Source organism: Roseovarius sp. ZX-A-9 (genome assembly GCF_028369135.1).
Taxonomy (GTDB): Bacteria; Pseudomonadota; Alphaproteobacteria; order Rhodobacterales; family Rhodobacteraceae; genus Roseovarius.
On sequence record NZ_JAPWHW010000001.1, the window covers coordinates 1 to 55,945 of the forward strand.

The following is a 55,945-nucleotide window of genomic DNA, read 5'->3' on the forward strand; positions in this document are numbered from 1 at the left end:
AGGCCGAACACAAGACTGCTTCTGACAAAACGCCAGCACAAATAGGACTTGCAAAAAAGGAGCCATCCACACAGGACGAAGTGAGAATTCGCTGCAATGGCACCAATGTCAGGTATCGGAGAATGCGACGTGCCAAAAACGGTCCTTTTGGGAAGGCTGGAAATGTTCATTCGTGAGCATGAATTTACCAGTTTCCACACTGGAACCTTGCAAGAAATTCTTAAAAATTGGAACGTTCGCGCACGATGATTGTTTCGAAAGGACATGGCTATGGCGGTACCCATCGGGTCGATTGTTCGAACACTGGTTTTCTCTTTCAGCATCGTTTCAGCCTCCACCTCGGTCGCTCAGACAGACAACGGAAGCGTTGAACTGGCAATCCAGCAGGAACTGACCGCACCCGGCCCTGAAGGCTCTCTCGCGGGAACCCTGACCTTGCCGGTTGGCGACGGCGCGATCTCCGATGAAGCACCTGTAGTATTGATTGTGCCCGGATCAGGGCCGACTGACCGCAACGGCAATTCTCCCCTCGGTATCTCGGCTGCGCCCTATGCGCTGCTCGCCGAAGCACTGGCCGAGCAAGGAATTCCTTCACTGCGCATCGACAAACGCGGAATGTTCGGCTCGATGAGCGCGATCCCCGACCCCAACGACGTGACAATCACGGCCTATGGCGATGATCTACTCGCTTGGACTCAGGCCATCCGGGATCGACTGCCAAGGACAGACGGCGGCACACGGTGCATCGTGCCGCTTGGACACAGTGAGGGCGGTCTGGTCGCGCTGGTGGCCATCGCGCGCCTACCTAACCCATGTGGCCTGATCTTGGTCAGCACTCCGGGCCGACCGCTTGGCACTGTGCTTCGTGAGCAGTTGCATGCCAACCCAGCCAACGCCCCGATCCTGTCTGAGGCAGACGAGGCGATCATGGCCTTGGAGCGTGGCGAGCGGGTGGATGTAAGCGCATTTCATCCCGCCCTACAGCCTCTGTTTGCGCCGGTGGTGCAGGGCTTCCTAATCGACGCGTTCGCCTACGATCCTGCCGCGCTGATGGCCCAGACTCGCGTCCCCGTTCTTATCATTCAAGGCCTGCGTGACCTTCAGGTGGGTGAGACAGATGCCCGCAGGCTCGCGGACGCCGCGCCAGAGGCTACCCTTTCGTTTGCACCGGATGTTAACCACGTGTTGAAGGTCGTCTCGTCCGATGACACAGCCACTAACTATGCCGCCTATGCGGATCCAGACTTGCCAATCGCGCAGGATGTCGTGGAAGCGGTCGCGCACTTCCTCGAACAGTTTGACGAATAGAGGTCATTCAAAAAGGCACAAAAAACCCTCGATTTTGGCAGGATCCCGCAGCCCACCTGATCGTTAAACAAAGGGTCATTTTTGTCCACGTGCTGGCACCCACTGAAATTCCGAAGAAATCATGTGCCACAAACCCTTGGCAAAACCGGATTTGATTTTGTCACGGTTTTGGCGGCTGCAAAGGAAGCCGACATTCGTGCGAGACGCAACATTAGTCAAAAAGGGCTCGAAGCGGAGGTTCGTCTTTTTGATGATCGCAACCGACATGGTCGCGATCATCAACACATCTGGTAAGGGGTTTGACGGAATATCCGCCCCCCCTTACGCGGCCGTCTCACCTTTCAGCGCCGCAACGCCCGGCAGGTCCTTGCCTTCCATCCATTCGAGGAACGCCCCGCCCGCGGTCGAGATATAGGTGAAATCTTCTGCCGCGCCCGCCTGGTTCAGCGCCGCGACGGTATCGCCGCCACCGGCAACCGAAATCAGTTTCCCGGCCTTGCTGAGGGCCGCAGCATGGCGCGCGGCGGCATTGGTGGCCGCATCGAACGGCTCCAGCTCGAACGCGCCCAGTGGGCCGTTCCAGATCAGCGTCTTGGCGCCATCAAACACCCGCTCCAGCCGTTTCACGCTGGTGGGGCCCGCATCCAGGATCATCGCGTCTTCGGGGCACAGATGCACCGCCAGCACTTCATGCGGTGCGTTCGCCTCGAACGCGCGGGCCACGACGATATCAGCGGGCAGGATGATCTCGCAGCCCGCGGCCGCCGCCTTGCCCATGATCTCGCGCGCGGTGCCCGCCATCTCGTGCTCGCACAGCGATGTGCCGACGCCCAACCCCTGTGCGGCAAGAAACGTGTTGGCCATCCCGCCACCGATCACCAGGCTGTCGACCTTCTCGACCAGGTTGCCCAGCAAATCCAGCTTGGTCGACACCTTGGCGCCGCCGACCACGGCCACGACCGGGCGCTTGGGGTTGCTCAATGCGGCCTCCAGCGCGGTCAGTTCGGCCTGCATCAGGCGGCCCGCACAGGACGGCATGAGATGCGCGATCCCTTCGGTGCTGGCATGTGCGCGGTGTGCGGCGGAAAACGCATCGTTGCAATAGATGTCCCCCAGACCGGCCAAGCGGCGGGCGAAATCGGGATCGTTTTTCTCTTCGCCGGGGTAGAAGCGGATATTCTCCAGCAACAGCACATCGGCGGCGTGCGCCTCGGTGGTCAGGTTCTCGGCCCCTTCCAGCGTTTCGATCAGCCGCACCGACCGGCCCAGTGCGGCGCGCAGTGCGGGCAGCACGACGCGCAGCGACAGGTCCAGCACCACCTTGCCCTTGGGCCGCCCGAAATGCGCCAGCAGGATCGGTTTGCCGCCCCGTTCCAGAATGTCGTTGATCGTAGGCACGATGCGTTCGATCCGCGTGGCATCGGTGACACGACCATTTTCAACCGGAACGTTGATGTCGACCCGGGTCAGGACGCGCTTGCCCGCAAGGTCCATGTCATCCAGCGTTTTCCAGCTCATCGGGGCCCCCTTGGTACAGTGTTTGCGCGCTCTCATGGCCCGATACCACCGTACCGTCAACCTCTGCGCTTGGCATTCAGGGGCCAAGACCATAGGTAAAAGGCCGAACCAGACAAAACAGGAGGCCTCGATGGCTGAAATCAAAGACCCGGAAAACACGATCCTGATGGAACTGACAGGTGGCACCGTCGCGATCGAGCTGTTGCCCGACGTTGCCCCCGGCCATTGCGCCCGGATGAAGGAACTGGCCCGCGCCGGTGCCTATGACAATGTGTGTTTCCACCGCGTCATCGATGGCTTCATGGCCCAGACCGGCGACGTGCAGAACGGCAACATGGAAAAAGACTACAACCCGCGTGCGGCCGGCACCGGCGGCAGCGATCTGCCAAACCTCAAGGCCGAGTTCAGCAAGATCCCACATGATCGTGGCACCCTTGGCGCTGCGCGCAGCCAGAACCCCGACAGCGCCAACAGCCAGTTCTTCATCAACTTTTCCGACAACCATTTCCTCAACGGGCAATACACCGTCTATGGCCGCGTGATCCAGGGAATGGAGCATGTGGATGCCATCACACGCGGCGAGCCGCCTGCGAACCCCGACCGGATGATCAGCGTCAAGGTTGCCGCCGATGCTGCGTAACGCACTCACCGCGTTGGCGTTCTGCGTGGCCGGCCCGGCGCTGGCCACCGGGCTGCAAATCGAAGTGGCGGGCGAAGCGAATGGCACCGTCACGATCGACCTCTTCGAGGATATCGCGCCGAACCACGTGGCGCAGATCGCTGATCTGGCCCGCGCGGGCGCTTATGACGGCGTCGTGTTTCATCGGGTGATCGAGGGCTTCATGGCCCAGACCGGCGATGTCGAATTCGGCAAGCTGGAAGGCGGCGAAATGAACCGCGTGGGGTCCGGGGGATCGGACAAGCCCGATCTCAAGGCCGAGTTTTCGGACATCCCTTATGAGCGCGGAATCGTCGGCATGGCCCGCAGCCAGAACCCCGACAGCGCCAACAGCCAGTTCTTCATCATGTTCGCGCCAGAGCCAGCCCTGAACGGTCAATACACCGTTGTGGGCAAGGTGACGGAAGGCATGGACGTGGTGGACGCGATCAAGCGGGGCAAAGGCCGCAATGGTGCGGTGATCGGCCAGCCCGACGTGATGACCTCGGTCAAGGTCATCGACTGAACCGATGACATCCGCGGCCCGTCCAACCGGCTACGAGCCCTTGAACACAGCCAAACCCGTGGCACCTCGGGTTTGGCTGATCGACGGGCCGCATATTCGCTTCATGGGTCTGCCATTCTCGACCCGCGCCACCGTGGTGCAGTTGGAGAATGGCGATCTCTGGGTGCATTCGCCTACCCAACTGACAGACAGCCTGCGGGCCGAATTGGACGCGCTCGGCCCGGTGCGCCACCTCATCGCGCCCAACTGGATTCACTACGCCCATATCGCCGACTGGCAGGCGGCCTATCCCGACGCGCAGGCCTGGGCGGCGCCCGGCGTGACGCAGCGCGCCGCGAAAAAGGGTCTGACGCTGCACTTTGATCATGACCTCGGCCCGCAGGCAGAAACACCTTGGGCGGGCCAGATCGACCAGATCATCGTCGAGGGCAGCAAGATCCACCGCGAAGTGGTGTTTTTCCACAGCAGCTCCGAGACCCTGATCATCACCGACCTGATCGAAAATTTCGAAACCGCCAAGCTGCCGTTCTGGATGCGCCCGCTGATCTGGCTGGCGGGGATCGACGACACCGACGGCAAGATGCCCCCGGACATGAAGTTCAGCTTTCGCGACCGCGAGCGGCTGGCCGATGCGGTGGACCAGATGGTGGCATGGCAGCCGCGCCGGATGATCCTTGCCCATGGCCGCTGGTACGAACGGGGCGCGGTGGACGAGCTGGAACGCGCCTTTCGCAAGCTGATGCGCCACCGCCGCTGGACTGCGGTGATGGAGAAGTACGAACAAGACCAGAAGCAGGACTGACGCGTTTCACGACACGCCTTGCGCACACTGCCCGTCACATTCGCGTGCGCGGGGATGGTCAGAAATGCGCCCGCGCGCCATGCTGGACGGACCCGACCGCAGGAGCGCACATGCCTCGTTTGTTCACATTCCTCGCCGCGCTGATCCTTGGCGCTGGTATCGCCAATGCCAACCCGGACTTCTGGAAACACGAATGGCCGGACACGGATTTTGCCCGAACCAGCATCACCAACTGGACCGAGATCCGTGATGGCGGCCCGCCAAAGGACGGCATTCCGGCGGTGTACGACCCCAAGTTCCGCAAGGTTGCGGATGAACGCCAGATAGAGCCGACAGAGCCGGTCATCACCGTCGAGATCGCGGGCAGCCCGCCGCGCGCCTATCCGATCCGCTACCTGATGTGGCACGAGATCGTGAATGACACCGTGGGCGGCGTGCCCATAGCCGTCACCTTCTGCCCGCTGTGCAATTCCGGCATCACCTTTGATCGGCGCACGCCGCACGGCACGCTCAGCTTTGGCGTCTCGGGCAAGCTGCGCAATTCGGACATGGTGATGTATGACCGCGAAACCCAGAGCTGGTGGCAACAGGCCATCGGCACCGCCATCGTTGGCGAGCTGACCGGAACGCAGCTAAAGGCGCTGCCCACATGGATGGAAAGCTGGGCGCAATACAAGGCGCGCAATCCGGATGGGCTGGTGATGGCCGAACCGGGCAGCGGCCGCCAATACGGGCGCAACCCCTATCAGGGCTATGACAGCCTCGAACGCCCGTTTCTCTATAATGGCGAGAACCCGCCGCACGGCATCCCGCCGCTGGTGCGGGTGGTGCGCGTCGGCGACCGCGCATGGACCATGGAGCGCATCCGCAACGAAGGCACGATCACGGAGGCCGGAGTCACGCTCAGCTGGGAGGCCGGGCAGGCTTCCGCGCTCGATTCCGGCGTCATCGCCAAGGGCAGGGACGTGGGCACGGTGCGGGTGCGCGACAAGGCTGGGCGCGACCTGCCCCATGACGTGATGTTCGCCTTTGCCTATCACGCGTTCTGGCCGGATGGCGTGTGGATGTTGGGCAAATAGATACCGCAGGGCGGGGTCACCCCTCCCTGCGGGTTGCGATTGAAACGCGTGGCGCTTGGCGCCCGCCCTACGCGGGCAGGTGGATCTTGAACGCCTCGCGGATCGCGGCATCCGTCGCCGGATCGAACCGCGCCGCCGCGCGTTCGGCCAGGATTTCTTCCTTGCGCGCAATCGTTTCGGTCATCAGATCGGGTTTGCCCTTTTCGTCCCACTCCTTGGGGCTCATCCGATTGCCCAGATTGGGATACTGGTAGTCCGACTGCATCCGCGACAGCGTCTGCGACGTTCCCAGGTAATGCCCCGGCCCGCCAAGACAAACCTCGCGGATCTGCTCAAGCGCCAAGGTCTCTTCATCCACCTCGATTCCGCGCACACAGCGCAGCGCATGGCCGATCAGATCATCGCTCAGGATCAGCGATTCGTGGCAGAACCCCAGCAGCGACGCATGCATACCCGCCGCCTCGTAGACCATGTTCAGCCCCGACAGGCCCGACATCACGTTCGAGCACATCGCCTCCCATCCCGCCTGCATGTCCGGCAATTTGGCATCGGTGATCCCGCCCACCGCGCCGCCGGGCAGGCCGTAGAACTTGTGCATCTGCGCGCAGCCCGCACTCAGCAACGCCTGTTCGCCCGATCCGCCGGTCATGGCACCGGTGCGCAGATCGAGACCAAAAGGCCATGTGCCAAAGATCGCCGGATGGCCGGGCTTGACCGCGTTGACATAAACCAGTCCCGCCAGACACTCGGCCGTCGCCTGCACGATGGCGCCCGCGATGGTCGATGGCGCCGTGGCCCCCGCCATGCCCGCGCTGAGCAGCAGCACCGGCATGCCGCCTTCGATACACGCCTCCATCACCTGGCAGGCCTCGGTGGCAAATTTCATCGGCGGCACGACAAAGCAGTTGGAGTTGCTGACAAATGGCCGTTCGCGCCACTTGTCCTCGCCGCCCGCGATCAGGTGCAGCATCTCCAGCGCACCCTTGACATAGCTAGGGTCGGTGAAGGACGTGCCGACATGTTTGGTGGTGCCGCCACAGCAGGCATAGATCGTGTTCAGGTCCATCTCGTAATTGTCGGGAATGTCTCGGCACACCATCGGGCGCTGCACGAAATGGATGTTGTCCAACACATCAGCGATGCGCGCTGCATCGTGCAAATCCTGCACCGTGCATTCGCGATAGTTGCGCCCCTCCACATCGACCATGTGCACGGCGGCACCGGCGGTACCGAAATGCACCTTGGCCCCGGCCAGATGCATGTCGTGGCGCGGATCGCGCCCGAACAGGGTGATCTCCTTGTTCGCGCGCGCCACCGTGTCCTCGACCAAGGCACGCGGAAAGCGCAGCCTCCCGTCATCGCCCAGGATGGCGCCCACGCGGGTCAGATGCTCGACCCCGCTGGGCGGCGCATCGGCAAGGCCAATCTGTTCCAGCGCATCAAGGGCTGTCTCGTGGATGCGTTCGACATCGTGCTGGCTGAGAGGTTTGTACTGACCGCCGGACATGCCGGGGCGGATCGGGCGCTGGCTGTCGATGAGCGGTGCGGCGCGGCTTGCGCGGCGGGCGGCGCGGCCACCGGAGCGGCGCGAAATGGTCTCTGTCATTTTGGGGATATCCCGTGTCTGCGGGTGGGTGTCAGGGGTGAAACGTCAGAAACGTTGCCCCGGACCACCGCGCGCCGCGCGTCCCCGTTCTGCCCCGATCGTATAGATCACAAGTGCGATCTTGCAGCATGGATTCATGGCCAATCCCTCGTCATGGTGTCCCAGCTAAGGCCACCCCGGATTGCCCTGTCTGTCCCAATTACGACCCGTGTCGCTTTTGGACCATCACGCGGCGTACTATTCTGCAGCCCGCCTTGCGTGCTCTGCCGCGAATTCCAGCAATTGCCGCAGCGCGGCCTCCAGCCGGTCATCCGCCACGGTCAGCGCCACCCGCAAATGCCCCGCCGCCGCCGCGCCAAAGCTTTCGCCCGGCATGACCGCAACGTGATGTGCCTCCAGCAGCGCCATCGCGAAAGCCTCGCCGCTCATGCCGGTCGCGCGGATATCGAGCATGACATACATCGCCCCCTCTGCCGGGATTGCGCGCACCACGTTCTGCCCCTCCAGCAGGCCCATCACCAGATCGCGGCGCCGCCGGAACGGCGCGGCAATCTCGGCTTCGAAATCCGGCCCCTTGTTCAGCGCGTGCAGTGCCGCCATCTGGATGAAACCGGGCACACCGTAGGTAGTGTTGGTTGCCAGATCGCCCATGTACCCGATCGCTTCTTCCGGCGCGATGACCCAGCCGATCCGGCTGCCGGTCATCGCATGGCTCTTGGACATCGACCCGATCACCAGCGTACGCTCGGCCATGTCCGGCAGCGCGCGCGGGCTCAGATGCGTGCCGTCCCACACCTGCGTGTCATAGACCTCGTCCGAGATCAGCCACAGGTCGTGATCGCGGCAGACCCGCGCGATTCCATCCATCGTCTCTTGGGAATAGATCACACCGGTGGGATTGTTGGGCGAGTTGATCAACAACGAAACCGCCCCCGCCTCTTCCGCCGCTGCCGCGATATCCGCCGCATCCGGCTGAAAGGTGTTTTCGGCCTTGGCCGTTATCGCCTTGGGGATCGCGCCCACGCTGCGGATCGTGCCCGGATAGGTCGCGTAATACGGATCGATGAAGAGCGCGGTATCGCCCACGTCGCAGGCCAGGTTATGGGTGGCAAACAGACCGGCCTGACCGCCTGGCACGATCAGCACCTGGTCGGGGTTGGTCGGCGCGCCGGTGCTGCGCTGCACCCGGTCCGCGATCTTTTCGCGCAGGGCCGGCAAACCCTGAAAGTTCTGGTAGCCCACATGGCCATCCAGCCCGGCGCGATACATCGCCTGCAAGATATCGGGATCGGTGGGGATATCATGCTCGCCCACCGTCAGTTCGACCACAGGGACGCCATCAGCCTTCATCTGGCGGGCGCGATAGAACACGCCCCAGCCGTCTGATCCGTCGCCGATGATGTTTTTCAGCCGCTTCGATACCTGCATGCCGCGTCTCTCCTTCCGTGTAATCAGCCGAAACAGCCAGCGCGCCGGACGGATGTCAATCGCAATCGCTGCTGTCCCCCATCAGATAGCGCGGCCCGGCCCCGTGCCGCCGCGCGCGGTCCCGCGGATTGTAGAGCGCGCATGTACGCAACGACAGGCAACCGCAGCCGATGCACCCGTCCAGCCTGGCGCGCAGTTCCTGCATCTGCGCAATCCGCGCATCCAGCTCCGCGCCGAACCGGGCAGAGATGCGCGCCCAGTCACGCTTGTCCGGGGTGCGGTCGCCGGGCAGGCTTTCGAGCGCGGCGCGGATTTCGGCGATGGAAAACCCGAGGCCCTGGCTGACCATCACGAAGGACAACCACCGGATGTCCGAGCGCGCATAACGGCGCTGCCCCGTGTCGGTCCGGTCGGGCGCCACAAGGCCTTCGGTCTCGTAGTAGCGGATCGCCGATGCAGAAGAGACAGCGGAATTCCACGACCCCGATGGCAACCGATGTGCATTGCGCAGCACCGCAGGCTTTGGCGTATGACACTTGACCGTTTGCGCACCTGAGCCTAAGTTCGCGTCATGACCAAGACATGCATCATTATCTGCTGCATTACCTGCTGAGACATCTCGGGCGGGCCGGTCTACTATTTCAAATTCGAGAGTTAGTTGCTAAGCCCGCCGCAACCCTGCGCGCGAGGACGCTTCATGACCACGATCAAGCTGCACAACACCAAGACCCGCCGCAAGGAGGTGTTCACCCCACTCGATAAGACCAATGTGCGGATGTATGTTTGCGGCCCCACCGTCTATGACCGCGCGCATCTGGGCAACGCCCGCCCGGTGGTGGTGTTCGACGTGCTCTACCGGCTGCTGCGGCATGTCTACGGAGCGGATCATGTCACCTATGTGCGCAATTTCACCGACGTGGATGACAAGATCAACGCCCGCGCCGCCCAGAGCGGGCGCGCCATCGGCGAGATCACCGAAGAGACAATCCAGTGGTTTCTGGAGGACATGGGCGCGCTGGGGGCGCTGCAGCCCAACGCCATGCCGCGCGCGACCCAGTTCATCCCGCAGATGGTGGCGATGATCGAGGATCTGATCGCCAAGGGCCACGCCTATGAGGCCGAGGGGCATGTCCTCTTTGCCGTTGAAAGCTACAGCAAATACGGCGCGCTCTCGGGCCGCACGGTCGATGACATGATCGCCGGTGCGCGTGTCGAGGTGGCCCCCTACAAACGTAATCCGATGGATTTCGTTTTGTGGAAACCGTCAACACCGGACCTGCCGGGATGGGACAGCCCCTGGGGGCGTGGCCGGCCCGGCTGGCATATCGAATGTTCGGCGATGGCTTATGAATTGCTGGGCGAGAGTTTCGATATTCACGGCGGCGGCAATGACCTGATGTTCCCACACCACGAGAACGAGATCGCGCAGAGTTGCTGCGCCCATCCCGAGGGCGGGTTCGCGCAGGTCTGGATGCATAACGAGATGTTGCAGGTCGAGGGCAAGAAGATGTCCAAGAGCCTTGGCAACTTCTTTACCGTGCGGGATTTGCTGGATCAGGGCGTACCGGGCGAAGTGATCCGGTTCGTGTTTCTCAGCACGCATTATCGCAAGCCGATGGACTGGACGGCTGAGAAGGCGGAGCAAGCTAAACGTGAATTGCTCAAGTGGCGGAAACTTTCGGAAATGGTGGCTCCTTCTGAGCCTGATCCGAGCCTGTTACAAAATCTCGCGGAAGATCTTAACACGCCCGCTGCGCTGACTAATCTTCGCGGTATGGCAAGAGATATTTCTGACTTTGGAAAATCGCCTAGTTTATATGACAACATAGACATGGACGAGCTGAAGTCACGGTTTGTGGCCTCTGCAAATTTGCTGGGCCTACTAACTCCAAAACTTGGTTCTTGGACTACGAACATTCCCTTTTTTGACTTTACCCATCTCACGCACTTACTTTTCAATTTGCGTGCTGAAGCTACTGCAAAGATGCAAAAGCCAGGGGCTGACCCGAAGGAATGCTTCAAGCAATTAGATCGCCTCAAGGCAGCGATTACTGATGCCGGAGCAGAAGTCCAAATGAGTAAGCAAGGCATTGAGATAATCCAAGGGCCCAACTTCGACCCCTCCAAACTGGACGCCCTGAAATGAGCGCCGCACTCCAACGCAAGGCCAGCCCCCGGCCGCTTGTGGGGGTGAAGCCCCCGCCCGGGGGGGCGGCCGGGGACTGGCAGTGCCGCAAGCGGCACGGCCGTTGTGACTCGACGAAGGCAAAGCCATGAGCCGCACCCGCCTTTACCTCTACGACACCACGCTGCGCGACGGGCAGCAGACGCAGGGCGTGCAGTTCTCAACGCCCGAGAAGATCCGCATCGCCGAAGCACTCGACCAGCTCGGGATCGACTATATCGAAGGCGGCTGGCCGGGCGCGAACCCGACCGACAGCGCATTCTTCGATGACGCCCCCAAAACACGCGCCACCATGACCGCATTCGGCATGACCAAGCGCGCGGGCCGATCAGCGGAAAACGACGATGTGCTGGCTGCGGTGATCAACGCGGGCACGCCAGCCATCTGCATTGTCGGCAAAACCCATGACTTCCACGTGACCACCGCACTGGGGATCACGCTGGACGATAACATCGAGAATATCGCGCGCTCCATCGCCTATATCGTGGCGCAAGGCCGCGAGGCATTGTTCGACGCCGAACATTTCTTTGACGGCTACCGCGCCAATCCCGCTTATGCGCTGAAGGCCGTGCGGGCCGCCTATGACGCCGGTGCGCGCTGGGTCGTGCTGTGTGATACCAATGGCGGGACGCTGCCGCAGGAGATCGGGCAGATCACGGCGCAGGTGATCGCGGCGGGCATTCCCGGCGACCATCTGGGCATCCACACCCATGACGACACCGAAAATGCCGTTGCCGGATCGCTGGCGGCCATCGATGCGGGCGCGCGGCAGGTGCAGGGCACGCTCAATGGGCTGGGCGAGCGCTGCGGCAATGCCAACCTGACGACGCTGATCCCGACGTTGCTGCTGAAAGAACCCTACGCCAGCGCCTACCAGACCGGTATCACGCCGGACGCGCTGCGGGGGCTCACGCAGGTCAGCCGCCAGCTGGACGATATCCTGAACCGGGTGCCGAACCGGCAGGCCGCTTATGTCGGCGCATCGGCCTTTGCCCACAAGGCCGGGCTGCATGCCAGTGCGATCCTCAAGGATCCGACGACCTATGAACATATCGACCCGGCGCTGGTGGGCAATGCGCGGATCATCCCGATGTCCAATCAGGCGGGCCAGTCGAACCTGCGCCGCCGGCTGGCCGAGGCGGGGCTGGACGTGGCGGATGACAACCCGGCGCTGGCGCGCATCCTGGACGAGATCAAGGCGCGCGAGGATCGCGGCTACACATATGACAGCGCGCAGGCGTCGTTCGAGCTGCTGGCGCGCGCCGAACTGGGCCTCATGCCCGATTTCTTCGAGGTCAAGCGCTACAAGGTCACGGTGGAGCGGCGCAAGAACAAGCACAACCAAATGGTCTCGCTGTCCGAGGCCGTTGTGGTCGTGAAGGTCGATGGTGTGAAAAAGCTGTCGGTCAGCGAATCGATGGATGGTGCGGGCAGCGACCGTGGCCCGGTGAACGCGCTGGCCAAGGCGCTGGCCAAGGATCTGGGCCGTTACCAAGCTGCGGTCGAAGACATGCATCTGGTGGATTTCAAGGTGCGCATCACCCAGGGCGGCACCGAGGCCGTGACCCGCGTCATCATCGACAGCGAAGATGGGCAGGGCCGCCGCTGGTCCACGGTGGGTGTCAGCCCGAACATCGTCGATGCCTCTTTCGAGGCGTTGCTCGACGCGATCTACTGGAAGCTCATCCGCGAAAACGAAGTCGCGACGGGCGCGACGGCCCGGCCTGCCTGATGGCCAGTGTTCGGTTTGACGACGATCTGATCGCGTGCGCCGATACCCTTCGGCGCGGCGATCCGGAGCGGTTCCGGGCGGCGATGGCGGCCCCTGTGGCCGCGCGCCCCGCGCTGTTTGCGATCTATGCCTTCAATGTCGAGGTGGCCCGCGCGCCGTGGCTGACAGAAGAGCCGATGATCGCCGAGATGCGCCTGCAATGGTGGCGCGACGCGCTGGAAGAGATCAGATCGGGCGGCACGGTACGGCGGCACGAGGTGGTCACACCGCTCGCCCGCGTTCTGGATGCCGAGGGGGCGGCGCTGCTGGATACGCTGATCGCCGCGCGGCGCTGGGATATCTACAAGGACGCTTTCGAGGACGCAGCGCATTTCGACCGCTACCTGACCGAGACGTCCGGCCACCTGATGCTGGCGGCAGCCCGCGCCCTTGGCCCGGTCGAGGCGGCACCGGTGCTGGATGCGGGCTATGCCGCAGGGTTGGCCAATTTCCTGCGCGCCATCCCGGCGCTGGAGGCGGCAAAGCGCGTGCCGCTGGTTGACGGGCGCACGACAGCGGTGGCCGATCTGGCGCGGGGCGGTCTGGCCCGTCTGAAACAGGCACGCGCGGCGCGCAGCAGCGTCAGCCGGGCAGCGTCCCCCGCATTGCTGGCGGCGTGGCAGGCCGGTACCGTCCTGCGCCGTGCCGCAGAAACGCCCGAACGGGTGGCGCAGGGCGCATTGACCCCGGCGCCGTTTCGGGATCGGCTGGCGCTCATGGCGCGGGGCCTCAGCGGGAAATGGTAACGTGCTCCTTGCCTTTGGCACCGTGAATTCGGGATGTTTTTCCAATCCCCCCCGGTCATTCGGAACAGCGTCGCGCCCTCGCGGCCTCTGCCCTGACAGTGCCCCTGTCGCGATGCGCCCGTGCGAACGCCGATGTCGCTGGCGGGGTGGTAACCGGTCGCGTACAGCCTTTTCGCGCGGCCAAAATATCGCCATATAGAAACGATGACCGACTCGATCCCCTTTCCCCGTGGCCAATGGCCTGAACTGGAACCCGGCTGGGTGTGGCTATGCGGTGCCGGTCCCGGCGATCCGGGCCTGCTCACCCTGCACGCGCTCAACGCGCTGCGACAGGCGGATGTGGTGATCTATGATGCACTGGTCCAGAAGACGATCCTGGATTGGGCACCGCAGGCCGAACACATCTATGCTGGCAAGCGCGGCGGCAAGCCGTCAGCGGTGCAGCGCGATATCTCGCTCCGGCTTGTCGATCTCAGCCGCGCTGGCAAACGCGTGCTGCGCCTCAAGGGCGGTGATCCTTTCGTCTTTGGCCGGGGCGGTGAAGAGGCGCAAACCTTGGTGCAACACGGCGTGCCGGTGCGGATCATCCCCGGCATCAGCGCGGGCATCGGCGGGCTGGCCTATGCGGGCATTCCCGTCACCCATCGCGACGTGAACCAATCCGTGACCTTCGTGACCGGCCATGATCAGTCGGGCAACACGCCCTCTTCGCTGAACTGGAAGGCGATCGCAGATGGTAGCCAGGTGTTGGTGATCTACATGGGCATGAAGCATGTCGACCAGATCAGCCGCGCCTTGCTGGATGCGGGCCGCCCCGGGGACGAGCCTTGCGCCGTTGTCTGCTCGGCCACCACCGACCAGCAGCAGGTGCTGGAAACCACATTGGCGCGCATGCCTGCCGACATCGCCGCCAGCGGGCTGGAGCCGCCCGCGATCCTGTGCGTCGGGCGCTCTGTCTTGATGCGACAGGTGCTGGACTGGCAGGGCATGATGGCGGGAGATCCGCCGCGCAACACCGACCCGCTGGGCCGGGGGCACCCCGCCGAGGCGTCTTGAGCGGGCTCATCATCGCCGCGCCCGCATCGGGCGCGGGCAAGACAACCGTGACATTGGGATTGCTGCGCCTGTTGCGGCGTCAGGGCATGGCCGTGCGCAGCGCCAAGTCCGGCCCGGACTATATCGACCCGGCATTTCACGCCGCCGCAAGTGGCCAGCCTTGCCTGAACCTTGACGCATGGGCGATGACGCCGGCGCGTATCCGCGCCCTTGTGGCAGGCGATGGGACATTGCTGATCGAAGGCGCGATGGGTCTGTTTGACGGGGCGCCGCCCGACGGGCGCGGCGCGGTGGCCGATCTGGCGCGCATCCTGCGTCTGCCGGTGGTGCTGGTGGTGGATGCAGGCCGCATGGCCGGTTCGGTGGCCCCACTAGTTGCGGGCTTTGCCGGGTTTGCCGCTGACGTACGCGTGGCGGCCGTGATCCTCAACAATGTCGGCTCCGACCGGCACGAAGCAATGCTGCGCCGCGCGCTGGCGCCTCTGGGCCTGCCAGTGCTGGCGGCGCTGCACCGCAATCCGGCACTGGTGCAGCCCTCGCGCCATCTTGGGCTGGTGCAGGCAGGCGAACATCCCGCGCTGGAGACGTTTCTGGAAGCCGCCGCCGACGCGCTGGAGACCTCACTGGACGTGGAAGCGTTGATGGCCCTAGCCGCCCCCCTGCCCGCGCCCGGCACGGCGCGGCATATGCCCCCGCCCGGCCAGCGCATCGCGGTTGCCCGCGATCTGGCCTTTGCCTTTGCCTATCCGCATCTGTTGGCGGATTGGCACAGTGCGGGTGCGGAACTGCGGTTCTTCTCTCCGCTTGCCGATCAGCCCGTGCCCGAGGCCGATTTCATCTACCTGCCCGGCGGCTATCCCGAACTGCACGCGGGGCGGCTGGCGGCAAACCACACTTTCATGGACAGCCTGCGCCGTGCCGCCGACACGACCACGATCTACGCCGAATGCGGCGGTTACATGGTACTCGGGCAAGGTTTGACCGATGCGGATGGCACAGCCCATGCGATGGCCGGGCTGCTCGGGCTGGAGACATCCTTTGCCCGGCGCAAGCTGCATCTGGGCTACCGGCAGCTGACACCGCTCGGCGGCCCATTTGGCGCTGCCTTGACGGGTCACGAGTTCCACTATGCAACGACAGTGACCGCACGCGGAGAGCCGCTCTTTGCCGCTCGCGACGCCGAAGGCAACGCGCTGCCCGATATGGGATTGCGCAACGGGCATGTCAGCGGCTCTTTCGCACATGTGATCGACGCCGCCTGAACAGGGCTTGCTAAGGTCGCCGCAGAGGGCTAGCACGCTCGCCATGACTGAAACCAGCCTCGCCCAGCATGATGATACCCGTGCCCGCCGCAACGTGGCGGTGCTGGTGATGGCGCAGGCTTTCCTTGGCGCGCAGATGCCGATGATCTTCGTCGTCGCGGGGCTGGCCGGGCAATCGTTGGCGTCCAACGTCTGTTTTGCGACGCTGCCGATATCGCTGCTGGTCCTGGGATCGATGCTTTCGGCCACGCCGGTTTCGGCCTTGATGCAGAAATACGGCCGCCGCGCGGGGTTCTTCGTCGGCACGGCCGCGGGCGGCCTCGGTGCGCTTATCGGGGCATACGGTCTTTATGTCGCTTCGTTCCCGATCTTCCTTCTGGGCAGTTTCCTGTCCGGCGGCTACATGTCAGCGCAAGGGTTCTACCGCTTTGCCGCCGTCGACACCGCAAGCGATGCTTTCCGGCCCAAGGCGATTTCCTACGTGATGGCCGGCGGGCTGGTGAGCGCGGTGATCGGCCCGCAACTGGTCAAGCTGACAGCCGACGCGATGGTCGTGACCTTCCTCGGCACCTACCTTGCGGTGATCGCTCTCAACATCGTCGGTTCGACCCTGTTTTTCTTTATCGACATCCCCAAACCGGTGCCGCCCCACGCCGACAGTCCCAAGGGCCGCACCCGGCTGGAACTGCTCAAGACCCCGCGTATCGCGGTCGCAGTGATCTGCGCCATGGTGTCCTATTCGCTGATGAACCTGGTGATGACCTCGACCCCGCTGGCCGTGGTCGGCTGCGGTTACGGCGCCAATGTCGCGGCAGACGTGGTCACCGGCCATGTGCTGGCGATGTTCGCACCATCCTTCTTCACCGGGCATCTGATCGCCCGCTTCGGGGTGGAAAAAATCGTCGCGACGGGGCTGGTGATCCTCGGTGCAGCGGGCTTTGTGGCGCTGAGCGGTATCGAGGTCGAGAATTTCTTTATCGCGCTTATCCTGCTCGGCCTTGGCTGGAATTTCGGCTTCATCGGCGCAACCTCGATGCTGGCGGGCGCACATGAGCCAAATGAACGCGGCCGCATGCAGGGGCTGAACGACCTGCTGGTGTTTGGCGGCGTCACGGTTGCGTCGCTGGCGTCGGGCGGGCTGATGAACTGTTCTGGCGGGGACGCGCAGACCGGTTGGACCGCCGTGAACCTCGCGATGATACCGCTTCTGGCGCTGGCGGGCGGGGCGCTGATCTGGCTCATGATGCGGCCCAAAGAGACCGCGTAAACCAACGCGCGCCGCCGCCCGAAAGGGTTTCGCGAAAACCTGCGTATCAGGTTTTCGCGAAACGATTTATCCCAGCCCCAGTTTGTCTGCCATGAAGGCCAGTGCCACCTGCAACCCGTCGGGCGCGATACCGTGGCCGGTGCCCTTCATCACATGGGCATAGACATCGGTCCACCCGGCACCTTGCAGGGCCTCGGCGGCCTGTGGCAGAGATTGCGGCGGCACCACGTCATCCGCGTCACCATGCACCAGCAGCACCGGCGGGCGGCTGACCACCTCGTCCTCCAGCAGTTCGGGACGCAGCAAACGACCCGAAAAGGCGACGATTCCGGCCACTTCGTCCTCGCGGCGGGGTGCCACATGCAGCGCCATCATGGTGCCTTGGGAAAAGCCGAACAGCACGACCTGCTCGGGCAGCACGTCCTCGTCCACCATCAGCGCATCAAGAAAGGCATTGAGATCATTGGCGGCTGATAACAGGCCGCGCTCGCTCTCTTCCTCGCTCGATCCGTCGATCCATGGGATCGGGAACCATTGAAAGCCCGTCGGCATGCCCGGCACGTTTTCCGGCGCGTCCGGCGCCACGAAAAGAGTATCTGGCAGGTGTTCGCCCAGCGGATCGGCCAACCCCAAAAGGTCCGCCCCGTTGGCACCGTAACCGTGCAGAAACACCACGATCGAACGTGTCGTGCCCGAATGCGGTTCCTTGCGGCCTGATTGCAATACGCGCGTCATCTGATCCCTTCTCTTTTCTTGTCCACCCGGTAGTAGGCCCAAAGCAAACGTGCGGCAACCGATCTCCAAGGGGCCCACGCCTCGGCCATCTGGCGAAAGGCGCGCTCGCGCGGACGCTCTGGCAAATCGTACAGAACGCGCGCCGCCTCTTGCAGGGCCAGATCGCCCGGGGCAAAGACATCGGCCCGCCCGAGGCTGAACATCGCATAGATCTCGGCCGTCCACGGGCCGATGCCGGGCACCGCCGTCAGTGTCTTGATCACGTCATCCGTCGGCGTGGCGCGCAGGGCCGCAAAGTCGATACCCGCAACCGCCAGCGCATGGGCATAGCGGATCTTCTGACGGCTGAGGCCCGCCGCGCGCAGATCGTCCTCGCTGGCGGCGGCAATCTCTGGCTGGGTGGTCAGATGCATGTCCTGCATCCGGGCCCAGATCGCGGCAGCGGAGGCCGTGCTGACCTGCTGGCTGATGATCGCGCTGAGCAATTCCGCGAAACCGTCGGGTCTGCGCCGCAGTGGCAGCGCGCCGGTCTGCGCATAGGCCATTTTCAATCGCGGGCATATCCGGCAGAGCGCCTCGGCGCCTTCATGCACGTCTGCGTCCGTTTCGATGATCCGCCCGATCATAGCGCCAGAACCCAGTCCAGCGCCTGCGACACCGTGCTGACGCGCGGGGCGTCCGGCGGTGCCGGACGGCGCAGCATCAGAACCGGGATGCCCAGCGCGCGTGCCGCCGTCAGCTTGGTGCGCGAGGCCGCACCGCCAGCGTTCTTGACCACCAGCCAATCGACCCCCAGCCGGGTGAAAAGCGCGATCTCGTCCTCGACCGAAAACGGTGGGCGGCCGACCAGAAACTGGCCGTTTTCAAAGGGGAACTCTTCTTGCGGCGGATCGATTTGACGGCACCAGACCCGACGCGGCGCAAGGTTGGCAAACTGCGCCAGCGTCTGCCGTCCGGTCGCCAGAAACACGCTCTCGTCTTCGGCGATATGCTTTGCCGCGTCTTCTTCGCGGTCGATATTGGTCCAGCGGTCGCCCGGCTCCGGGTGCCAGCCGGGACGCAGCAACAGGCAGTAGGGCAGCCCGCGTGCGGCACAGATGCGCGCGGTACGGTCGGTGATCCGGGCGGCAAAGGGATGGGTGGCATCGACGACTGCGGTGATCTTCTCTGTCTCCAGATACGCGGCAAAGCCCGCATCGCCACCAAACCCGCCATGCCGCGTCGGCAATGCCAGATCGCGGGGCGCACGCGTGGCCCCCGCCAGCGAGGCGATGGCAGTCACGCCGTGCCGGGCCAGCGCCTGCGCCAGTTCCTTTGCCTCAGAAGTGCCGGCCAGCAACAACAGAGTCATGCGTCTGCCCGCGCCAGAATGGCGCCCGCCCGGTCGATCACCACGGTATCGGCGCGCACGTTGTCAGGCAGCATGGCACGCACTGCCAACAACGCATTCTCCGCAACCCAGCCGGCCATTGCCGCACCCGCCAATTCATACGCCTCAAGCGCCGTATTCGCCTGCGCCAGCCGCGGCATCCCGATGTCGCGGGCCAGCGCCTCGAAATCCACCTGGCTACGCCCCGAGTGCAGATCGCGCGCGCCCTGTGCCAGTTTGGTCATCTTGCCAATGCCGCCACCGATGGTGATCTGCGGCAACGGGTGCCGGGCCAAGTATTTCAGCAGCCCGCCCGCGAAATCGCCCATGTCCAGCATTGCGTGATCGGGCAGGCCATAGAGGCCCTGCACCACGCGCTCGCTGGTGGCCCCGGTGCAGCCCGCCACATGGGTCAGACCGTCAGCGCGCGCCACGTCGATGCCCCGGTGGATCGACGCGATCCAGGCCGCGCAGGAGAAGGGCCGCACGATCCCCGTGGTGCCCAGAATCGACAGCCCGCCCCTGATCCCCAGCCGTGGATTCCACGTCTTCTGCGCCAGCGCCTCTCCGCCGGGCACGGATATTGTGATCTCGATATCGGGCTTCTGGCCCAGCCGCGCGGCCATTTCCGCCACCGTTCCGCGCAGCATTTCGCGCGGGACCGGGTTGATGGCCGGCTCTCCGGGCGGGATCGGCAGGCCGGGCATGGTCACGGTTCCGACGCCTGCGCCCGCGCGAAAGGTGACGCCGCCGCCAGAGGCCGCGACCCGCGCGATGATCATCGCGCCATGCGTCACGTCCGGGTCGTCGCCTGCATCCTTGATCACGCCCGCCTCGGCCCAGCCATCTCCCTGCGCAGTATGGCAGATGTCGAAGCTTGGCCGTTCCCCCTTGGGCAGAGTGATGCGCACCGAACTTGGCACACCCTCGCCCCAAAGCATCATCAGCGCCGCACGGGTGGCGGCGGTGGCACAGGCCCCGGTTGTCCAGCCGCGGCGCAGGGGGGTGTCGGGTTTCCGGGTCATCGCCCGCGTGATCATAGGGCCGACAGGGGGGCAGGCAATCGCGAAAACGCGCGGCTGTCATCGGTGAGAGCTTCTGCCGCAGGCCAGAGGGCGCCGACGGAGTTGCCCCGCCCAAGGATCATGCCCACATCATGGCTAACACAACCCGCCATAGGAGACCTTCGATGATTTGCCCGAATGACGGCACCCCGCTTGTTATGACCGGCCGCTCGGGGGTCGAGATTGATTACTGCCCAAGCTGTCGCGGCGTCTGGCTGGACCGCGGCGAGCTGGAAAAGATCATCGAACGCTCGATCCTGGCTGCGCCCGTCGCCCCCCCGGACCCGGACTGCGACACGACGGATGCCGAGCAAAAGAAGAAAAAGCGCGGCGGATTCCTGGAAGAGCTGTTTGATTTCTGATCCGCGCACAGGACTGCACAAGCCGAAAGGGCGCGACTTGCGCGCCCTTTCGTTTCGATCTTCAGCCCTGTGGTTCAGGCTCGGACAGCTCGGCCACGCGGCCCTGCAAGCAGCCACGCGATGAAGCCGAGTATCGGCAGCACCAGAATCGCCAGCGTCCAGACGACCTTGGCCGCAGTTGATGTGCCCGATGTCAGCACCTGGTAGATCGCGTAAAGGTCGGCGATCAGGATCAGTAATCCAAACAGACCATATTCCATGACGTTGTTCTCCTGTCTTTCGGGTGTTCTGCAGAATTAACCGGCGAGGACCTGAAAAGTTCCGGAGCAATACCGAGGCGCACAATGATCGGCGGCAGCCCAATTGCGCGCCGAGGCTCATGGCCTGCCCGAGCGACACAAGCCGCAGGTCTGACCGCCGAACCTCGGATTTTGCAGCAACAAATCCCGCCGCGCCTGATCATGCGCGTAGGCGTTACTTGCCTTTGATGTTGATCGTATAGTTTCGGCGCGCTCCCGAAGGTGGCGGCGGAAAAGGCTGCGCTTTGCGCACCATCGCCAGGGCCGCGCGGTCCAAGGCGGCAGAGCCGGACGAGCGGGCGATGGTTGCATTTGCCAGCTGGCCATTTCCGGCAATCGTGAATTTCACCACGGCAACGCCACGTACTGAGCTGCGCGGGCGCGGCACGCGGGACAGACGCCGCATGACCTGTCCGGGGTAATTGGACGCCGCTGCGTTCCCTTCGGCCTTGCGCGTTTTTGCCTTACCTGGCTGGCTGGTTTGGGAAGGTTTTGCAGCTTTTCCGGTCTGCGCTCCGGCCTTGGCATTCCGGCTGGCGTTTCCCTTTGGCTTGGCGGGTTTTGCCACAGGTTTGGCTTGTGGCGGATCGGAGCGCTTTTCAGCCCGCATTTTGGGCCTGACCGACGCGGTCGGGGCTTCCGGCATCGCAGCAACCACGGTTTCAGCCGGAACAGGTTGCGCAGTTGTCTTGGTGGGTGCGGCTTCCTGTTCTGTTGGAGAAGGAGCCATCTCGGGGTTGACCCGGTCGGTGGCACGGGATGCCGCAATCACGTCCGTTGAACTGGCGGGCGATATTGCAGTTGCAACAGTTGGCGACGACTGCGAAACCGCTTCAGATGTCAATACATCGCTGGGCCTGCTCGGGGCGACTGTCGCAGGTTTCGCAGGCTGCGCGACCTCTTGCACGGTGGGCTTGGCCGGGGTCAACGCCGCAGATTTCACCGGCTGAGTGACCTCTTGCACCGCTTCCGTTGGCTGCTGAACACCTTGTGCGAGGTCGGCAAAACTTGACCCAAGGGACGTCTCGGCAACCTGCGCGCCGCCCTCAAGGCGCACAGACGGCTCGGACCATATCAGGGTCATCGCCCCCAGATGCAAGGCAGAGGAGGCCAGCAGGACAACCGAGAAAACCAACCGGGATCGGGCGATCATCGCAGCGCCCTTTCGGTCGAGATCAGGATCTTTTCCGCACCCGCCGCACGGAGTTTCGCCGAGATGCGCAGCAATTCGGCGGCTGGCAAGTCGCGGTCAGGCATCAGGCGCACAATACCGCGAGAGCGATGGTCCGGCCGATCAAGATACGCCGCGACAGAAGTCAGGACGACGCCGCGATGGCGCAGCTCGCCAGTCTTGTCGATGACCAACGCATCGGGCGGTTCGCGCCCTTCCAGCGTCTCAGTTTCGACCAACGAGATATCGCGGTCCATGGGCGGCGAGAGCGTGCCGGCGATCATGAAAAACACCAACATCAGAAACACGATATTGATCAGGGCGATCGTCGGTTCCTGGCGGCGACGGGCAGCGGGGCGTCTCATGTCGGCGCCAGAATGCTGAGGGCGAGCTTTGGCTGAGCGCGCAGGATCACCAGCACGTCGGTCAGGCGCTGCGACGTGACATCGCCGGAAATGCTGAGCAGCAGCTTGGCTTCTCCGTCAGTCACCAGTTCTGCCAGCCGCGTGGAAAGCGACTCGATGCCCAGATGCGCAGTGTTCAGGCGAAGCGTATCGGGCGTGACTTGCAAAAACAGCATCCGGTCTTCCGTGGCCGCGCCCTGCGAGCCTGTTCCCGCCAGTTCGACTTCGGCAAATTTTGAAAAGGTCGAGGACAACATGAAAAACAGGAGCAGCAGAAAGATGACGTCGATCAACGACGTCATCGAAAGCGCGCGGCGGCGGTATCCGGGTCTAAGCGCCATGGGCGGCAGGCTGGCCGATCACGCGTTCTTGCGTGCTGGTTGCCCCGGTCGGGGTCAGGATTGCGGCCAGTCCCCGCTCGGCCAGGATCCGTTCGGAGGCCATCCGGCTTTCCAGCCACGACAGGACCACTGATGTCGGCATGGCGACGCCAAGACCGACGGCCGTCGTCAAAAGAGCAACCCAGATACCGCCTGCGAGCAGCGACGGATCAACCTGACTTCCGGCGGCCTGCAGAGACTGAAAGGCTTCGATCATGCCCAGAACGGTGCCAAAAAGCCCCAGCAGCGGCGCCAGTTGCGCCACAGAATCAAGCAGACGAAAGCCGCGTTCAAGAAGGGCAAAGCACGCCTCGGCCTCGGCCTCTACCCGCGCGCGAATGTCGGATGTATTGCGATGCGCCATCGCCATGCGAAAGGTCGGCGCGAGATAGCTGGTGCTTGCATCCAACCGCACAGCCGCCGCTGCGCGATCGCCCTGATCCCAAGCCTCCACCGCACCTTGCAAGGCTTTGTGGCGCCCGACGCCAGCTTGTTGGAACTGCCATATCTTGTAGAGGATCACACCGGTGGTCAGGATGGACACCGCGATCAGCACAGCGACGACGGGGCCGCCAAGGTCAAGCACCTGACCGAATGCCTGCCGGAGGGTTTGCAGCATGTTCATCCCGTCAACTCCGTGCCGGTGCGACTGCTCAGCCCGAGCGAATTGTCACATATAGGGCTGTCCGTGCCGGCGACCTTGCAGCTACTCGCCCCGTTGATCAGCACCTGCCCCAGCGCATCACAGGCCAACCCGTCTACCAGAAACTGCCGGACCCTTGGCCTGTTCGGGGGAAAGCTGCCAAAGTCGAGAAGCGTCAGTCGATCGACCTGGCCTGCCGTGTTGAACAATACGGTCTCGAACACGACGTTCTCGATCTCCTGCGCATGTCCATTCCTGACCATGAAGCTCAGCAGGCAGCCGGCCTCTGTTGTCTCCTGCGCGTTAAGCTCTACCGACAAGAGCGGCTGGGTTTCCTGCGCCGTCGCCTGTGAACAGACAAGCGATAGGGCTGCGATCAGATGTTTTGACGTGCGCATGGCGAAGCCTCAGAAAGTTCGGGACAGTGTGAGCTTGAAATTGCGGCCCGGCGCCGGGCGCGTGGACAGATGCGGGGTGTAGTCACGATCGAACACGTTCTCGATGCCGACACGGATCTGGGTATCCTTCAGCACGCCGCTCTGCGGCACATAGGTGGCGCGCAGGTTGTGAACGGCGAAACCGGACGAGGACGTGGTGCCGGTGTTGATCGACCTGTTGGCTACAGTCTCCCAACTGACGTCCAGTTCCTCGCCAAATTTCTTGCCCAGGGTGAGCTGCACGCTGTCTGCCGGCAAATTGCGCCAATCCATCGGCGCGGCACCGGGCGCGTATTCAGTTCCGTTCACGACGTTGGCGTTCAGGTCCATGTAGAGACCGCTTTCCAGCGCGTAGGAGACTTCGATTTCCAGACCTTCGGTTTCGATCTTGTCCAGTGCCGGCGCGGGTGGACGCACCCCGGCAAGCGTATAGCTCGTCACATCCCAAAGCTTGGTCTTGTAGAACGTGCCCTTGAGGGCGAGCGTGTCGCCACTGCTGAACACATCGTTGCGCTGGAAGGATGCGCCCAGCTCGTAGGTGCGCGACTTTTCCGACTGGGTGACAAAGGCGGCTGTGCCCAGATCGTCGATGATGGGCAGCCCTTCGGTGTAAGCGGCGCTGCCGAATACGGCCAGTCCGTTGCCAAAGGCATAGCGGACGGACAGCCCGCCCATGAGCGCATCCTTTTTGAAGGTGCCGTTGTTCGGCGCGGTGGAGCCTTTGATCTTCGAGGACTCGTAGCGCAACGCCGGCGTGATGGTCCACGCATCACCGATGCGCATTTCGTCGACCGCAAACACCGCCACGCGGTTGTCTTCGCCGCCGGGGGTACTGTTGGCATTGCGCCGCGTGCGGCGTGCAAATTCCAGCCCGGTGCGCAACTCGTGCCCGATCAGGCCGGTCTGGAAGAGGCTGGTATTCTTCAGGGTCAGCTTGGTGGTTTCATACCGGTGGTCGGAATTCACCAGCGGCAGCAGCCCGGCTCCGGCGGGCGTCCCTTCAAGGGGCGAACTGCCGGCAACGTAGCTCTGGTCGATCTGCTGGTCCGCGTAGGAAAGCACAACGTCGAGATCCACCAGATCGTTTTCCAGCGGGTTGAAATTGTAGCTGAGCACTGCGGTGGTGGACTCCGTATCGCGGTCCACATTGCCGAATGCACCGGCTGTGGTGGTAAAGGTGTCGAACGGCACGTCATTTTCGCTGGAGGTCGTTCGGGACAGGCTGAAGGTAAGCGAATGTTCACGATCCTCGCCAAAGGTGTATTTCGCCTTGATCAGGCCGGATGGCAGCGTGAAGGCACTGTTGCCAATGGGGGTGCCATTGCCGTCGGTCTGGTTGTCCTGATCGCGCCATGTGTAGTTCAGCAGGAATTCCAAATCCTCTGTCGGCTGCCATGCCAGCACGGTGGATGACGTGATGCCGTCACCATTGCTGCTGAATCCCAGCGTCTGGCCACCGGCAAAGCCGACCTTGCCCCCGGTAAAATCGGAGGCGTCCTTGGTTTCGAGCAGGACCACACCGCCGACGATCCCCGAGCCGTATTCGAAACTGCCCACCGTACCGCGAATGACGCTGACCGATTTGTAGAGCAGCGGGTCGGTGAACAGTTGCGTGCCGATGCGATAGAGTTTTTCCGCGCCGACGCTCGCGCCATCAATTTGCACCGAGACTTTCTGATCGGTACCGAATGTGCTGTTGGCGCCGTAACCACGGATGTTGATGCCCGATCCCTGCGGGGTCGAACCGTTCACGAGGCTGACACCGGGGACCGAATCGATCAGTTCTGCGATCGTGCCTGCCTGCCGGTCGTCGATCTCTTCCTGATCGACCTCGGTGATCGGAACGGCGGTGTCCGTCTGCACGGCGCGCTTGCTTTCCCCCAGGACCAAAGTGCCAAGGAAACCGTCCGCGGCCTCTTGGGCGCGGGGCGCGCTGATGTTGAATGTCAGGATGGACAGGCTTGTGGTGCCTATCAATAGAGCACGTGTTCGGGCGGCGGTGGTCATGAATATCCTCGCAAGCGTAACTGTGTGCCGGATGCTTGCGGGTAGCTGGCGAGGGCATTGAAACTTTTTCGCGCCAATTTGCATGGCGTTCTTGCAGCTTCTAAAAAGTCATACTAAAACTGTCAACAATAAAGGTTTAGTATTTTACTTACCTTTTGCCAGCCGCGTGCATTTCCGCACCTCGCCAGCCCCCCCCCCACATCAATGACATGGCCAGAGGTGCTGTATGACTATGACCCAATCCGATTCCCCCAGCCCAGATCATATCCGCGCGTTTCGGACCGAAAATCCGAACATGCGCGAGCGCGATCTGGCGGATAAGCTGAAGATCAGCGAAGCCCAGTTGATCGCCGCCTATTGCGGTGAGGGGGTCACCCGCGTGGAGGCGCACCCCGACAAGGTGATCGGTGCCGCGCAAACCTTGGGCGAGGTCATGGCGCTGACCCGCAATCCATCCTGCGTGAACGAAAAGGTGGGCGTCTATGACAACTACCGCTCGGGCAATCATGCCGCGATGGTTCTGAACGGGGATATCGACCTGCGGATTTTCCCCAGCCATTGGTGCCACGCCTACATGGTCGAAAAGGAAACCGATAACGGCATCCGCCGCAGCCTTCAGGTGTTCGATGCCGCTGGCGATGCGGTCCACAAGATTTTCCTGCGCGAGAGCTCTGACCTTGCGGCGTGGGAACAGGCCAGGACCGAACTGCGCCTTGCCGATCAGGCCCAGACACTGGCCGTGTCCGAGCGCAAGCCTGACGAGCCCCCGAAGGCCGACCTGTCCAAGTTGGACATCCTGCGCAAGGAATGGGCGCGGATGACGGACACCCATCAATTCATGCGCCTGACCTCCAAGCTCAAGATGAACCGACTTGGTGCCTATCGCATCGCCGGTGCCCCCTTTGTCCGCGCGCTTGCGCCTGAAACGGTCGATCAGATGCTGCACCGCGTCGCGGGGAGCGGGATGGAGATCATGGTTTTCACCGGCAATCGCGGCTGCATCCAGATCCACTCCGGCCCTGTTGAAACATTAAAGGCGATGGGGCCGTGGCAGAACGTGCTCGACCCACGGTTCAACCTGCATCTTCGCCTTGATCACATTGCCGAGGTTTGGGCCGTCGAAAAGCCGACGCAGCGTGGCCCTGCCGTGTCAGTCGAGGCGTTCAATGCCGAGGGCGGCCTGATCGCACAGTTCTTTGGCGTCGGGCTGGAAGGCCGCGACAGCCGCGCCGAGTGGGGCAAGCTGGTAGCGAGCCTTGAAGGGCTGAATACACAGGTGCCTGCATGACCCGTTTGCGGATCAGGACAGGCCTGCGCATCGTATCATGTGCGCTGTTCATGGCGGCAGCGATGCCAGCACTCGCCGAAGGCAAGCCGGACAGTATCGTGTCTATCGGCGGGTCCGTCACCGAAATCATCCACGCGCTGGGTGCGGGCGACCGTCTGGTCGCGCGCGATACGACATCCAACTACCCGCCCGAGGTCATGGCGCTGCCGGATGTCGGCTATATGCGCGCGCTGTCGGCCGAAGGTGTTCTGTCGGTCGATCCTGAGCTGATCATCGCAGAAGGTGGCGCCGGGCCGATCGAGACCATCGCCGTTCTGGAGGGGGCCAACATCCCCTTCGTCACGGTGCCGGATGATTTTTCCGCGTCCGGCATCCGCGCCAAGATCATCGCCGTGGGCAAGGCCATCGGGGAAGAGGCCAGTGCGACGGCCCTTGCCGATGATTTGCACCGCCGGTTGACCGAGGTGCAGCAAGCCTCCGAGGAGAAAGCGGCCCAGGATAAAAAGCGGGTCCTTTTTGTCCTGAGCACGCAGGGCGGCCGCATCATGGCGTCCGGCAGAAACACCGCGGCGGCAGCGATGATCGAATTGGCCGGAGCCGAAAATGCCGTGACGGCGTTCGATGGATACAAGCCATTGACCGATGAGGCGGTGATCGCCGCCGCACCCGATGCGATTTTGATGATGGAACGCGAGGGCGATCATGACAGCTCGGTCGAAGAGTTGCTGCAAATGCCGGTCATTGCGTCGACCCCTGCCGCAAAGTCTCGTGCTGTGATCCGGATGGATGGGCTTTACCTGCTGGGGTTCGGACCGCGCACTGCCGACGCGGTCGCCGATCTCAGCCGCGCGCTTTACGGCGGCTGAACGCATGGCGGTGATTTCCGATATCGACATGCCTCGGGATCGTCGGGGGCGGGCGCGGCGCGCGCATCTCTGGCTGGCGTTGTTGCTCGTGATGATCAGCATCGCCAGCCTTGCCACCGGCGCATCCGGCACCTCGCTCTGGGGCGCGTTGCAAAAGCTGGCATCAGGCCAGCAACTCGACCGGATGGAGCAGGTCGTGCTGTGGGATATCCGCCTGCCGCGAATGATCCTTGGCATCTGTGTCGGCGCGTCGCTTGCGGTATCCGGCGCGGTGATGCAGGGCCTTTTCCGCAATCCACTGGCAGACCCCGGTATTGTCGGCGTGACCGCCGGTGCCAGCTTGGGCGCCATCACTGCGATCGTGCTGGGTGGTTTTTTACCTCTGGGCCTGATGGCGGCGGTTGGTTTCTGGCTGGTTCCGCTCGCGGCGTTCCTGGGCTGCTGGACCGCGACGATCGCGCTTTACCGCGTTTCGACACGGCGTGGGCGCACATCGGTCGCCACGATGCTGCTGGCGGGCATCGCGCTGGCCGCGCTGGCGGCGGCACTGTCCGGCATCCTGATCTACGTGGCGAATGACGCCCAATTGCGCGATCTGACCTTCTGGGGGCTTGGCTCGCTCGCCGGGGCAACATGGACCAAGACACTGATCGCGGGTCCGATCATCCTGATAGCCATCGCCATTGCAACGACCATCGCGCACGGCCTAAACGGTCTGGCTTTCGGCGAAGCGACCGCATCGCATATGGGCATCCCGGTTCAACGGGTGAAAAACACGTCGGTACTGGTGGTGGCGGCAGCTACCGGGGCGGCTGTCGCGGTCTCGGGCGGTATCGGTTTCATCGGTATCATCGTACCGCATCTGCTCCGCCTGTCGACAGGGCCGGATCATGAGCCGCTCTTGATCAATGCGGCCCTGCTGGGGGCCAGTTTGCTGCTGATCGCGGACGTGATCAGCCGCGTCATCATCGCCCCGGCCGAGCTTCCCATCGGCATCGTTACTGCAATTCTGGGCGCGCCGGTGTTCTTGTGGATCCTGCTACGCAGGCGCGGATTGGTGGACCTATGACGCTCGAAGCACGCAACATCCATGCAAGTATCGGCAAGAAGCAGATCCTGCACGGAATCGACTTCACCGCCCATGCGGGGCAGATCACGGCCATCGTCGGCCCGAACGGATCGGGTAAATCGACGCTGCTAAGGGCGATCACCGACGAAGTTGATTTTACCGGCAAGGTCATGCTGAACGGACAGGACACCGCGACGCTGAAACCGTGGGAGCTTGCAGCCATGCGGGGCGTGTTGCCGCAGGCCGCAACGCTGGCCTTTCCGTTCACGGTGATCGAAGTCGTGCGCATGGGGCTGATGGCCGGCATCTCGGGCGGGCGTGGGGATATACCTGCGCGCGCGCTGGATGCGGTCGGGCTCGACGGCTATGGCGAACGCTTTTACCAGGAATTGTCCGGGGGCGAACAACAGCGCGCCCAATTGGCCCGTGTCTTGTGCCAGGTCTGGCAGCCCATCGTCGATGGTTCCCCCCGCTGGCTGCTGCTGGACGAACCCGTGGCGAGCCTCGACATCGGCCATCAGCTTCTCGTCATGCAATTGATGAAGGATTACGCCGCGCGTGGTGGTGGCGTGGTCGCCGTCATGCATGACCTCAACCTGTCTGCCATGTTCGCAGATCGGATCGCCATGATCACGGGCGGCACGCTTCTGATCTCCGGCTCGCCTCACGAGGTCATCCAGAATGATGTTTTGTCGAAGGCCTATGGCTGTGCATTGAAGGTCAACACTGCCCCGGATGCGGGTCAGAGCTTTGTTCTGCCGCACCTTGCGATTGCGCTCTGACCGGCGGCGCAAATCGGCGTCCCACGCGGCGGTGCCTGCCTTCAGTGCAGTGGCTGCAACCGCATAGCGTCACCGCTCCCGCAAAAAACCGCGCCCGCCCGGCCTGCCATCGCGGCCGGGATTCGGGTCATCGTGGTTGCCCAAGGCCCTCGCAGCCTATATTTGCTGACAGAACGCGGGGCACAAGAGGCGCAGATGACATCGAAGGTCGAAATGCCGCTCTGGGCGTTGCTGTTACTGCTGGCCTTCGCCGCCGTGACCTTTGCCTCGCATTTCCTGTTTCCTTCGGTGCGCTGGTTCTTTCGCCGCAGGCTGGAACGCGCGGTGGCCAAGCTCAATACCAAGCTGACCCGCCCCATCGAGCCATTCAAGCTGGCCCGCCGCCACGACATGATCCAGCGGCTGATCTACGATCCGCAGGTCACTCAGGCCATCGTGGACTATGCGCGGCGCAACAATGTGCGCGAGGATGTCGCGTTTCAGAAAGCGCGCTACTATGCGCGCGAAATCGTCCCCAGCTTCAGCGCATTCGCCTATTTCAGCTTTGGCACGAGGCTGGCCAACTGGCTGGCACGGGCGCTGTTTTCCATACGCACAGGGCCGATGAACACCGCCATGCTGGAGCGGATCGAGAAGGACGCGACGGTCATCTTCATCATGAACCACCGCAGCAACATGGATTACGTTCTGGTGACGACGCTGGTGGCCCGAGCCTCGGCGCTCAGCTATGCGGTGGGCGAATGGGCGCAGGTCTGGCCGCTCAGCCGCCTGATCAAGTCGATGGGCGCCTATTTCATCCGTCGGCGCGCGCGCGGCGGGCTCTACCGCACGGTGTTGGCGCGCTATGTTCAGATGGCGACGCAAGGCGGCGTGACCCAGGCGATCTTTCCCGAAGGCGGGCTCAGCGTCGACGGGGTGACCCGACCGCCCAAGCTGGGCCTGCTGTCCCATGTGGTCGAGGCGTGGGAACCCGGCGGGCGGGATGTGGTCTTTGTACCCGTCGCGATAAACTATGACCGGGTGCTGGAGGACCGCGTGCTGGTCGCCGCCGGCACGCGTGGCGACCGGCGTTTTCGGGCCCGGATGTCGGTCATCGTGCGGTTCATGCTCAAGATGATCTGGCAGCGGTGGCGCGGCCGGTTTCAGCGTTTCGGCGTTGCCGCCGTGGTCTTTGCCGAACCGGTGAAGCTGAGCGAGTATGGCGCGGCACCCTCTGTGGAGGCGCTGGGCACCGACCTGATGAATCGGATCAAGGACGCCATGCCGTTGCTTTCTGTCCCGATGCTGGCGCGCGTGATGTTGCGGGCGGACGGGCCGCTGGACACCGCCGGCATTCAGGCCGCCGCCATGCAGGCCGCGCGCGAGGCTAAGTCCAATACACCGCTGGTCTCTGGCGATGCGCTGCCAGGCGCGATCAGTCACGCCCGCCTTTTGCTGGAGCAGCGCCAGTTGATCGAGAAAATCGGCGATGGCTGGCAGGCGGTCGAAGCCGAACGCCCGCTGTTGGGCTTCTACGCCAATTCAATCGCGCATTTCTTCCCCGAGGATGCTGCGACTGCAAAGTGAATTGCTGCAGTCGCTGGGTCATAAAATTACCAAACCGCCCCCTCGGGGCATTGCATTGTTGCGCTCACCTCAGTATCTCAGGGAAACATCCCGCGATTCTGCATTGCGGCGAAACACTGAAAACTGCGGCTTACGCCCGATACGCAACGACATGAGGGAGGCTGATCATGGCTCTGGACACCGAACCCGGGATCGCTGAATACGACGCGCCGGAAAAAGACCTCTACGAAATGGGCGAAATGCCTCCGATGGGCTATGTGCCCAAACAGATGTACGCATGGGCGATCCGCCGCGAGCGCCACGGCGAACCGGATACCGCGATGCAGATCGAAGTCGTCGATGTGCCAACGCTGGACAGCAACGAGGTGCTGGTTCTGGTGATGGCCGCAGGCGTCAACTATAACGGCGTGTGGGCCGCGCTTGGCCTGCCGATCAGCCCGTTCGACGGCCACAAGCAGCCCTACCATATCGCCGGCTCCGATGCGTCAGGCATCGTCTGGGCCGTGGGCGACAAGGTGAAGCGCTGGAAGGTCGGCGACGAGGTCGTGGTGCATTGCAATCAGGACGACGGCGACGACGAGGAATGCAACGGCGGCGATCCGATGTATTCCACCAGCCAGCGGATCTGGGGCTACGAGACCCCCGATGGCAGTTTCAGCCAGTTCACCCGCGTTCAGGCACAGCAGCTCATGCCGCGCCCGAAGCATCTGACATGGGAGGAATCGGCCTGCTACACCCTGACGCTGGCCACCGCCTACCGGATGCTGTTCGGTCACGAACCGCATGACCTGAAACCCGGCCAGAACGTGCTGGTCTGGGGCGCCTCCGGTGGTCTCGGTTCTTACGCGATCCAGCTGATCAATACTGCAGGCGCCAACGCGATCGGTGTCATCTCGGACGAGGACAAGCGCCAGTTCGTGATGGATCTGGGCGCCAAGGGTGTGATCAACCGCAAGGATTTCAAATGCTGGGGGCAACTGCCCACGGTCAACACGCCCGAATATGCCGAATGGTTCAAGGAAGCCCGCAAGTTCGGAAAGGCGATCTGGGACATCACCGGCAAGGGCAACAATGTCGACATGGTGTTCGAACATCCCGGCGAGGCAACGTTCCCGGTCTCCACGCTGGTCTGCAAGAAGGGCGGCATGGTCGTCATCTGCGCAGGCACCACCGGGTTCAACTGTACCTTCGACGTACGGTACTTGTGGATGCACCAGAAACGCGTGCAGGGCAGCCACTTTGCCCATCTCAAGCAGGCCGCCAGTGCCAACAAGCTGATGCTGGAACGCCGTCTTGATCCGTGCATGTCAGAGGTGTTCAGCTGGGACGACCTGCCCAAAGCCCACATGAAAATGCTGCGCAACGAGCACAAGCCCGGCAACATGTCGGTGCTGGTGCAGGCCCCGAAGACCGGCCTGCGCACGGTCGAGGATGTGCTGGAAGCCCGCAGCTAAGCCATCGCTCCCGACTTGCGAATGATCGCCCGCGAAACGGCACACCGTTCCGCGGGCGTTTCTTTGCCTGCCGCATGCGGGCATCAATGCCGCCAGTTAACCGTCCATTAAACCGTTTTGCCTTTTATCCCCGTGAGAAACAGCAAAATGCATTGACCGACAGAGTCACGGGGGGCGCAGATGGACAACCACTGGATACTCGAAATCCTGACCGACCTGCGTGCCTTCGCACAGCAGAACGATCTTGACGCGCTCGCCGAGCAGCTTGATCAGACCCGGCTGCTCGCCACGGTGGAACTGGCCTCGCTCGCCGCGGTGACAGACCGGCCGGGCAATGACGCGACCGACGGGATGGCCGCGTCTCGCCTCAAGAAGGCGCCGTTGAGAAAGGCTTCCCGGTCAGGCCCCGTCTGACGCGGCCCAGTCCCAATACATCTCGCGCACTGCCCGGGTGACAGGCCCAACCTGATAGTTGCGCGAATCGAACGCTGTCACCGGCGTGACCTTGGTCATGTTCCCCGACAGGAAAACTTCGTCCGCTTCTTCGAAATCGGCAAATGTCAGCACAGTTTCATGCACGGTCATGCCCTCGCGGCGCATGTTGGTGATATGGCGCGCGCGAGTGATTCCCGACAGGAACGTGCCGTTGGCCACCGGCGTGAACACTTCGCCGCCCCGCACCATGAACACGTTCGCGGTCGCTGTCTCTGCAACATTTCCCAGCGCATCGGCAACCAGCGCATTGCCGAACCCCTTGGCGCGCGCCTCGGCCAACATGCGTGCGTTGTTGGGATAGAGACAGGCGGCCTTGGCGTTCACCACCGCGCTGTCCAGCGTCGGCCGCCGGAACCGGGTGCGCGTCAGCGTCGTGGCGGCATCCGCCGGCGGCATCGGGATCTCCTCCAGCGCCACGGCAAAGCGCGCGCTGTCCGCGTTCGGCACGATGGCCGAATAATCGCCGTCCGCTGCCCAGTACATCGGCCGAATATAGACGGCCGCATCCGGCGCATAGGCGCGCAGCCCGTCCTTGATCAATGCAACCATGTCCTCGGCCGCAACCGTGGGAGTCATCATCAGCGCCTCGGCGGACCGGTTGACCCGCGCGCAATGCAGGTCGAGGTCGGGCGTCAGCCCATTCACGAAGCGCGCCCCGTCGAACACGTTCGACCCAAGCCAAGCCCCGTGATCCGCCGACCGGATGACCGGCACATCGCCGTCATGCCAATTGCCTTCGAAATAGGTTCGGATATTCTTGCCTACTGCCATGTTGTGCCTTTCTTTTGGCGCACCCTAAGCCCGTCGGCCAAAACCGTCCAGAGCGTTATCCGGCACGCGCCCATGTGTGTATCGGGATGCCACGAAGCCACTTCCAGGCGGGTTCTCACACCCTTCCCGCGCGCCCGGCTTTCCTCGGTCATCACTTGCCCAGATCCCGTGCCCCGGCGGCCATACGGCGCTGCCGCCTCTTGAGCCTTGGCCGCCCATGCCATAGCAAGAAGGCCACCAGCTCCGGGAGACAACATGGCATTCACGATCGCAATTGATGGCCCCGCCGCTGCGGGCAAGGGAACCGTGGCCCGGCGCGTGGCCGCGCATTTCGGCTTTGCCCATCTCGATACCGGCCTGCTTTACCGCGCCACCGGGCGCCGCACGATGGATGGCGTCGACCCGGTGACTGCGGCGACCGAACTACAGGCCAGCGATCTGGACGCGGACGATCTGCGCAGCCCCGAGATCGCCCAGGCCGCCAGTCGCGTGGCCGCGATCCCGCAGGTGCGCCAGGCGCTGATAGATTTCCAGCGCGCCTTTGCCCGCCGCGCTGGCGGTGCGGTGCTTGACGGGCGCGACATCGGCACGGTGATCTGCCCCGACGCCGAGGTCAAACTCTACGTCACCGCCTCCGACGATGTCCGCGCCGCGCGTCGCCACATCGAACTGACCGGAAAAGGCCACGACATCACCTATGATGAAGTGCTCGATGACCTGCGCCAGCGCGATGCCCGCGACAGCGCCCGTGCGACCGCCCCGCTGAAACCGGCCCCCGACGCGGTGCATCTCGACACCTCGCGATTGAGCATCGAAGAGGCCGTCGCGGCCGCCATTGCCGAAGTAGAGAAGAAACGCCAGGCCTGAAACGGCTTTGCACAGACGCATTACACCTTGCAGGGCTTGATCCCGCGCTCTGGCTGGCGTATACGCGCGCCTGTCAGCACGGTGATCAACAACCGCAGAACATATGAGTGCGAGCAGGGTCGGGATACTCCGGCCCTCTTTGTTTTGCGAATTGCCGGACCAACGAAACCCTCAAGACCGGCGGAGACAACCGCACGGCCAGACACAACACTAGTTAGGATAGAAACGCCACATGGCTCAAAACGTATCTATGGAGGATTTCGAAGCCCTCCTGAACGAAAGCTTCGAACTGGACACGCCCGAAGAGGGAACAGTTGTCAAAGGCAAAGTCATCGCGGTTGAAGCGGGACAAGCCATCATCGACGTCGGCTACAAGATGGAAGGCCGTGTCGATCTCAAAGAATTCGCAAATCCCGGTGAAGCCCCTGAAATCGCTGTCGGCGATGAAGTAGAGGTTTTCCTGCGCTCGGCTGAAAACTCGCGTGGCGAAGCTGTTATCTCGCGCGAGATGGCCCGCCGCGAGGAAGCCTGGGATCGTCTGGAAAAAGCCTATGCCGACGAAGAGCGTGTCGAAGGCGCGATCTTTGGCCGGGTCAAAGGCGGCTTTACGGTTGATCTGGGCGGTGCCGTGGCATTCCTGCCGGGCTCTCAGGTCGATGTGCGCCCCGTGCGTGACGCAGGCCCGCTGATGGGTCTCAAGCAGCCCTTCCAGGTTCTGAAAATGGACCGTCGTCGCGGCAACATCGTTGTCTCGCGTCGCGCCATCCTCGAAGAGAGCCGTGCCGAACAGCGTGCCGAAGTCATCGGCAACCTCTCCGAAGGCCAGAATGTTGACGGCGTGGTCAAGAACATCACCGAATACGGTGCGTTCGTGGACCTCGGCGGTGTCGACGGCCTGTTGCACGTGACCGACATGGCCTGGCGCCGTGTGAACCACCCCTCCGAGATCCTTGCGATCGGCGAGACGGTCAAGGTTCAGGTCATCAAGATCAACAAGGAAACCCATCGTATCAGCCTTGGCATGAAGCAGCTTCAGGACGATCCGTGGGATCTGGTGGCTGCCAAGTATCCGCTGGAATCGACACACACTGGCCGCGTGACCAACATCACCGACTACGGTGCGTTTGTTGAGCTGGAGCCCGGTGTTGAAGGTCTCGTTCACGTCTCGGAAATGTCCTGGACCAAGAAGAACGTGCATCCCGGCAAGATCGTTTCGACCTCTCAGGAAGTCGAAGTCATGGTGCTGGAAATCGATCAGGCCAAACGTCGCGTGTCGCTTGGCCTCAAGCAGACCATGCGTAACCCATGGGAAGTGTTTGCAGAAACTCATCCCGAGGGCACCGAGGTCGAAGGCGAAGTCAAGAACATCACCGAATTCGGTCTGTTCATTGGTCTCGACGGCGAAATCGACGGCATGGTTCACCTTTCGGACATCAGCTGGGACGAGCGCGGCGAAGACGCGATCCAGAACTACCGCAAGGGCGACGTTGTCCAGGCGGTTGTCTCCGAAGTCGACACCGACAAGGAGCGGATCTCGCTTTCGATCAAGGCGCTTGGCGGTGACAAGTTCGCCGAAGCGGTGGGCGGCGTGAAACGCGGCTCGATCATCACGGTCGAAGTTACCGCGATCGAGGATGGCGGCATCGAAGTCGAATACGAGGGCATGAAATCGTTCATCCGTCGCTCCGACCTCAGCCGTGACCGTGCCGAGCAACGCCCTGACCGCTTCTCGGTCGGCAACAAGGTCGATGTGCGCGTGACCAACGTGGACGCCAAGACCCGCCGTCTGGGCCTGTCGATCAAGGCACGCGAGATTGCCGAAGAAAAGGAAGCCGTCGAACAGTATGGCAGCTCCGATTCGGGTGCATCGCTGGGCGATATCCTTGGGGCCGCGCTGAAGTCCACCGACGACTAAGCGCCCACCAAGCCAGAAACATCAAAGGCCCCGCCTCACCGGCGGGGCCTTTTTTCATGCGCGGGCAATCTTTTGCCCCCGACTGCGTGTTTGCAAATGATGATAATGCGCACGCTATAGCGTGCTCGATCAGGTCACGCGGCGCGCTTGCCGTAATAGAGCCCGACCACATGCTCGGCCTCGGCAAAGAACAGCCAACGCGATGCAGCAATGCCCGCCAGATGGCTCACCACCGCCAGCGCGCCGAACAGATGCGTGAAGGGCAGAAGCAAGAGCACGACCGGCAGTACGAAGCCCAAACCCAGCGCGATCATCCGCAGCTTCTGCGCATGTTTGCGCCCGATGACATATACAAACTCACGCAACAGGAAATTGGTGCCCGTGTGCGGCGGCTCGAAGGCGCGCACTGCCGCGCCGTCTCTTGCCAGCCCGGTCGCGGTGCCCAGATTCGTGCCGCTTGACGCCAGCGCCGTGTCGCCACGCTTCCACCACAGCACCTGCACTACGGCCGCGAGGGGCAACAGGATCAGCGCAAAACTGACCTGCCCGGCAAGCAACGCGCCCCCTGCCAGCGAAAACGACAGGTAGAGCGCCGAGGTCAGCGGCGTTTTCCAGCGCGGGACGGTCTTCATCTGCCCGTAGATCATCGACGTGGTGTAGACCGTGCCCAGCGACAGCGCCGCCCCGATCCAGCCCAGCAGGCTCCAGCGTTGGTCCAGAAACACCAGCCCCGCGCCGTACAGCCCCATCACCACCAGCGCCAGCACCGCCGCCCAACCCTCTCGGCTGAGCCATGAGGAGCGCCATTGGCTGAAAGCCTTGAGCGCGCGTTCAGGATGACCAAGGTGGAACGTCGACGAGATCAGCCCACCCACCGCCAGCAGATAGGCCACCACGAAGAAGGCAAAGGCCGACCAGCCGGTGACGGCGGGCATCGCGATCCCCAACCAGAAGAGCAACCCGAAGCCAAGGCCGGAAAGCGTGGTAAAGACGATGACGGAAGGCGCCGGATGCATGTCAGATTTTCTCCAGTGTTCGGTCGAGCCAGCCGAGGAAGCCCGATGGCTCTTGCACGACCGGCTCCAGGAACGGCGCCAGCACGTCGATCTGGTCCAACGCATCCTTTGGCCGCGGCGGCAGGTATTGGTTGACTGGCTTGGTGCCCTGCTCTGGCATCAGGTCCATGCCTCCACGCTCTGCGGTCAGTCGGCTCACATTGCTGTCAGGGTCGGCGAAATCGCCGAAATGCCGCGCCCCCGCCGGGCAAGTCCGCACGCAGGCCGGCTCGCGATCCACTTCGGGCAGGTTTTCGTTGTAGATGCGATCGACGCAAAGGGTGCATTTCTTCATCACGCCTTCCTCGGCGTCCATCTCGCGCGCACCATAAGGGCAGGCCCAGGCGCAGAGGCCACAGCCGATGCAATCGCTTTCATTGACCAGCACGATCCCATCCTCGACGCGTTTGTAGCTGGCACCGGTCGGGCAGACGGTCACGCAGGGCGCGTCCTCGCAATGCAGGCAGGACTTGGGGAAGTGGATCAACTGCGCCGCCGGGTGCGGCATCGTCGAGGTCGCCAGAGGCTGCACCTCGTAGCTGTGTACCCGATTAAGGAACGTGCCCGACGGATTGCCGCCATAGGGGTCCTGATCGCTGAGCGGCGCGCCGTAATTCTCGGTGTTCCAGCCTTTGCAAGAGATCACGCAGGCATGGCAACCGACGCAAGTGTCGAGGTCGATCACGAGGCCGAGTTTCTTCTTCGTCGATGCGGGAAGGCTGGTCATTCAGGCGCTCCGTGCTTGGTCCGGGCGTGCAGGGGGGCCAGCCCCCAACGTTCTGAGTTCGAAGAATTCCCAACGTCCCCCGGAATATTCAGGGCCAGAAGATACATCATTTCCCCACCTTCCATGCCAGTTTTCCCGGTCCTTTTCCCACAGGCGACCGCAGCGGCGGGAAAGCCGGTGCGGCCTCTTCCGGGGCCTCCACCTTCTCGATCTTCACGCGCAGGTCGAACCATGCCGCCTGCCCCGTGACCGGATCGGAATTGGCCCAGCGCATGCCGTCGCCGCGTTCGGGCAGCAGCTCGTGTATCAGGTGGTTCAGCAAGAAGCCCTTGGTGGCCTCCGGCGCGTCCTCGTCCAGCGCCCAGGCGCCCTTGCGCTTGCTGATGGCATTCCAGGTCCAGACGGTGTTTTCATTCAGCGCGGCCATATGCGCCACCGGCACCGTGATCGTGCCATGATGCGATGTCACCCGCGCCCAGTCACCATCTGCGAAACCGTTGGCTTGCCAGATTTTCGTCGGAACATAGAGCGGGTTGCGCCCGTGGATCTGCCGCAACCAGGCGTTCTGCGAACCCCAGCTGTGATACATTGCCATCGGCCGCTGGGTGAGCGCGTGGATGGGGTATTCATCCACGTCCACATGATCGTCTTCCAGCGCGGGATACCAGATCGGTAGCGGATCAAGGGTCTGCTTGATCCGGTCGCGCAGGTGATCGGGTGGCTGGTGGTCACCGTGGCCTTCGGCGGCCAACTGGAATTTGCGCATCGGTTCGACGTAGAGTTCAAAGATATAGGGCTGCGGGCTGTCATAGAGCCCCATCTTGACGGCCCAGTCCTGATAGGCAGTGTTCCACGGCTTGTAGTAGGTCGCAGCCTCCGGGATATGCGCGGCAAAGAAGCCACCGTTCTTGATATAGGCGTCTAGCTGGGCCTCATTGCTGCCGCCGCGCCCATGTTGCAGGCCAGTTTCGCCCATCCGCCAGCCCGCCAGCGGGCCGATACCGGGGCGTCGCTGGTGATTGGTGATGTAATCGGCGTAATCGGCGTATTTCTGGCTGCCATCATCGTTCACGAATCCCGGCAGGTTCAGCCGCGCGCCCAGCTCGCACAGCACCGACTGGAAGCCGCGCACGTCGCGGTCGGGCTCGATCACCGGCCAGCGGATCGCATCGGCCATCGCATCGGCCTCGCAGATCGGCCGGTCCAGCAGGCTGATGCAATCATGCCGCTCCAGATAGGTGGTGTCGGGCAGGATCAGGTCGGCATAGGCCACCATCTCGGAACTGTAGGCGTCCGAATAGATGATGCGCGGGATGACATAATCGCCGTTCTCGTCGGTATCGGTCAGCATCTGCATCGTGCCGGCGGTGTTCATCGACGAATTCCACGCCATGTTCGCCATATAGAGAAACAGCGTGTCGATCTTGTAGGGATCGCCGGCATGCGCATTGGCGATGACCATATGCATCATCCCGTGGCTCGACATCGGATTTTCCCATGTAAACGCCTTGTCGATGCGCGCGGGCGTGCCGTCCTCCTTGAACGCCAGGTCTTCGGGCCCCTGCACAAAGCCCAGATGCGGCCCGTTGAGCGGCGCGCCGGCATTCACGCCGACATGCGGCTTGGGGTGGGCGGTGGCCGGCTTGGGGTATGGCGGCTTGAAGCGGAAACCACCGGGCACCTCGACCGTGCCCAGCAGGATCTGCAGCACATGCAGCGCGCGGCAGGTCTGGAACCCGTTGGAATGGGCCGAAATACCGCGCATCGCGTGAAAGCTGACCGGACGGCCCTGCATCGTCTTGTGGGTCTCGCCGCGAAAGTCGGTCCATTCGTGTTCCAGCTCGAACGCCTCGTCAAAGGCGACGCGGGCGATCTCGGCGGCGATCGCCCTGATCTTGTCGGGGGTGATGCCACAGCGCTCCGCCACGGCCTCGGGCGCATATTGCGGATCCAGGTACCGCTCGGCCATCAGGTGCATGACCGGGCGGTGGGTGATGCCCGCCGCGCGATGAGTGGCGTGCAGGTCGGGGCGCACGCCGGGCTTGTCAAACGCCGCCAGCTTGCCGGTCTTGCGGTCGATCACCAGCGGCTTACCCTCGCCATCGCGCAGGAACAGGCCGCATTCGGGTGACTTGGGATCGCCGTTCACCAGCACCGGCGCGTTGGTGTAGCGCGCCAGGTAATCGAGGTCGATCTTGCCCGCCTTCATCAATTCGTGGATCAGCGACAGGATGAACAGCCCATCCGTGCCCGGCGTGATCCCGACCCAGTCATCGGCAATGGCGTTATAGCCGCTGCGGATCGGGTTGACGCCGATCACCTTTGCCCCGCGCGCCTTGATCTTGCCCAGACCCATCTTGATCGGGTTGCTGTCATGATCTTCGGCGACGCCGAACAACAGGAACAGCTTGGTATAGTCCCAGTCGGGCTGGCCAAATTCCCAGAACGCGCCGCCCATCGTGTAGATGCCCGCCGCCGCCATGTTGACCGAACAGAAGCCGCCATGCGCGGCGTAGTTTGGCGTGCCGAAATTCTGCGCCCAGAAGCTGGTGAAACTCTGGCTTTGGTCGCGCCCGGTGAAAAACGCCAGCTTCTCGGGATCATTCTCGCGGATCGGTGCCAGCCAGTCGGTCGCGATGCCCAGCGCCTCGTCCCAGCTGATTTCCTCGAATTCGCCCGAGCCGCGCGGCCCGACCCGTTTAATCGGCGCGCGCAACCGCGACGGCGCGTTGACCTGCATGATGCCGGCACTGCCCTTGGCACAGAGCACGCCCTTGTTGACCGGGTGATCGCGGTTGCCCTCGATATAGGCAACCTTGCCGTCCTTCATGTGTACGTTGATGCCGCAGCGGCAGGCGCACATGTAGCAAGTAGTGCGGCGCACTTCGTCCGATACCGCTGGTGACAGGTCAAGCACGGGCTGATCATTTGGCATCTGACGGTCCTTCTATCAGTCTGGCCGCCTCACGGGCGATGAATGCTTCTTCCTGCGCGGGGACGATTAAGACAGGAACATCTTCCGCCCAGCCGAGATTGTCCAGAATTTCCGCCCGGATACCACCCGCGTTTTCACCGATTCCGCCGGTAAAGGCGATTGCGTCCACGCCCCCCATTGCCGCGATCATCGATCCGGCATGGCGTGCGGCCCAATAACAGAAATGCTGGACGGCGAACTTTGCCCCCGGCGTCGTCGAGGTGGTCAGCGTCCGCATATCCGCACTGAGCCCGGACAGCCCCTTCAGACCCGAATCATGGGTCAGCAGACGCGCTGCCGCGTCGATGCCGATGCGGCGAGCCAGTTCCAGAACTGCGGCAGGGTCGATGTCGCCGCTGCGGGTGCCCATGGTCAGCCCGGCATTGGGCGAGTATCCCATCGTGGTGGCCACGGATCGCCCCGCGCGTATGGCACAGATCGACGCGCCATTGCCCAGATGAAACGCCAGCAGGCGATGCGGCAGCGGCTGGCCTGTCTGGCGCGGCAGCGCATCGACCAGCGCGGCGAAGCTGATCCCGTGAAAGCCATAGCGGCGCAGGCCCTGCGTCGACGGTCCCTCCGGCAGGGCAAAGCGGGTGGCCACCTCGGGGATCGTGGCGTGAAAGGCGGTGTCGAAACTGGCGCATTGCGGCAGGTCGGGGGCCGCCCGCGTGATCCAGTCGATCGCCGTCAGGTGATGCGGATTGTGCAGCGGTGCCAGCGGGATACAGGCCGCGACCTGCGCGCGCAGCTCGGGCGTGATGCGAGCCGATTTCGACAGATCCGCACCGCCATGCACCACCCGATGCCCGACAGCGGACACCGTGCGCAGCCCGTGCCCCAGCCCCTCCAGCGCCGCCATGACCTGCGACAAGGCTGCGCTGTGGTCGGTCGAAACCTCGGCCTCTGCGCGGGCCAGTTCGCGGCCATCCCCGAACACCGCCGCCTTGATCGAGGACGATCCGGCGTTGATGACGAGGATGGCGCGCGTGCTCTGGTTCATACGGTATGGCTCATTCGATCTGGCCTATACCTTCTGCGGGCGCATGTCGTCCTTGCTGATGCCCGCAACGGCCACGGGTGCCTTCATCGCGTCCCGGCGGAACGGCTCGCCCAGCTCCTGATTGATCATCGCCTCGATCAACGTCGTCACGCCATTTTCCATCTGGTCCTTGATGGCCTGCGCCAGTGCCGCGGTCAGTTCGTCCTGAGTCCGCGCGACGACACCTTTCAGCCCACAGGCCTTGGCGATCCCGGCATAGCTGACCTGTTCATCCAGTTCGGTCCCGATGAAGTTGTCCGCATACCACAGGGTCGAGTTGCGCTTTTCCGCGCCCCATTGGTAGTTGCGGAACACGATCTGCGTGACAGCGGGCCATTCGGGGCGGCCAATCGCGGTCAGTTCAGTCACCGCGATGCCGAACGCGCCATCACCGGAGAAGCCGACCACCGGCACGTCCGGGCAACCGATCTTGGCGCCGACGACCGAAGGCAGTCCGTAGCCGCAAGGGCCAAAGAGACCGGGCGCCAAGTATTTGCGCCCCTCCTCAAAGGACGGGTAGGCGTTGCCGATGGCGCAGTTATTGCCGATGTCGGAGGAGATGATCGCGTTCTTGGGCAGTGCGGCCTGAATGGCGCGCCATGCCTTGCGCGGGCTCAGCCAATCGGGCTTGGCGCTGCGGGCACGCTCGTTCCAGGTGGTGCCCGGATCGTCCTCTTCGTGATCCATCGAGGTCAGTTCCTGCGCCCAGGCCGATTTGGTCTTGGCGATCATCGCCTTGCGCTCTTCGCGCCCCGCATCACCGGCACCGTCCGCCAGCTTGTCGAGGATCGTGGTCGCCACTTTCTTGGCGTCGCCGATGATGCCCACGCTGACCTTCTTGGTCAGGCCGATGCGGTCAGGGTTGATATCCACCTGAATGATCTTGGCGTCCTTGGGCCAGTAGTCGATGCCATAGCCCGGCAGGGTCGAAAACGGGTTCAACCGCGTGCCCAACGCCAGAACCACGTCGGCCTTGGCGATCAGCTCCATGCCGGCCTTGGACCCATTATAGCCCAGCGGCCCGGCGAACAGAGGGTGCGATCCGGGGAAGGCATCGTTATGCTGGTAGCCAACGCAAACCGGTGCATCCAGCCGCTCGGCCAGTTGCATCGACGCGCCGATGGCGTTGCCCAGAACCACACCGGCGCCGTTCAGGATGACCGGGAACTTGGCGTTCGACAGTAGCTCTGCCGCCTCGGTCAGTGCCGCCTCGCCGCCAGCGGGGCGTTCGAATTCGACGATCTGCGGCAGGTCGATATCAATCACCTGCGTCCAGTAGTCACGCGGCACATTGATCTGCGCAGGCGCGCTGGCGCGCCGGGCATTCAGGATGACCCGGTTCAACACTTCGGCCACGCGGGAGGGGTCGCGGACCTCTTCCTGATAGGCGACGCAATCAGCGAACATGTTCATCTGCTCGATTTCCTGAAATCCGCCCTGCCCCATCGTCTTGTTTGCAGCCTGCGGCGTCACCAGCAACAGCGGCGAATGGTTCCAGTAGGCGGTTTTCACGGCGGTAACAAAGTTGGCGATGCCGGGGCCGTTCTGCGCGATCATCATCGACATCTTGCCGGTGGCGCGCGTGTAGCCGTCAGCCATCATCCCGCCCGATCCCTCATGTGCGCAGTCCCAGAAGGTGATGCCCGCGGCGGGGAAAATGTCAGAGATCGGCATGAAGGCCGAGCCGATGATTCCGAACGCATGTTCGATCCCATGCATCTGAAGGGTTTTCACAAAAGCTTCTTCGGTTGTCATTTTCATCGGGTTTGTCCTCGGGCTGGGCGCATGCCGCGCATTCATCACTGTTCTGCGTCGGAAACTACTCCCGCGCCAGACTCCCTTATAGGGCCAGTTGGGTGCGTAGATTAGGTCCAAGTGGCTGGAAATTGAGACTTGGCGCCTCAATAGGGCACACGACACCCTAGCGCCGGCATTGCCACGCATGAACCTACGCCTTATTTCCCTGCACTTCCGGCGATATAAGGTACTTGCCAAGGCGCCATGACACGTCAGCGCGCGCCTTCCAATTCACTGGCGATCAATGCGACCCCCGCCGCAATCCGATCTGCATGAATCGAGGAATAGGCCAGGCGGTAGAAATTTCGCGCCCGATCGGGGTCGTGAAAGAACGGCGCGCCCGGCTCGATCAGCACGCCATGCATGCGCAGCCTCTCGTTCACCTCGGTCATGTCGACCCCGTCCGGCGCCCGCATCCAGATCGACGACCCGCCAAAGACGCCGCGACCGGCAATGCGCAGCCCATGTTCCGCCAACGCGGCCTCCATCACCTGACGGCGGTGCGCGTAGACCTGGCTCATCTTGCGGATCAGACTGTCATAATGTCCCAGGCTCAAGAAATACGCCGCCGTGCGCTGCATGTGCCCCGGCGGGTGGCGCAGCACGCTGGCGCGCAACGCCCGCGCCTCGCGGATAAAGGGGCGCGGGCCGACCAGATAGCCCAGCCGCAGGCCCGGAAAGATGGATTTCGAGAAACTGCCAACATAGATCACGCGCCCGTCCCGATCCAGCGATTTGAGAGATGGCGACGGCGAACCCAGAAACGCCATTTCGAACTCGTAATCGTCCTCGACGATCAGCGCATCCATTTCCCGTGCCTTTTTCAGCAGCGCCTTGCGCCGGGCCAACGGCATGGTCGCGTTGGTCGGGCATTGGTGGCTGGGAGTGGTAAAGATCACGTCGGCCTGTTCGGGCAATGCGTTCGGCGGCAGCCCGTCATGATCCACCGGCACCGCTGTCAAATGGCAGCGCGACTGGGTCAGGATATCGCGCAGGGCGTGAAAACACGGATCCTCGATCACCGCCGTGCGCCGCTGCGTCAGCAACACCTGCGCCGTCAGCCACAGCGCGTTCTGCGCACCCATCGTGATCAGGATTTCTTCGGGTTCCGCCAGAATGCCGCGCCGGGGCAATGTGTGGCGCGCGACGAACTCGATCAGCTTGGGATCGTCCTGATCGTAATAATCGGTGGTCAGCGCATGAAAATCCTTCTGCCCCAATGCGCGCAACGCACAGTGCCGCCAGTTGGCGTGATCAAACAGCTTTGGATCCGCCTGCCCGTAGATGAACGGGTAGCGATACCCGGACCAATCCTGCGGCTTTTCAGGCGTCGCCCCACCGGTAAAACGCCGCCCCAGCGCGCGCGACCAATCAATCCGGTCCTGGCCGGGATGGCGCGGGGCAAAGCGCGGCGGTTCGGGCGCATTGTCGGACACGTAAAAGCCCGATCTGTCGCGTGCGCTCAGGTAGTCGTTCGCCTGAAGCTCGGTATAGGCCAGCGTCACGGTGATGCGGCTCACGCCCAGATGCGCCGCCAGTTTGCGCGACGAAGGCAGCTTTTCACCCTTGGCGAAGCGACCCGACAGGATGCCTTCGGCGATCATCTGCTGAATCTGCGCCTGAAGCGTCCCCTGTGCGTCGCTATCGAGGAAAAAGGTTTCGACCGAAATTGCCATATGCAGACGTTAGACTGGACTTACGCAGCGCACAATCTGGTCTGACCGGATTGGATCAATGTCTCCCGGCGCAATTAGCCCCAACCATCCGTATAATCATCCACCAGCGGGTCGATCCTGTTGCGGCGGAACTTCTTCCAGCGGGCGCGTATCCCCCAGCAGAGGGCCGCGAACAGGGTCAGGATCACGATATTGAGCCACGGAATAATCCGCACATCGGGGCCGTCGACCGCGCGCACGCTAATGGCGTTGGGAAAGATCGACATGAATTCGTTGCGCCAGCCGTAATGCTTGATCACCACCCACTGCGCATTCGTGGCGCTTTTTTTCGAAATCAGATCCGCTGCTTCGGCCTGCAAGTTGGAGGTGTCGAACTTGAAATAAGGCGGCCATCCCCAGCCGGTATCTTCGTTGCGGTAGATCATCGGCCGGTCATCGGTGCGGAATGCCTGGATGAAAAACACGTCCCGATTCACCGTAGCCGGAGAATCCCCTGCCGCTGCGTGGGACCAGAAGATCGAGTTTTCACCGAAATCCACGCGCTTTTCATACGTGTCGGTGATCCGGGCGATATCGTGCTGAGGTAGCGTATAGTGGAAAAACGCCGCCACCAGCACCCAGAACGTGCCCCAGAACACCCACTTCACATAGACCATACCGGCCCCCTCAATTGAAATTCGTCAGGTAGATGATCGTACTCATCACGGCGATCGGCACGATATAGACCAGCAGGATCAGCTTGCGTCGGACCGACCCATCATATTCCTTCAGCCCCGCAGCGACAAACGCATCGCGTTCGCCGGGACGCCCGTCATCCTCCCACTGCTGGCGCAGCTTGGCCGAACGGACCGACCGGGAGTAGAGCGATAATGCGACGTAGATCACGCTCAGAAACAGAAAGCCAAAGACCATCAGTCTGAGCAATGCCAACATCCTTGCGCCTCCCCGGTCATTTATCCCTGTCTTTTCTGTCTACCGCGTGGCGCGCATTTGTCCACTCTCCGCATGTTGCCCGCGCCACTTAAAATGGGCGTCCGGATGCCGGATTACCAGCAGCGGCGCAAAATCTGATCGTCAGGATGTGTTTCGGTGCTACGCTTTGCAGACATCAATCGAAGGGATGCCCCAGACCCGAAGCGCCAAATCCCCCCATCCCGGCGTGCCGGGGTTCTATGTGGATCAGGCGAAGAATGCATTGGGCAACTCATGGCCGGACGGCGCTTGCGGCCACCGCCTATTGGCGTTTTGCCGCGCGCCAGACCTCATAGCGGATGCGCGCCGTTCTATAGGCGTCGTAGATCGCCATCGCATAGACGAAGATCCCTCCGGCCAGCTTGCCAACGATCGATACGTCAGGTGCTGCCGTTTGCAGGGTATATCCGCCCAAAAGCAGGATAAAGAACAAGAATACCAAACCGCGCACGGGTTGCCGGTTCAGCACCTGGCCGGATGCGGGCAGGACGATTGCCGCGGCAAGGACCAGGTACGGCTGGACGGGAGGGCGTGTAACGATGCTCATGCGGACAGTCGTCGCACTTCTGATGCGTCCTCGTCCAGCACATCTGCACGCAGCGTCAACAGCGCATCCAGTTTGGATGCCAAACGGTCAGCCGGCAGGGGCACCTGCCCCATCTCATTATCACGGTAGATCAAGTAGCGGCTGCGCTGTGCTTCATCGGCGAGGAACACCAGACGCACGCCTTTTGGGGAAATCACCAACTCTTTGACCGTCGGATCATCGAACAGATGCAAATGGGCCCGCACCAGCGCCTCGGACGGCATGTCAGCCTTGCTGTCGGTGCGAATGGCGCAATCCTCTGGAAAGTCCTCTGGCCGATCCACTTGGGTGTTCAGCTTATGGAAACGCGAGAACGGCTCGACCCCCATGGGCCGGATCATCAGGTCCACTGTCGCCCCGATGGGCAGCGGACCGGGTAGCGTGACCAGCACCCAGAGTGCCGGCAGTTTGCGAAAGGTCAAAGTGTCGGACATCACCTGAATATCCGCCTCAACGCCATGATATTTCCCGGCCAGACGGGGATACCCGGTGGGGGCGGTCTGGGTCCGCGGCTGCGACAGCAGAGCGTGGCAGTCATTCAGAAAGGCCCCGCGCGTGCCACTGCGCGCCCGTGCAGCCCGCCGCAAATTGACCGCCAGCGTCGCGACGATTGCGCCCAGCACCAGTATCATCGCCGTCAACAAAACGCGGTCCATGCAGCCTGTCCTTTCAAATCGAGAACCGGCCCGCCATCAGGGCGGGCCGGTTCGGTTGTCGCTAGCTATCAGTATCCTTGCGGGCGTGGCCACGGCATCGTGAACTGCGCCGCGCGCCGCACAAAGCGATAGCGCCAGAAGTGGAACCACAGCGACACGACGATGTAGAACGAGAGCATCGCCACCAACTGCGAACCGTATCCGAGGAACACCGCAAAGAACGTGATGCCGCACAAGGTCAGCAGGACGATCGCCGGGATGGGGTGGAACGGATGCTCATACCCACGTTTGATCGTGTTCAGCGGCCATTTGCGACGGAACAGGATCACGTTCAGCGGCATGAAGGTATATTCCAGCAGGCCCGACAGGATCGAGAAGGTGATGACCTGATCCAAAGGAGCGCCAAGTGCAAAGATCAACGCGATCGGCACCAGGAAGATGATTGCACGATACGGTGTCTGGAACCTTGGATGTACCGCCCCGAACCAATCCGGCAGGTAGTGATCGCGGCCCATGGCAAACCATGCGCGGCTGGCATCGTTGATGCAACCGTTGGCCGAGGCCAGCGTGGCAAACATCGTGCCGATCCCCAGCAGAACCATCAGGCCCATCGAACCCGTCATACGCGCGGCATCAAACAGCGGAACGCCGGCTTGTCCGAGATACTCCCATGGCATCAGGCCAACGCAGACATACCATGTCAGCGAGGCCGCAATCAGCAGCGTCATGATGCCTGCCAATGTACCGAATGGAAGCGAGCGGGCAGGCGAGCGAACTTCTTCTGCTGCCTGACAGGTGCCTTCGATCCCGAGGTAATACCAAAGGCCGAAATGCATCGCCGCCAAGACGCCGAGCCAACCATATGGCAGATCTGTCATCAGTTCCGTGTGGCGCAGCGGGCTCTCTCCGAGAAACACTGTCGTCGACAGGAACAGCACGATGATCGAGACGAACGCAAATGCCGTGATGATCAGACTGAAGGTCAGCGTCGCCAGAACGCCGCGATAGTTCAACCATGCCAGGAACATGATCGCCAGAATGATGAAGGGTCTTTCATCAAGGCCCTCGTGGCCCGTCATCCCCGCCACCGTGTCGATCAAGAAGCCGAAGGTGATCGCATTCGCGGCCTCCAGCATCGTGTAGGCAAAGACGAGGTATAGCCCGACGTTAAAGGCCATCAGCGGCCCCACGATATGTTTGGCCTGCGTGTATTGTCCGCCAGCCGCTGCCACGGTCGATGTGACCTCACTGTCGATCATCGCAACGCAGGAATACAAGATCCCCGCGAACCAGCAGGCCAGCAAAGCGGCGTAGGCGCCGCCCTTACCAACCGAAAAGTTCCAGCCCATGTATTCGCCCACAAGGACGATCCCGACGCCAAGGCCCCAGACGTGCGCTGGTCCCAGAACCCGTGCAAGGCCAATCTTGGTCCCTCCGGGGCCCATTCCATCCATTGTTTTGGACGTGATATCCGTTTCAGACATCTTCTTCTCCCCGTTCAGAGTGTGTGATCTTCGGTCATAGCTTCAAGCTCGCCCTCGCGGGAGGACATCAGCTCCTCGTCGCTGTACGTGCTGTCAACTTTGATCCAGTCAAAGATGATATAAAGGCCGAAGATCGCGGACAGGCCCCATGCGGCGTATTCAATGATATTCCAGATATCCATGTTCAAACGCTTCCTATCTGTCGCCGAATTTTTCGGAAATTACGTCGCGGTATTCCTTTTCGGAAAAGCGCAGGATGATCGCGTAGTAGCCCACGACCACCACGATCATCACCAAGAGGCTGAGGATCGAGAAGGAATAGTCAAAACGCGCCGTGATCAGCTCGGCCGCTTCGGCGGCTTCCGTGTAGCCAAGCTGGTTCCACTTCTCGACCATCGTGGCATTCTGCCCGAGGCTCTCCCAAGTGGGGTTATCCGGAACATTCGAGGTGTGTGCGCTACCGGCCAGCCCCAACCACAACGGCATGTAGAGCGCGCCAATTGCAAGCGCCAGAAGCACGATAACATCGATCATCTGCCCGAACTTGCTCTGAACGGGAGGGATATAATCTGCCATTTCCAGATCCTTCCTTAACGGTTTTTCTGCGCGCGGGCGATGTCAAGAAACTTGATATCCAGCCCGTACATGAAATCGCGATCTTCGCGGTAATGGCGCAGCATCGCCATGATGGCCGCCGTGTTGAACAGCAGCAATGTGGCCCCGCCAATCAGCAGCATCGTGCGAGCACCGCTACTTGGTGCCAGCGACCACGTGGCAATCGCGACAAAAGAAATTGCAATCCATAAGCCGATGACAAAGGCCACGGCGACCGTCACATCTCGCCTGTGCATACTTTCGATTCGTGCCGTTAAGTCTGCCATTAGGTTCCTCCCCGTTGTTAATTTCCGACAAAAATAGCAGCGCAATGCAGGCGCTGCCTGTTCCCAACGTTGTCCACTGGTAAAGTTATTCTCCCTGCAGGAAACGAAACCTGCGGCGTTTTGTCAAGCTTGACGAAACAAAATAACACCCCATGGACGCATTGCGTGACTTTGTTACGTATGCGAATCGGATTTGGTCAGCTTGACTGCTCCAATTCTGCGCGGATTCCTTTTGCGATTCCAGCAAGACTTGAAGGTCATGCGCAGTTCGACCCCCACAAGGTATGGGATCAGGGGTTGCTCATCCCGCAATGAGAGGATGAAACAGCGTGGCTCTCTGTCGACCTGGATCGCCCCCGATATGGGTTGAGTATCCACCGAGCGAGAAGCGTCGCCAAGCTTGACAGGATGCCCGCCAGGGGCGCCATCTGGTTGCGGTATTATGAGTTCTTCAACAATCCGGGCACAGCACTAGAGAACTTCATTGGCGCCGCAGAGGGCGAATACCGGATCGAATTTGAAGCCTTCTACCAAGGTCAGAGTGTTGCGATGACCGGGATCAACATCAACTCGGTTACACCAGTGCCGCTCCCGGCAGGTGGCTTGCTTCTCCTGTCGGCCTTGGGGGGAGTAGCCGCCCTGAGACGTCGGAAGAAACAATCCGCGTAAGGCAATACTGCGCTCTCACGCTGGAACCCAAGCGTTTCAGCGTGAGAGAGACGGCCCATTGGCGTTGCTTCGGGCCTTGAGTTTCGTGAAATCCACTAATACCCCCCTACGTCCCGCATTGCCTCCAATTCGGAAACAATGCGGGAGTCGAGGCGAGCTACACCCAAAGCTGCGAGACGCCCTTGGGAGTCGCTAATAGGATAAACCATAGCAACAAAAAGAAATTTTTAATGCACCCAATACCCCGGGTAGGTTATCAGCCGACAGTTCGAGTTCGTGTTAAATGTTAAATTGAAACCGGGGAATGTTATAAATCTCATCAAATCTTTGCTGTTGGGCTCTGTGCTGACAGCTATGACCGTAGCGGCGCACGCTGCAACCATTTCGGGCGGCTTTGCGGCAAATAACGGCCTAAATGGCAATGCTTTTGATATCCAAGTCGGGCCGCAGGACATCACCCTGACAGATGTCGATCTGGCTTTTTCCGTCAGCGGGACCGCAGATGTGCAGTTCTGGATCAGACCCGGCAGCTATGTGGGGACATTGGACAGTTCAACCGGGTGGACTCTAGCTGATTCAATAACGGGACTGGTTTCGCCAGGATGGAACGATCCAGTTGCCTGGGATGTTGCAGATCAGGTCTTTTCGGCTGGCCAGACCTATGGCCTGTTTTTCCTCAGAACATCGGGCAATTCATTACTTGGATACCAGAACGGCAGTGGGGCCATCGGCGATGCATGGGTCTCGAACGCGGATATCTCGATCTTTCAAGGGCAGGGCGTGGGTAGTCCAGGATTTGGGGGAAGTCCGTTCTCGCCCCGTAATTTTTCCGGCTCTCTGACCTATGATGTCGCTCCCATGTCAGCGGTGCCAGTTCCGGCTTCTTTGCCGCTGCTTGCAGGCGCGATGGGCCTCTTCGGGCTGTGGCGGCGTCGCCGCGCGGCGTAACTTTGCCCGCAGATTTCTGCGGCAGCACCGAACATGATAGAGGGCGGCCCGGAGATCGGGCCGCCCTCTTGCATTTGTCAGCATTGATGTCAGACGCGATGCCCGACAAGGGCCATGCACCCAATAGGGCCTAACCAACCACGTTGAAATCCGGGCCGTAGGGATAGCCAGTGATATTCTCGTTGCCCTCTTCGGTGATCACCAGAACGTCATGCTCGCGGTAGCCGCCGGCGCCCGGCTGGCCCTCGGGCAGAGTCAGCATCGGCTCCATCGAGATGACCATGCCGGGCTCCAGCACGGTGTCGGTATCCTCGCGCAGCTCCAGCCCGGCCTCGCGGCCATAGTAGTGGCTGAGAATGCCGAAGGAATGGCCATAGCCAAACGTACGGTATTGCAGCAACTGGCGCTCTTCCAAGAACTCGTTGATCTTGTTGGTCACTTCCGCGCAACTGACGCCGGGCTTCAGCAGGCTCATGCCATATTCGTGAGCGGCCACGTTCGCCTCCCAGATTTTCCGGCTGGCCGCGTCCACTTCGTCGACGAACATCGTGCGCTCCAACGCCACGTAATAGGCCGAAACCATCGGGAAGGCGTTCAGGCTCAGGATATCGCCATGCTCCAGCTTGCGGCCCGTGACCGGGTTATGCGCCCCGTCGGTGTTGATCCCGGACTGGAACCAGACCCAAGTATCGCGATACTCGGCATCGGGGAAAACGCGGGCGATCTCCAGCTCCATCGCGTCGCGCCCGGCCATGGCCACGTCGATCTCGCGGGTGCCGACCTTGACGGCGTCCTTGATCGCGTAGCCGCCGACATCTGCAATGGCGGTGCATTTGCGGATCAGCGCGATTTCCGCCGGCGACTTGTGCATACGCTGGCGCATGGTCGCCTCGGCCAGATCGACCGCCTTCGACGGCTTCAGAAACGCGTTCATCTTGCTCTGCTGCACCAGCGTCAGGTGGTCGCCCTCATAGCCGATGACCTTGCCCTCGCCCGAAACCGAGCGGACCGCGCGCCAGTAATTGTCACGCTGCCAGTCGGTATAGGTGATGTTGTCGCAGAACGACCGGCGCCAGGGCTGGCCCGCGTCGATGCCCGCGGAAATCGTCACCGCCTCGTCGGCCGTGACGACCAAACCATAGGGACGCCCGAACGAGCAGTAGAGGAAACCGCTGTAATAGGCGATGTTATGCATCGAGGTGAACACGGCAGCATCGACACCTTGCGCCGCCATGATCTTGCGCAGGCCCGCCACCCGCGCTTCGTATTCCGACACTTCAAAGGCAAGAGGAGCCTTCTCACCATTGTGCAGACGGTACATTTCAGGACGTTCAGTCATATCGACCCTCCTAATCAAAGAAAGGTCCCGGCGTTCAGGACAGTTGGGAATGCAGGACCTTCGCCCATCCGGGCGGGCGACGCCATCGCTCTGGCCCTGCCCTTCTCCTTGCCGATTTTTCGGATTCTGGCAAGATAAAGTTGAGCCTAGGCGAGGAGCCCGAAACATGACGGCCAAACCCGGTCTGCTGAACCTGATCACCGATGTCCCCGGCCTGCGCGTCGGCAATGCCAGCGATGGCACGCTCAAATCCGGGGTCACGGTGCTGGTGGGGGATGCCCCCTTTACCGCGGGGATGCATGTCATGGGCGGCGCGCCCGGCACCCGCGAGACTGATCTGCTGGCCCCCGACAAGACGGTAAAGCAGGTCGATGCCCTGACGCTGTCGGGCGGGTCGGCCTTTGGCCTCGATGCGGCGTCCGGCGTGATGGATGTGCTGCACGGCATGGGGCGCGGGTTCCCCGTGGGCGGCGTCCGCGTGCCCATCGTGCCCGGCGCAATCCTGTTCGATCTGCTGAACGGTGGCGACAAGGACTGGTCCGAAAACCCATACAAGGCCCTTGGCGCTGCGGCCATGCGGGCCGCTGCCCCGCGCTTTGCGCTCGGCACGGCCGGGGCAGGCACGGGCGCCACCACCGCCAATCTCAAAGGCGGGCTGGGTTCCGCGTCGCTGGTGCTGCCCTCGGGGCATACGGTGGGGGCGCTGGTGGCGGTCAATGCGCTGGGGTCGGCGACCGTCGGTGACAGCCCCGCCTTTTGGGCCGCCCCTTTCGAGATCGGTGCAGAATTCGGCGGCCAGGGCCCCGCCCGTGATTACCCCGGCACCCAGATCCCGGCCACGAAGCTAGGCCAGCACGCCAACACCACCATCGGGATCGTCGCCACCGATGCCACCCTCACCCAAGCGCAATGCACGCGCATGGCCACGGCGGCGCATGACGGGTTCGCCCGCGCGCTGGTGCCGTCACACACACCGATGGACGGTGATCTGATCTTTGCCGTCAGCACCGGCGCGCGCCCCTTGGCCGATCCGGTCTACGACCCGATGCTGCTCGGGCACAGCGCCTCAACCTGCATGGCACGGGCCATCGCGCGGGCGGTTTACACCGCCACACAAGCGCCGGGCGATCGCCTGCCCACATGGCACGAAAAATTTGGCTAACGCCTGCCCGCCGCTGGTCAGACCCCGGACGGAGAAAGCAGGCTCTCGACCAGATCGCTGGCCGGATCGCGCAGTGGCTCGATGATATCCAGGTGATGCTTGCCCGGCACCACCACATGCTTCGCACCCCATGCCTCGGCGAGCCACCGCGCCTGATCAAGGAACACCGGCCGCTCGTTGCCGCCGACCCAGACCGACACCGGTGCATCCGGCGCCGGATGCAAGGCCGGGCTTTCCGCCGCCGCCTCTTCATCGGTCAGGCGAAAATCGGCGTTCATCGAGGTGCGCATCAGCGGGCGCAGATCCGCCACCGGCGATATCGGCAGGATATGCGCGATCCGCTCCGCGACCGGTGCCGGCAACATCCCTGTCATGCCCATGCGCGCCACCAGATGCCCGCCCGCCGAATGCCCGGTCAGCACAATCGGCCCCCGGACCCGGCCCGCCGCCACGCACACCGCCTGCGCGATCTGGCGGGTAATCTCGCTGATCCGCACTGCGGGGCAAAGGTCATAGGACGGTACCGCCACCGCCCAGCCCCGCGCCACGGCTCCGGCAGCGAAATGCGACCACAGATCGCGGTGAAATTTCAGCCAATAGCCGCCATGCACAAAGACACACAGGCCCTTTGGCGTCTCTTCCGGCAAAAACAGATCGAATGCCGCGCGCTCAGACGCACCATGGGAAATATCCAGCCTGGCGCGCTCTGCTTCGCCCAGTTCGGCGCGGTAGGCGGCAGCAGCGGCGGCCCACCGACCCGGATAGGTCTCGGACCCCGGAATATAGGGCATGTTGGCGTAAGCATCGTCCAGTTCCATGGT

57 protein-coding genes are annotated in these 55,945 nt (G+C 62.6%); 25 read left to right on the forward strand and 32 right to left on the reverse strand.

Annotated features, from left to right (window positions below; translation table 11 throughout):
* Positions 1–270: 270 nt before the first annotated feature.
* Both O3306_RS00005 and O3306_RS00010 read left to right on the forward strand, forming a co-directional pair.
* Entirely contained in the window at positions 271–1,308 is a 1,038-nt protein-coding gene (locus tag O3306_RS00005) for an alpha/beta hydrolase (protein ID WP_272001593.1), read from the forward strand.
* 123 nt (positions 1,309–1,431) lie between these two features.
* Positions 1,432–1,602 (forward strand): hypothetical protein, encoded by a 171-nt coding sequence (locus O3306_RS00010; protein ID WP_272001596.1) that lies wholly within the window; start codon positions 1,432–1,434, stop codon positions 1,600–1,602.
* Between the two features lie 27 nt (positions 1,603–1,629).
* On the opposite strand, the gene O3306_RS00015 is transcribed toward O3306_RS00010, so the two are convergent.
* Positions 1,630–2,826, reverse strand: coding sequence for a phosphoglycerate kinase (locus O3306_RS00015; RefSeq protein ID WP_272001598.1), 1,197 nt, complete (start codon positions 2,824–2,826; stop codon positions 1,630–1,632).
* 130 nt (positions 2,827–2,956) lie between these two features.
* Here O3306_RS00015 and O3306_RS00020 point away from each other — a divergent pair, with 130 nt between their 5' ends.
* The 4 genes from O3306_RS00020 to O3306_RS00035 all read left to right on the forward strand — a co-directional run bounded on the left by O3306_RS00020 (position 2,957) and on the right by O3306_RS00035 (position 5,891).
* Complete coding sequence (locus tag O3306_RS00020; protein ID WP_272001601.1) at positions 2,957–3,466, forward strand: peptidylprolyl isomerase; 510 nt, start codon at positions 2,957–2,959, stop codon at positions 3,464–3,466.
* Positions 3,456–4,010, forward strand: a complete 555-nt coding sequence (locus O3306_RS00025) for a peptidylprolyl isomerase (protein ID WP_272001604.1) — start codon at positions 3,456–3,458, stop codon at positions 4,008–4,010. The genes O3306_RS00020 and O3306_RS00025 overlap by 11 nt, the downstream gene beginning before the upstream one ends.
* 58 nt (positions 4,011–4,068) lie before the next feature.
* Positions 4,069–4,812, forward strand: a complete 744-nt coding sequence (locus O3306_RS00030) for a DUF4336 domain-containing protein (RefSeq protein WP_272001607.1) — start codon at positions 4,069–4,071, stop codon at positions 4,810–4,812.
* A 110-nt stretch (positions 4,813–4,922) separates the two neighbouring features.
* Positions 4,923–5,891: a DUF3179 domain-containing protein gene (locus O3306_RS00035; protein ID WP_272001610.1), complete on the forward strand. Its 969-nt coding sequence runs from the start codon at positions 4,923–4,925 to the stop codon at positions 5,889–5,891.
* A gap of 67 nt (positions 5,892–5,958) precedes the next feature.
* On the opposite strand, the gene O3306_RS00040 is transcribed toward O3306_RS00035, so the two are convergent.
* From O3306_RS00040 to soxR, 3 genes are all read right to left on the reverse strand, one after another.
* On the reverse strand, positions 5,959–7,497 hold the full coding sequence (locus tag O3306_RS00040; RefSeq protein ID WP_272001612.1) for a trimethylamine methyltransferase family protein: 1,539 nt from the start codon (positions 7,495–7,497) through the stop codon (positions 5,959–5,961).
* 237 nt (positions 7,498–7,734) lie between these two features.
* A complete protein-coding gene (locus O3306_RS00045) occupies positions 7,735–8,925 on the reverse strand; it encodes a pyridoxal phosphate-dependent aminotransferase (RefSeq protein ID WP_272001614.1) in 1,191 nt (396 codons plus the stop codon).
* A 55-nt stretch (positions 8,926–8,980) separates the two neighbouring features.
* Positions 8,981–9,439, reverse strand: coding sequence for a redox-sensitive transcriptional activator SoxR (gene soxR / locus O3306_RS00050; RefSeq protein WP_272001616.1), 459 nt, complete (start codon positions 9,437–9,439; stop codon positions 8,981–8,983).
* A 183-nt stretch (positions 9,440–9,622) separates the two neighbouring features.
* On the opposite strand from soxR, the gene cysS reads away from it, so the two are divergent.
* The 6 genes from cysS to O3306_RS00080 all read left to right on the forward strand — a co-directional run bounded on the left by cysS (position 9,623) and on the right by O3306_RS00080 (position 17,212).
* On the forward strand, positions 9,623–11,071 hold the full coding sequence (cysS, locus tag O3306_RS00055; protein WP_272001618.1) for a cysteine--tRNA ligase: 1,449 nt from the start codon (positions 9,623–9,625) through the stop codon (positions 11,069–11,071).
* A 127-nt stretch (positions 11,072–11,198) separates the two neighbouring features.
* A complete protein-coding gene (gene cimA, locus O3306_RS00060; protein ID WP_272001620.1) occupies positions 11,199–12,842 on the forward strand; it encodes a citramalate synthase in 1,644 nt (547 codons plus the stop codon).
* Positions 12,842–13,627 carry a squalene/phytoene synthase family protein gene (locus O3306_RS00065; protein ID WP_272001622.1) on the forward strand — a complete coding sequence of 262 codons (786 nt, stop codon included), beginning with the start codon at positions 12,842–12,844 and terminating at the stop codon, positions 13,625–13,627. The genes cimA and O3306_RS00065 overlap by 1 nt, the downstream gene beginning before the upstream one ends.
* 204 nt (positions 13,628–13,831) lie before the next feature.
* Positions 13,832–14,683, forward strand: a complete 852-nt coding sequence (cobA, locus tag O3306_RS00070; RefSeq protein ID WP_272001624.1) for a uroporphyrinogen-III C-methyltransferase — start codon at positions 13,832–13,834, stop codon at positions 14,681–14,683.
* Positions 14,680–15,945 carry a cobyrinate a,c-diamide synthase gene (locus O3306_RS00075; protein ID WP_272001627.1) on the forward strand — a complete coding sequence of 422 codons (1,266 nt, stop codon included), beginning with the start codon at positions 14,680–14,682 and terminating at the stop codon, positions 15,943–15,945. Before cobA ends, O3306_RS00075 begins: the two co-directional genes overlap by 4 nt.
* Before the next feature lie 43 nt (positions 15,946–15,988).
* Positions 15,989–17,212 carry an MFS transporter gene (locus O3306_RS00080; RefSeq protein ID WP_272001629.1) on the forward strand — a complete coding sequence of 408 codons (1,224 nt, stop codon included), beginning with the start codon at positions 15,989–15,991 and terminating at the stop codon, positions 17,210–17,212.
* A gap of 66 nt (positions 17,213–17,278) precedes the next feature.
* On the opposite strand, the gene O3306_RS00085 is transcribed toward O3306_RS00080, so the two are convergent.
* The 4 genes from O3306_RS00085 to O3306_RS00100 are packed head-to-tail and all read right to left on the reverse strand — an operon-like array spanning position 17,279 to position 20,341.
* Positions 17,279–17,947: an alpha/beta hydrolase gene (locus O3306_RS00085; RefSeq protein WP_272001631.1), complete on the reverse strand. Its 669-nt coding sequence runs from the start codon at positions 17,945–17,947 to the stop codon at positions 17,279–17,281.
* Entirely contained in the window at positions 17,944–18,573 is a 630-nt protein-coding gene (locus O3306_RS00090; RefSeq protein ID WP_272001633.1) for a DNA-3-methyladenine glycosylase family protein, read from the reverse strand. The genes O3306_RS00085 and O3306_RS00090 overlap by 4 nt, the downstream gene beginning before the upstream one ends.
* Positions 18,570–19,298 carry a cobalt-precorrin-6A reductase gene (locus O3306_RS00095; RefSeq protein WP_272001635.1) on the reverse strand — a complete coding sequence of 243 codons (729 nt, stop codon included), beginning with the start codon at positions 19,296–19,298 and terminating at the stop codon, positions 18,570–18,572. Before O3306_RS00095 ends, O3306_RS00090 begins: the two co-directional genes overlap by 4 nt.
* Entirely contained in the window at positions 19,295–20,341 is a 1,047-nt protein-coding gene (locus O3306_RS00100) for a cobalt-precorrin-5B (C(1))-methyltransferase (protein ID WP_272001637.1), read from the reverse strand. The genes O3306_RS00095 and O3306_RS00100 overlap by 4 nt, the downstream gene beginning before the upstream one ends.
* 164 nt (positions 20,342–20,505) lie before the next feature.
* Here O3306_RS00100 and O3306_RS00105 point away from each other — a divergent pair, with 164 nt between their 5' ends.
* Complete coding sequence (locus O3306_RS00105; protein WP_272001639.1) at positions 20,506–20,742, forward strand: TFIIB-type zinc ribbon-containing protein; 237 nt, start codon at positions 20,506–20,508, stop codon at positions 20,740–20,742.
* A gap of 74 nt (positions 20,743–20,816) precedes the next feature.
* Here the strand turns inward: O3306_RS00105 and O3306_RS00110 are convergent, their stop codons facing one another.
* The 7 genes from O3306_RS00110 to O3306_RS00140 all read right to left on the reverse strand — a co-directional run bounded on the left by O3306_RS00110 (position 20,817) and on the right by O3306_RS00140 (position 26,083).
* Positions 20,817–21,002, reverse strand: coding sequence for a PLD nuclease N-terminal domain-containing protein (locus O3306_RS00110; protein ID WP_272001641.1), 186 nt, complete (start codon positions 21,000–21,002; stop codon positions 20,817–20,819).
* A gap of 214 nt (positions 21,003–21,216) precedes the next feature.
* A complete protein-coding gene (locus O3306_RS00115) occupies positions 21,217–22,194 on the reverse strand; it encodes a TonB family protein (protein WP_272001643.1) in 978 nt (325 codons plus the stop codon).
* The gene (locus O3306_RS00120) at positions 22,191–22,577 is read right to left on the reverse strand and encodes an ExbD/TolR family protein (RefSeq protein WP_272001645.1); all 387 of its coding nucleotides are present in this window, start codon (positions 22,575–22,577) and stop codon (positions 22,191–22,193) included. The genes O3306_RS00115 and O3306_RS00120 overlap by 4 nt, the downstream gene beginning before the upstream one ends.
* Positions 22,574–22,957 (reverse strand): ExbD/TolR family protein, encoded by a 384-nt coding sequence (locus tag O3306_RS00125; RefSeq protein ID WP_272001647.1) that lies wholly within the window; start codon positions 22,955–22,957, stop codon positions 22,574–22,576. Before O3306_RS00125 ends, O3306_RS00120 begins: the two co-directional genes overlap by 4 nt.
* Complete coding sequence (locus O3306_RS00130) at positions 22,947–23,621, reverse strand: MotA/TolQ/ExbB proton channel family protein (RefSeq protein WP_272001649.1); 675 nt, start codon at positions 23,619–23,621, stop codon at positions 22,947–22,949. Before O3306_RS00130 ends, O3306_RS00125 begins: the two co-directional genes overlap by 11 nt.
* Entirely contained in the window at positions 23,618–24,037 is a 420-nt protein-coding gene (locus tag O3306_RS00135) for a hypothetical protein (protein ID WP_272001651.1), read from the reverse strand. The genes O3306_RS00130 and O3306_RS00135 overlap by 4 nt, the downstream gene beginning before the upstream one ends.
* Positions 24,038–24,046: 9 nt before the next feature.
* Entirely contained in the window at positions 24,047–26,083 is a 2,037-nt protein-coding gene (locus O3306_RS00140; protein ID WP_272001653.1) for a TonB-dependent receptor domain-containing protein, read from the reverse strand.
* A 232-nt stretch (positions 26,084–26,315) separates the two neighbouring features.
* Here O3306_RS00140 and O3306_RS00145 point away from each other — a divergent pair, with 232 nt between their 5' ends.
* The 7 genes from O3306_RS00145 (at position 26,316) to O3306_RS00175 (ending at position 33,522) form a co-directional block, all read left to right on the forward strand.
* A complete protein-coding gene (locus tag O3306_RS00145; protein WP_272001655.1) occupies positions 26,316–27,371 on the forward strand; it encodes a hemin-degrading factor in 1,056 nt (351 codons plus the stop codon).
* Positions 27,368–28,237 (forward strand): heme/hemin ABC transporter substrate-binding protein, encoded by an 870-nt coding sequence (locus O3306_RS00150; protein ID WP_272001657.1) that lies wholly within the window; start codon positions 27,368–27,370, stop codon positions 28,235–28,237. Before O3306_RS00145 ends, O3306_RS00150 begins: the two co-directional genes overlap by 4 nt.
* A 4-nt stretch (positions 28,238–28,241) precedes the next feature.
* The gene (locus O3306_RS00155) at positions 28,242–29,306 is read left to right on the forward strand and encodes a FecCD family ABC transporter permease (RefSeq protein ID WP_272001659.1); all 1,065 of its coding nucleotides are present in this window, start codon (positions 28,242–28,244) and stop codon (positions 29,304–29,306) included.
* Positions 29,303–30,088 carry a heme ABC transporter ATP-binding protein gene (locus O3306_RS00160; RefSeq protein ID WP_272001661.1) on the forward strand — a complete coding sequence of 262 codons (786 nt, stop codon included), beginning with the start codon at positions 29,303–29,305 and terminating at the stop codon, positions 30,086–30,088. The genes O3306_RS00155 and O3306_RS00160 overlap by 4 nt, the downstream gene beginning before the upstream one ends.
* 195 nt (positions 30,089–30,283) lie before the next feature.
* Entirely contained in the window at positions 30,284–31,654 is a 1,371-nt protein-coding gene (locus O3306_RS00165) for a 1-acyl-sn-glycerol-3-phosphate acyltransferase (RefSeq protein WP_272001662.1), read from the forward strand.
* A 167-nt stretch (positions 31,655–31,821) separates the two neighbouring features.
* Positions 31,822–33,108 (forward strand): crotonyl-CoA carboxylase/reductase, encoded by a 1,287-nt coding sequence (gene ccrA / locus O3306_RS00170; RefSeq protein ID WP_272001664.1) that lies wholly within the window; start codon positions 31,822–31,824, stop codon positions 33,106–33,108.
* Between the two features lie 180 nt (positions 33,109–33,288).
* Positions 33,289–33,522: a hypothetical protein gene (locus O3306_RS00175; protein ID WP_272001666.1), complete on the forward strand. Its 234-nt coding sequence runs from the start codon at positions 33,289–33,291 to the stop codon at positions 33,520–33,522.
* Here the strand turns inward: O3306_RS00175 and O3306_RS00180 are convergent.
* Positions 33,508–34,374: a branched-chain amino acid aminotransferase gene (locus O3306_RS00180; protein ID WP_272001668.1), complete on the reverse strand. Its 867-nt coding sequence runs from the start codon at positions 34,372–34,374 to the stop codon at positions 33,508–33,510. The genes O3306_RS00175 and O3306_RS00180 overlap by 15 nt on opposite strands.
* A gap of 255 nt (positions 34,375–34,629) precedes the next feature.
* Between O3306_RS00180 and O3306_RS00185 the strand changes: the two genes are divergently transcribed.
* Both O3306_RS00185 and rpsA read left to right on the forward strand, forming a co-directional pair.
* Entirely contained in the window at positions 34,630–35,241 is a 612-nt protein-coding gene (locus O3306_RS00185) for a (d)CMP kinase (RefSeq protein ID WP_272001670.1), read from the forward strand.
* A gap of 232 nt (positions 35,242–35,473) precedes the next feature.
* A complete protein-coding gene (gene rpsA / locus O3306_RS00190) occupies positions 35,474–37,156 on the forward strand; it encodes a 30S ribosomal protein S1 (RefSeq protein WP_272001672.1) in 1,683 nt (560 codons plus the stop codon).
* 134 nt (positions 37,157–37,290) lie between these two features.
* On the opposite strand, the gene O3306_RS00195 is transcribed toward rpsA, so the two are convergent.
* From O3306_RS00195 to O3306_RS00260, 14 genes are all read right to left on the reverse strand, one after another.
* Positions 37,291–38,172 carry a dimethyl sulfoxide reductase anchor subunit family protein gene (locus tag O3306_RS00195; protein ID WP_272001674.1) on the reverse strand — a complete coding sequence of 294 codons (882 nt, stop codon included), beginning with the start codon at positions 38,170–38,172 and terminating at the stop codon, positions 37,291–37,293.
* 1 nt (position 38,173) lies between these two features.
* The gene (locus O3306_RS00200; RefSeq protein ID WP_272001676.1) at positions 38,174–38,938 is read right to left on the reverse strand and encodes a 4Fe-4S dicluster domain-containing protein; all 765 of its coding nucleotides are present in this window, start codon (positions 38,936–38,938) and stop codon (positions 38,174–38,176) included.
* 106 nt (positions 38,939–39,044) lie between these two features.
* Complete coding sequence (locus tag O3306_RS00205; RefSeq protein WP_272001677.1) at positions 39,045–41,873, reverse strand: molybdopterin oxidoreductase family protein; 2,829 nt, start codon at positions 41,871–41,873, stop codon at positions 39,045–39,047.
* Positions 41,863–42,915 (reverse strand): acetate/propionate family kinase, encoded by a 1,053-nt coding sequence (locus O3306_RS00210; protein WP_272001680.1) that lies wholly within the window; start codon positions 42,913–42,915, stop codon positions 41,863–41,865. The genes O3306_RS00205 and O3306_RS00210 overlap by 11 nt, the downstream gene beginning before the upstream one ends.
* A gap of 24 nt (positions 42,916–42,939) precedes the next feature.
* Positions 42,940–44,715 carry a sulfoacetaldehyde acetyltransferase gene (gene xsc / locus O3306_RS00215; protein ID WP_272001683.1) on the reverse strand — a complete coding sequence of 592 codons (1,776 nt, stop codon included), beginning with the start codon at positions 44,713–44,715 and terminating at the stop codon, positions 42,940–42,942.
* 248 nt (positions 44,716–44,963) lie between these two features.
* The gene (pdxR, locus tag O3306_RS00220; RefSeq protein ID WP_272001686.1) at positions 44,964–46,427 is read right to left on the reverse strand and encodes a MocR-like pyridoxine biosynthesis transcription factor PdxR; all 1,464 of its coding nucleotides are present in this window, start codon (positions 46,425–46,427) and stop codon (positions 44,964–44,966) included.
* 74 nt (positions 46,428–46,501) lie between these two features.
* Positions 46,502–47,083: a DUF1523 family protein gene (locus O3306_RS00225; protein WP_272001689.1), complete on the reverse strand. Its 582-nt coding sequence runs from the start codon at positions 47,081–47,083 to the stop codon at positions 46,502–46,504.
* Positions 47,084–47,093: 10 nt separating this feature from the next.
* Positions 47,094–47,360 carry a hypothetical protein gene (locus O3306_RS00230; protein WP_272001692.1) on the reverse strand — a complete coding sequence of 89 codons (267 nt, stop codon included), beginning with the start codon at positions 47,358–47,360 and terminating at the stop codon, positions 47,094–47,096.
* A gap of 301 nt (positions 47,361–47,661) precedes the next feature.
* A complete protein-coding gene (locus O3306_RS00235) occupies positions 47,662–47,946 on the reverse strand; it encodes a hypothetical protein (RefSeq protein ID WP_272001694.1) in 285 nt (94 codons plus the stop codon).
* Positions 47,943–48,641, reverse strand: a complete 699-nt coding sequence (locus tag O3306_RS00240) for a hypothetical protein (protein WP_272001697.1) — start codon at positions 48,639–48,641, stop codon at positions 47,943–47,945. Before O3306_RS00240 ends, O3306_RS00235 begins: the two co-directional genes overlap by 4 nt.
* 68 nt (positions 48,642–48,709) lie before the next feature.
* A complete protein-coding gene (locus O3306_RS00245) occupies positions 48,710–50,125 on the reverse strand; it encodes an APC family permease (protein ID WP_272001700.1) in 1,416 nt (471 codons plus the stop codon).
* Positions 50,126–50,139: 14 nt separating this feature from the next.
* Positions 50,140–50,307, reverse strand: coding sequence for a hypothetical protein (locus O3306_RS00250; protein WP_272001704.1), 168 nt, complete (start codon positions 50,305–50,307; stop codon positions 50,140–50,142).
* A 13-nt stretch (positions 50,308–50,320) separates the two neighbouring features.
* Complete coding sequence (locus O3306_RS00255; RefSeq protein WP_272001705.1) at positions 50,321–50,701, reverse strand: hypothetical protein; 381 nt, start codon at positions 50,699–50,701, stop codon at positions 50,321–50,323.
* A 14-nt stretch (positions 50,702–50,715) separates the two neighbouring features.
* On the reverse strand, positions 50,716–50,949 hold the full coding sequence (locus O3306_RS00260; protein WP_272001708.1) for a hypothetical protein: 234 nt from the start codon (positions 50,947–50,949) through the stop codon (positions 50,716–50,718).
* A 489-nt stretch (positions 50,950–51,438) separates the two neighbouring features.
* Between O3306_RS00260 and O3306_RS00265 the strand changes: the two genes are divergently transcribed.
* Positions 51,439–51,675: a VPLPA-CTERM sorting domain-containing protein gene (locus O3306_RS00265; protein WP_272001711.1), complete on the forward strand. Its 237-nt coding sequence runs from the start codon at positions 51,439–51,441 to the stop codon at positions 51,673–51,675.
* A 354-nt stretch (positions 51,676–52,029) separates the two neighbouring features.
* The gene (locus tag O3306_RS00270) at positions 52,030–52,623 is read left to right on the forward strand and encodes a VPLPA-CTERM sorting domain-containing protein (protein ID WP_272001714.1); all 594 of its coding nucleotides are present in this window, start codon (positions 52,030–52,032) and stop codon (positions 52,621–52,623) included.
* A 130-nt stretch (positions 52,624–52,753) separates the two neighbouring features.
* Here O3306_RS00270 and O3306_RS00275 read toward each other — a convergent pair whose 3' ends face one another.
* Complete coding sequence (locus tag O3306_RS00275; protein ID WP_272001717.1) at positions 52,754–53,962, reverse strand: aminopeptidase P family protein; 1,209 nt, start codon at positions 53,960–53,962, stop codon at positions 52,754–52,756.
* 166 nt (positions 53,963–54,128) lie between these two features.
* On the opposite strand from O3306_RS00275, the gene O3306_RS00280 reads away from it, so the two are divergent.
* Entirely contained in the window at positions 54,129–55,124 is a 996-nt protein-coding gene (locus O3306_RS00280) for a P1 family peptidase (RefSeq protein ID WP_272001720.1), read from the forward strand.
* A gap of 17 nt (positions 55,125–55,141) precedes the next feature.
* Here O3306_RS00280 and O3306_RS00285 read toward each other — a convergent pair whose 3' ends face one another.
* Entirely contained in the window at positions 55,142–55,942 is an 801-nt protein-coding gene (locus tag O3306_RS00285; protein WP_272001723.1) for an alpha/beta hydrolase, read from the reverse strand.
* Positions 55,943–55,945: the final 3 nt, after the last annotated feature.

Excerpts from the sequence above, each read along its gene's own strand:
- O3306_RS00105 (WP_272001639.1), top strand. The coding sequence starts at position 20,506 with ATGATTTGCCCGAATGACGGCACCCCGCTTGTTATGACCGGCCGCTCG.
- O3306_RS00035 (WP_272001610.1), top strand. The coding sequence starts at position 4,923 with ATGCCTCGTTTGTTCACATTCCTCGCCGCGCTGATCCTTGGCGCTGGT.
- O3306_RS00130 (WP_272001649.1), bottom strand. The coding sequence starts at position 23,621 with ATGAACATGCTGCAAACCCTCCGGCAGGCATTCGGTCAGGTGCTTGAC.
- O3306_RS00110 (WP_272001641.1), bottom strand. The coding sequence starts at position 21,002 with ATGGAATATGGTCTGTTTGGATTACTGATCCTGATCGCCGACCTTTAC.
- O3306_RS00225 (WP_272001689.1), bottom strand. The coding sequence starts at position 47,083 with ATGGTCTATGTGAAGTGGGTGTTCTGGGGCACGTTCTGGGTGCTGGTG.
- O3306_RS00160 (WP_272001661.1), top strand. The coding sequence starts at position 29,303 with ATGACGCTCGAAGCACGCAACATCCATGCAAGTATCGGCAAGAAGCAG.
- O3306_RS00285 (WP_272001723.1), bottom strand. The coding sequence starts at position 55,942 with ATGGAACTGGACGATGCTTACGCCAACATGCCCTATATTCCGGGGTCC.
- O3306_RS00135 (WP_272001651.1), bottom strand. The coding sequence starts at position 24,037 with ATGCGCACGTCAAAACATCTGATCGCAGCCCTATCGCTTGTCTGTTCA.
- O3306_RS00255 (WP_272001705.1), bottom strand. The coding sequence starts at position 50,701 with ATGGCAGATTATATCCCTCCCGTTCAGAGCAAGTTCGGGCAGATGATC.
- O3306_RS00205 (WP_272001677.1), bottom strand. The coding sequence starts at position 41,873 with ATGCCAAATGATCAGCCCGTGCTTGACCTGTCACCAGCGGTATCGGAC.
- O3306_RS00100 (WP_272001637.1), bottom strand. The coding sequence starts at position 20,341 with ATGACCCGGAAACCCGACACCCCCCTGCGCCGCGGCTGGACAACCGGG.
- O3306_RS00120 (WP_272001645.1), bottom strand. The coding sequence starts at position 22,577 with ATGAGACGCCCCGCTGCCCGTCGCCGCCAGGAACCGACGATCGCCCTG.
- O3306_RS00080 (WP_272001629.1), top strand. The coding sequence starts at position 15,989 with ATGACTGAAACCAGCCTCGCCCAGCATGATGATACCCGTGCCCGCCGC.
- O3306_RS00165 (WP_272001662.1), top strand. The coding sequence starts at position 30,284 with ATGACATCGAAGGTCGAAATGCCGCTCTGGGCGTTGCTGTTACTGCTG.
- O3306_RS00150 (WP_272001657.1), top strand. The coding sequence starts at position 27,368 with ATGACCCGTTTGCGGATCAGGACAGGCCTGCGCATCGTATCATGTGCG.
- O3306_RS00210 (WP_272001680.1), bottom strand. The coding sequence starts at position 42,915 with ATGAACCAGAGCACGCGCGCCATCCTCGTCATCAACGCCGGATCGTCC.
- O3306_RS00155 (WP_272001659.1), top strand. The coding sequence starts at position 28,242 with ATGGCGGTGATTTCCGATATCGACATGCCTCGGGATCGTCGGGGGCGG.
- O3306_RS00280 (WP_272001720.1), top strand. The coding sequence starts at position 54,129 with ATGACGGCCAAACCCGGTCTGCTGAACCTGATCACCGATGTCCCCGGC.
- O3306_RS00115 (WP_272001643.1), bottom strand. The coding sequence starts at position 22,194 with ATGATCGCCCGATCCCGGTTGGTTTTCTCGGTTGTCCTGCTGGCCTCC.
- O3306_RS00090 (WP_272001633.1), bottom strand. The coding sequence starts at position 18,573 with ATGATCGGGCGGATCATCGAAACGGACGCAGACGTGCATGAAGGCGCC.
- O3306_RS00140 (WP_272001653.1), bottom strand. The coding sequence starts at position 26,083 with ATGACCACCGCCGCCCGAACACGTGCTCTATTGATAGGCACCACAAGC.
- O3306_RS00270 (WP_272001714.1), top strand. The coding sequence starts at position 52,030 with ATGACCGTAGCGGCGCACGCTGCAACCATTTCGGGCGGCTTTGCGGCA.
- cimA (WP_272001620.1), top strand. The coding sequence starts at position 11,199 with ATGAGCCGCACCCGCCTTTACCTCTACGACACCACGCTGCGCGACGGG.
- cysS (WP_272001618.1), top strand. The coding sequence starts at position 9,623 with ATGACCACGATCAAGCTGCACAACACCAAGACCCGCCGCAAGGAGGTG.
- O3306_RS00020 (WP_272001601.1), top strand. The coding sequence starts at position 2,957 with ATGGCTGAAATCAAAGACCCGGAAAACACGATCCTGATGGAACTGACA.
- O3306_RS00250 (WP_272001704.1), bottom strand. The coding sequence starts at position 50,307 with ATGGATATCTGGAATATCATTGAATACGCCGCATGGGGCCTGTCCGCG.
- O3306_RS00185 (WP_272001670.1), top strand. The coding sequence starts at position 34,630 with ATGGCATTCACGATCGCAATTGATGGCCCCGCCGCTGCGGGCAAGGGA.
- O3306_RS00180 (WP_272001668.1), bottom strand. The coding sequence starts at position 34,374 with ATGGCAGTAGGCAAGAATATCCGAACCTATTTCGAAGGCAATTGGCAT.
- O3306_RS00125 (WP_272001647.1), bottom strand. The coding sequence starts at position 22,957 with ATGGCGCTTAGACCCGGATACCGCCGCCGCGCGCTTTCGATGACGTCG.
- O3306_RS00235 (WP_272001694.1), bottom strand. The coding sequence starts at position 47,946 with ATGAGCATCGTTACACGCCCTCCCGTCCAGCCGTACCTGGTCCTTGCC.
- xsc (WP_272001683.1), bottom strand. The coding sequence starts at position 44,715 with ATGAAAATGACAACCGAAGAAGCTTTTGTGAAAACCCTTCAGATGCAT.
- O3306_RS00275 (WP_272001717.1), bottom strand. The coding sequence starts at position 53,962 with ATGACTGAACGTCCTGAAATGTACCGTCTGCACAATGGTGAGAAGGCT.
- O3306_RS00045 (WP_272001614.1), bottom strand. The coding sequence starts at position 8,925 with ATGCAGGTATCGAAGCGGCTGAAAAACATCATCGGCGACGGATCAGAC.
- O3306_RS00015 (WP_272001598.1), bottom strand. The coding sequence starts at position 2,826 with ATGAGCTGGAAAACGCTGGATGACATGGACCTTGCGGGCAAGCGCGTC.
- O3306_RS00230 (WP_272001692.1), bottom strand. The coding sequence starts at position 47,360 with ATGTTGGCATTGCTCAGACTGATGGTCTTTGGCTTTCTGTTTCTGAGC.
- O3306_RS00025 (WP_272001604.1), top strand. The coding sequence starts at position 3,456 with ATGCTGCGTAACGCACTCACCGCGTTGGCGTTCTGCGTGGCCGGCCCG.
- O3306_RS00175 (WP_272001666.1), top strand. The coding sequence starts at position 33,289 with ATGGACAACCACTGGATACTCGAAATCCTGACCGACCTGCGTGCCTTC.
- O3306_RS00240 (WP_272001697.1), bottom strand. The coding sequence starts at position 48,641 with ATGGACCGCGTTTTGTTGACGGCGATGATACTGGTGCTGGGCGCAATC.
- O3306_RS00245 (WP_272001700.1), bottom strand. The coding sequence starts at position 50,125 with ATGTCTGAAACGGATATCACGTCCAAAACAATGGATGGAATGGGCCCC.
- rpsA (WP_272001672.1), top strand. The coding sequence starts at position 35,474 with ATGGCTCAAAACGTATCTATGGAGGATTTCGAAGCCCTCCTGAACGAA.
- cobA (WP_272001624.1), top strand. The coding sequence starts at position 13,832 with ATGACCGACTCGATCCCCTTTCCCCGTGGCCAATGGCCTGAACTGGAA.
- O3306_RS00200 (WP_272001676.1), bottom strand. The coding sequence starts at position 38,938 with ATGACCAGCCTTCCCGCATCGACGAAGAAGAAACTCGGCCTCGTGATC.
- O3306_RS00145 (WP_272001655.1), top strand. The coding sequence starts at position 26,316 with ATGACCCAATCCGATTCCCCCAGCCCAGATCATATCCGCGCGTTTCGG.
- O3306_RS00005 (WP_272001593.1), top strand. The coding sequence starts at position 271 with ATGGCGGTACCCATCGGGTCGATTGTTCGAACACTGGTTTTCTCTTTC.
- O3306_RS00085 (WP_272001631.1), bottom strand. The coding sequence starts at position 17,947 with ATGACGCGCGTATTGCAATCAGGCCGCAAGGAACCGCATTCGGGCACG.
- O3306_RS00040 (WP_272001612.1), bottom strand. The coding sequence starts at position 7,497 with ATGACAGAGACCATTTCGCGCCGCTCCGGTGGCCGCGCCGCCCGCCGC.
- pdxR (WP_272001686.1), bottom strand. The coding sequence starts at position 46,427 with ATGGCAATTTCGGTCGAAACCTTTTTCCTCGATAGCGACGCACAGGGG.
- O3306_RS00095 (WP_272001635.1), bottom strand. The coding sequence starts at position 19,298 with ATGACTCTGTTGTTGCTGGCCGGCACTTCTGAGGCAAAGGAACTGGCG.
- O3306_RS00195 (WP_272001674.1), bottom strand. The coding sequence starts at position 38,172 with ATGCATCCGGCGCCTTCCGTCATCGTCTTTACCACGCTTTCCGGCCTT.
- ccrA (WP_272001664.1), top strand. The coding sequence starts at position 31,822 with ATGGCTCTGGACACCGAACCCGGGATCGCTGAATACGACGCGCCGGAA.
- O3306_RS00065 (WP_272001622.1), top strand. The coding sequence starts at position 12,842 with ATGGCCAGTGTTCGGTTTGACGACGATCTGATCGCGTGCGCCGATACC.